This is a genomic window from Pseudalkalibacillus sp. NRS-1564, assembly GCF_050467905.1.
Taxonomy (GTDB): domain Bacteria; phylum Bacillota; class Bacilli; order Bacillales; family Guptibacillaceae; genus Guptibacillus; species Guptibacillus hwajinpoensis_B.
The window spans coordinates 57,672-115,342 of the sequence record NZ_JBITPM010000015.1 but is presented as its reverse complement, the minus strand read 5'-3'; the positions used below and the strand labels follow the sequence as shown (position 1 = coordinate 115,342).

Genomic DNA, 57,671 nt, shown 5'->3' with positions numbered 1-57,671 from the left:
GATTTAATTCAACTGACGTGTTGTCGATCAGCCATAAGATAGAAGGAAGGGTTGCCACCACTTTTGTTAGGGAGGCTATATCAAAAAGCGTTGTGGTATTCATGGTGTGAGATTGTTGTATCCTGTCTTGAAAACGACCGTAAGCTTGATGAAAAACAGTGCTCCCTTTATGTTGAACATGAAGAACAGCGCCAGGGAGCTCCTTTTCGTCAATTAATTTTTTTAAGTAAGTATCAAAGTCATACATGCTTCTTCACAACCTCAACTGCTTTTCGCGTTCGCTCAAGTGCAGCAACGCTCTCATCGTAGTTTCGACTGGTCATGCCAACATACAAAATATCAATAACGTTCAGTTGAGAAATACGTGAGCTCATCGCACCACTTCGAATGCTCTTTTCAAGAGAGCTTGTGAAAAGCTTAATATCAGCGAGGTCAGAAACTGGATTTGTACCGTATTTGGTTAAGGTAATCACAGTGGCACCATTGTCTTTTGCGATTTTCAGAGATTCAATAATGTCTCTTGTTTGGCCAGAATAAGAAATGCCGAAAACGACGTCAGCTTCTCCGAGGTTTGCGCTAATCGTCCCTTGTGTATCATAATCGACTGCAGCTTCACACCAGCGATTAATACGAGAAAGTTTTTGTTTGAAATCCTGGGCAATTAATCCTGATGCTCCAATACCATACAGCGCAATTTTCCTCGCACGACTTAAAACAGTGATTGCTTTCTCTACTTCCTCTTTTGATAGAACAGAAATTGTATCATTAATCGATTGAATATTATTGTTTGATACATTTTCAATAAACGAATCCACCGTCCCATCAATCGATATTTCTTGATAAGATTTGCTCGTCTGCTTCGTTGCAAGATCACCTGCGATTCGAAGCTTCAATTCTTGAAACCCTTTGTAGTTCAGCGTTCGAGCAAGGCGGATAATTGTCGCTTCACTCACTTCTGTTCGTTTCGAGAGTTTCTGAATGGAAAGGTTGATTACTTCTTCCGGATAATGAATGATGTATTCCGCTACTTTTCGTTCTGAAGGTTTTAATGAAGTGATTGATTCCTGAATACTGATCAGGCCTCCGTTCATTCCTAGCCCACCTTTACCTGAATAGATTTTCAATCATTTCATTTTAGCATATCTTATTTAGCGATTCTTACCTTAGCTTGTCACAAAAGCAGATTCAATCGCTTTTCGCAAATGCCCATCATACCTTTCTAATGTCGAATGAACGATTTCTCCTTTTAATCCTGTTAGTAACGAAAGAATCGCTCCTTTCGTTGATCCGTATTCTTCAAGAGCTTTCTCCGCCTCCTCAGCAGATACACCTGAAATTTCTGCAACAATGTTCTTACCACGCTGAACAAGTTTACTATTTGTTGGTACAACATCAACCATCAAATTGCTATAAACTTTTCCAATTTTAATCATCGAAGCAGTCGTTAGCATATTTAATACAAGCTTCTGGGCCGTCCCCGCTTTCATCCGCGTCGATCCTGTGACAACTTCTGGGCCGACATTCGCAACGATGCTGTGGTGAGCGACTTCTTCCATCTTTGTATTTTCACTACACGTAACCGCCCCAACCGTTGCACCAATTTCTTTGGCATAAGCCATTGCAGCTACCGTATAAGGTGTGCGTCCACTAGCTGCAATCCCTACGATCACGTCTTCCTTCGTAAGCGACAGCTCTTTCATGTCTAAGACAGCCTGCTCTTCATCATCCTCAGCACCTTCAAGCGCATATTGAAGAGCTTTATCGCCACCCGCGATCACACCAATCACCTGATCTGACGGCGTTCCGAACGTTGGAGGGCATTCAGAGGCATCAAGAACGCCAAGTCTCCCACTCGTCCCTGCCCCAACATAAATTAAGCGACCATTATGTTGAAAGCCATCTACAATTCGATCAACAAGACGTTCAATAACTGGTAGGGTTTCTTTAATAGCGTCTGGTATAACATGATCTTCCTCGTTTATGATGTTAAGAACTTCATATGTTGTCATTTGATCAATGTTCAGTGTGTTTTGATTTCTACGCTCGGTCTGGATGTTATTTAAATTCATTGTGTTAATTCCTTTCATGAGTAGCATCAATTTTCAAAAGTAATTCAAATGGTTGAGATGCTCCAATGTAATTTAATAGAGGCAAATCTTCTCTAATCACATTTCCAATAACATTCACACGATCGTCCTCCGGAAGATCGTGCTTTACAAGCTGAATTTCACCAGCATAGCGGCCATAGTTCATATTATCAATCGTGATGGCGCCGCGTTTTCTTTTTAATGAAGGTATTGGTTCAGGACGATGTTGTAACTGTCTCGACTCTACTGAACGGATCACATCCCGCGCTGGATCGGGACGGTTCTTATGTTTTCCCTTCACATGAAAACTTTCAAACTGATCATCCACTTTCGAAACCTCAAGCGGAATCACTCCTTTTGCAAGGAGTGAAAGCTTTTCTAATTGGTTATCACTGACTGAAATATCTCCTATCAGAACTTTATCAACTTGATAATGATAAAGTAGCTCAGCACAGGCCATATGAGGAGACATAGAACGATGTTTCTCAAGTGTTGGAAGGCCAGAGTAAATCGGTCCTCGAAGGTTTTGATCGCCTGGAATAAATGCCATTGTTTGAATGCCATATTCTCTAAATAAGCGATTTCGTTCTGAAAAAAAATCAACGTCTAATCCAGTTTCTGGTCTTGGGTAGTAGTTATGCCACGCCTCTAGGTTCGAAACGTTTGCACCCAATTCAAGCCACGTCTCAATTTCCTCTCTCGAAACAGTACTTGCATTTAAGCCCACTTTCATCAACTGAGATAAAGAAACAATTAGATCATCAGTATAACCATAGTCCGGACGAACGCCATTCACTCCCCAGTCCAATAACTCTTCATAATGTTGAATATTTAAATGGGTAATGGATTCTGGCGAAATATCTGCAACAAGCTCCATCTCAAATTTCCTTGCTAATTGACCAAGCTCTTTCAAACGAGTTTGATAGAGCGAATGATCATCCTCAGGAATATGGAGGGATGTAAAGATAGCATCGAATCCAATTGATTTAGCTCTTTCTAAGCGTTGCTCAACATCTCCTCCATCACTTCCAAGATAAACAGATATTCCAAGCATGAAATCTGACCCTCCATTTTCTTATGCAGCTGTGTTCGTTGAAGCCCCTTTATCAATCGCAACGGTCATTTCTTCTTTAAACCCGAAGAGATACGTGAAGACAAAACCAAAGAAATAAGCAACAACGAGAGAAATAATATAATATAAAATTTGATTCGAATTCACGAGGAAGATCAGCGGTAAGCCAGATACTCCGATCGCAATTGTCGCCACTTTAAAGAATGCGGCAAACGCGCCTCCAATAGCTGCGCCAAGACATGCTGTAATAAATGGACGACCAAGTGGTAGCGTCACACCGAAAATCAGTGGTTCTCCGATCCCTAAAATGCCGACTGGCAAGCCAGCTTTAATCACTTTTCTTAGTTTCTTATTTTTCGTTTTGAAATATATCGCGAAGGCTGCCCCTACTTGACCAGCGCCTCCCATGGCAAGGATCGGAAGCAATGGATCATCACCAATCGTGTTGATTAATTCCATGTGAACAGGCGTAAGCCCTTGATGAAGCCCTGTAACAACTAGAGGAAGGAACGTTCCTGCTAGAATCAATCCGGAGAAAATACCTCCTGCGTCAATCAATCCTAGTAGCCCTTTTGTGATAAGGTCTGATACAAATCCACCAATTGGCTGTAGGACAATTAATGTCGCAAATCCCGTAATCAAAACAGAGATCGTTGGCGTCACGATAATATCAAGAGACGATGGAACAAAACGACGCACGCGGCGCTCGGTCCATGCCATGAAAAACGCTGCAAGCATGACGCCTACTAAGCCGCCTCGACCAGGTACAAGCTGTTCACCAAAAAGCGTAATATCAGCAAGTGCTGGGTTAATGATTAAAATACCAGCGATACCGCCGAGTGCAGGGGTTCCACCAAATTCCTTGGCTGCGTTTATACCAACGAAAATGCCAAGGTAGCTAAACAAGCCCCAACCAATAAAGTTTAGAATAGAAACAAGTGACGTTTCCGGATCAACACCTGATCGAATCACAATATTCGTTATTCCAGCAATTAATCCTGACGCAACAATAGCTGGAATAAGTGGAATGAATATACTAGCTATTTTTCGTAAAAATAACTTAAATGGCGTTGCATTCTTTTGCTTAAGATCTGATTTTGTTTGATCTGCGAGTCCTTCAAAAATGTTCTCATCATCTTCCAAATCCTCCGCATCAACACCACTCAGCTTTGAAACTTCTTCTGCTACCTTTGTCACAATGCCAGGACCTAAAATAATTTGGATTGTTTCAGCTTCCACAACGCCAAGCACGCCGTCAATTTCTTTCAATCGATCAAGATCTACTTTTGTATCATCAATCGGTGTTACCCTGAGCCTTGTCATACAACTTGTTAATGAGTTAATGTTCGATGGTCCACCTAAATGCGGTAGAATCTCCCCTGCTAAGCGTTCTTCTTTTCTCACAAGCCTTCCCCATTTCTTCTTATGATTTCGTGATGTATTCCGTTTCCTCATATTGATGGAGCCTCTGGCTATGTAGTAACTGCCTACAAATGCGCCCTAATCAATCCTGTTTATTTCGTTCGTGATCGGCCCTCCTTTATATCTGTTAATTGAGTTGAATTTTCTAATAATTTCAGTTTAACAAGTTTTATTTAATAATGTAAGTGTTTTTGTGAAGTTTTATTACATAAAATAAAAAAGCACTCGACGCTATGCGAGTGCTTAACAATCTATCTAGTATAGTAAATAGTCTTCTCTTACTTCTTTAAAATCTTTTAAATCATCTTCCCACTGCTTCTCCATCTTTTTCACGCTGTCTCCATTTTCAATGCCTTCTCGAATCCATCCGTTTCCAACGAGAAGGTCAAAGAATGAGACGCCTGCGCTATTTTCTGCGCGAAACTCAAAGTCTTCAGGATAGAGATCGTGAATGGTTTTCACAAGGCTTAATCCTGTTTTGACTGGCTTGAACGCTTCTTTATCAGTCACATGAATTTGAACGCCATGTGTTAACTCTCCCGCATGCTTCGAAAACGAAGGAGTAAAGGAAGCTGCCCTAAAATCAACGCCTGGAAGTTTCAATTCGTTCAGTTCACTGGCAAGTTCTGTTGCGTTAATAAATGGTGCACCGATTAATTCAAATGGCTTTGTGGTGCCTCGACCTTCGGATACGTTTGTTCCTTCGATCAAGGCCGCTCCAGGATAAGCGAGTGCAGTATCGAGCGTTGGCATATTAGGCGAGGGCAATACCCATTCAAGTGGCGTATCATCGTAATACATATCCCTCTTCCACTTATCCATTTCGACGACTGTTAAATCAGCACCGATTTCAAATTCTTCATTGAAAAGTGAAGCAAGCTCACCTACTGTCATGCCATGACGAAGTGGAATTTCATATTTTCCGACGAACGAAGAGTATTCATCATCAAGAACGGGACCTTCCACCGTTTCCCCACCTAGAGGGTTAGGACGATCAAGCACGATAAATTCAATGTCATTCTCGCTGGCAGCTTCCATAGCGTAGGCCATCGTATAAATGTACGTATAGAAACGCGTGCCTACATCCTGAATATCGAAAAGAAGAACATCAATGCCTTCTAGCATTTCTGGCGTCGGCTTTTTAGTAGATCCATAGAGACTGTAAACGGGTAACCCTGTTTCCTCATCCATATAATACTCGACATATTCTCCTGCCTGTGCGCTTCCACGAACGCCATGTTCCGGTCCATAAAGTGCCTTTAAATCAACATCGGAATCATTGTGAAGCAAGTCAACAATGCTATTAAGCTCCTGATCTACCCCTGTAGGATTTGTAATCAGGCCAACGCTTTTTCCTTCGATAAGCTCTTTTTGATCTTCGAGTAGAACTTCCACACCAAGCTTAAACTTCTTACGCTTATCATGACCGTGTCCTTTCCCATTGTTATCAGCGAATGCCACAGATAATGATGATAAGACAAGCATCGTAGTTAACACCATCACAAGCCACTTTTTCATGTTTAAAACGCCTCCCCATTTTTTAAGAATCGGGAAGAACAAGTCTTCCCGATCACAATTTTAGTACGTTAACCCATGACCAAAGTTATAAAGCACGCCGCCCGTTTCCCCCGGGATCGTTATTGGTAGCTTACCTGACGGGGCATTTTCACCAAAAATGGTAGCTGCTGTTGCTTCAAAGCTAGCTGTTCTAAAACCATACTGAGCAATATAACTGTCAACGTTCGGATAAGCCATAATGTCATATGGATTTCTGATTCCAATCGCAATCACATCCGCATCCGTTTCACTCATAATCGTATCGACCATCATCATCTGTGGATGCTCAGGCGAACGCGTACTCACACTGTACGTATACGTGCCAATGATAATTTGATCAGCGGACGCAAGAGTTTCACGCTGTTCATCTGTTAGTGTGTAGCTTGCATTTACTTCAATAACCGTCGTATTGTCATGCGCTGCTTTTACTGAGTTACCGAGTGATTCAACAAAACTTCGTCCGATAACGACAACGTGATCATCACTGTTCCCGTCAAGAGGAAGGACATTGTCATTCTTTACAAGCGTAATGGATTTATCCGCCGCTTCTTTCTCAACGGCTTTATGCTCGTCTGACCCTACTGTCTCGAGCGCATCTTGAATTTGTTCATTTACGTCACTAGGGTTCTCCGACTTGATGATTCCGCGATTTACTTTTAATGTTAGGATTCGTTTCACTGATGCTTCGATCCGTTCTTCAGATATGTCACCTGATTCAACTGCTCCATATAATCCTTCTGCCACTTCTTGAAGTCCAACTGGCATCAAGACGATATCGGTACCCGCTTTCACTGCGCGAATCGCTGCGTCAACAGATCCGAAGTGATCCTGGATAGCACCCATGTTCATCGCATCCGTTGTAATGACGCCTTCATACCCCATCTCATCACGCATTAATTCTGTTAAAACTTTGTGCGAGAGTGTGGCCGGAAGAGAAATTTCTGTACCATCTTTTTTGGAAATCACTTTCGTATCATCGATTTTAGGGAACGTCACGTGCGCTGTCATAATCACGTCAATCCCAGCTTCCATTGCCTTCTGAAATGGATAGAGTTCGACTTCCATGAGACGTTCTTTATCATAAGGCACTTCTGGAAGTCCTAGATGTGAATCAACTGCTGTGTCTCCGTGTCCTGGAAAGTGCTTAGCCGTTGCTGCAACGCCAGTTTCCTGAAGACCTTTTGTATACGCAATACCAAGGTCCGCAACAAGCTCTGGATCTTCTCCAAATGAGCGAACACCAATAACAGGATTATCGGGATTGTTGTTCACGTCCATATCAGGTGCGAAGTTCATGTTAATACCGAGGGAGGCAAGCTCCTCCCCAATCGCATGTCCAACTTCCTTCGTCAGATCTTTAGAACGCGTAGCACCGAGCGCCATGTTCCCTGGCATATCTGTGCCCGACTGAAGACGCGTTACAATGCCTCCCTCCTGATCAATTGTCATAAGCAGACCGTACTTCTCGGATGCTTCCTGATAATCGGCAACAAGCTTTGTCGTTTGCTCGGTTGTAACCACGTTTTCTCTGAATAAAATCACGCCTCCAAGATGATATTCTTCAATTTGCGCTTCAATTTCCGGAAGCATCTCTGTTACATTTTCACCGTTCCAATTTCGATAGTCCGGCATCAGCATTTGACCGACTTTTTCTTCCATCGTCATACCGTCAATCGCATTTTCGATAATGTCGTATTGCTGCCCTTTCTGTTTAATCAAAGACGGAGCGGATGATTTTTTATTTGATTTATCCACTTTATAATCAAGGGCAATCCGATCTTTGTTCTTACCATCTGAAACCGTAATGAACGTCCGGCCACGCTTACCTGTCAGCGTTACGTTCCCTTCACGATCTACTTTCGCCACCTTTTTATTGGATGACTTCCACTTCAGATTTTGATCTGTTTTCATAAAGTGACCATCATCGTAAATGTGAAGCGCATGCAATGCAATGCTTTTCCCATCAAATTCTGAACTCACTTCAGGAACATTTTCCATTAAAATCAACTCGGGTGAACCAGCTTTTTTTGCGGAAGCTTTCCCCGGTAACATAACTGCCTGGGAAAAGATCATTAACAATGCAAGAAAAGTGACAATCATCCGTTTCTGTCTCGTTCGCATGCTATCCCTCCTGGTTTTTAATATGATCGCTTCATCCATTCATCACTCGTCAGCGTGACTGTTGAGCCATTCACCTTCAAATCATCAACATACCAACCACGTTTGTTTGTAGAGCCATCTGTCTTATATGTGAAGCGAACGTACTTTGTGTTTGCAGGAAGAGCGACTTCTCTCGCCTCCCATTTCTTACTGCTTCCTGTTAGCTGAAGCGCTTCGGTCCATTCATTCCCATTCTCTGAAACCTCTACTGTTCCCATGTCGTAGCCTTCCTCAATTTGGTACCACGTATCAAAAGTAATAATAGATTCTTTGTGCACGTTAACTTTAGCAGTCAGATACTTCGATTCGTTATCTCCATAGCCGGCAAACCAGGGATCAGCTTTCTTGTTCATCGCAACTGGAATCGCATCGGCTACCTTTCTTGCAAACTTCCGTCTCGTTGGAGAAGTAGATACGGTTTCACGCGTCGGATGAACCCGATTCGTTAATAAGATCGCAATTGTCTGATTCGTTGGACTGACAACGATTGACGTCCCTGTATAACCTGTATGACCGAGCGTTGTGCTTTCAGATAGAGCATCCATGAACCAACCTTGTTGAAGCTCCCAACCGAGGCCATGATCGTCACCTGGAAACTCTGGAATCCGATTTTCTGTTAAAAGTTTCACCGTCTCCGGTTGAAGAATGCGTGTCCCACCATAGCGTCCTTCCATCAGAAACATATGAGCAAATTTAGCGAGATCGGATGCTGTCGAGAAAACACCTGCATGACCAGCGACTCCGTCCAATGACCAGGCACTCTCATCATGAACTTCCCCCAGACAAGCCCTCTGTTCGTCCATGGCTGGTATTCCGTAGCCGCAATTCGTTCCTTTAATTCAGCAGGAGGATTGTACATCGTATCCTTCATATCAAGCGGATTGGTGATTTCTTTTTTCACATATTCATCTAGACGTATCCCAGACAATCGTTCAATGAGAGCACCGAGTGTAATCATGTTAAGATCGCTGTATGTATACTCACTCCCCGGCTCTGATTGAAGTGGATAGTTAAAAACATACTCCAGGCGATCTTCTCGATCGCCTTCGATCGTATAGAGTGGAATCCATGGTTTGAATCCCGATGTATGTGTCATCAGTTGTTCGATGGTAACGCTTTCCTTTCCGTTGGCTGCAAATTCCGGAATATACTTCGCTACCGGATCGTCCAACTTAAATTCCCCATCTTCATAGAGCGTCATTGCCGCCGTTGTTGTGAAAAGTTTGCTAATTGAGGCAAGATCAAAAATGGTTTCCTTACTCATCGGAATTGGGTTGTTCATTTCAGTAAACTCATCATCTGTGTATTGCGCAGCATAACCGTAAGCTTCTTCCTTTACGATATGTCCTCTTCTCGCTACAAACGCAACCGCGCCAGGCATAACCTGTTCATCGATGGCGCCTTCAATCAAATCATCAATCTCATTAAGTGGTTCTACTCGCATTCCGGCCCCTTTGACTGAACCAGGATGCAGCACAGGCGATGTCGGTCCAGGATTGTCCCACGAAAAAGTTGGATGACTTTTACTTTGACTCATGTTGATCTTACCCGCTTTCTCAATCGTTGGACCAGGTGCAGCCAAACCAGATCCTGGAGCTAAAAGTGACGTACCAAGCGCGGTGGTCAAAAGCAGTGACAGCGTTTTTCTTTTCATAGTGCCCTCCCCATTGTTATTGAATACAAGTAATAACGAGCTACCTCCTCAATGAAACAAAATAACATTCAGAATATTCTATTCAAATCGTAACCTCTTCCTTTATAGTCGTCTATACCACTTAAGTCATAGATAAGAGAAAAACACCCTGATTTATCTATCTTTATACCCAGGTCATTGGAATGATTTTGGAGTTTTATACCGTTTTATTTATTTCGTTTCCGTAGCTTTATTTCAGAATATGAGTGTATACGTTAAATAAACGTTTGTTTAGTACCGGTATATTAGGTGGTGCCTGTCCCTCGCGAATTCGCGAGTGACAGGCACCACCAATTCTGGACTTCTCACTTCAACGCATTAATCAACAATCCCCAAAACTTCTCTTGATTAATGCCATGCGCAAACTTCACATTCGGCTTTCTTCTCGTCACACGCAGACGATCAACGCACGTTGTACCGTATGTAAATTCTCCTTTTGTCTCAATATCCACTCGAACCGTCTCGAATTCAAAAATCGATTCATCAATTAAATACGCTATCGTGCAGGCATCGTGAATGGGAGCTCCTTCAAAACCAAAAACCTCTTTATACGTTTTCGTGAAGAATTCAAGAAGATCCCCCACAAAATTCGAAACGTTCGTGCCAATCGAAGAAATCTCCTGAAGAATCGCTGGCGTTGTAATCGCCTGATGCGTAATGTCTAGACCAAACATTGTCACAGGCACTCCGCTGTTAAAAACAACATCCGCCGCTTCGGCATCGACATAAATATTAAATTCCGCCGTAGGTGTCCAATTTCCAAACGTCCCTCCCCCCATCAGTACGATTTCACGAATCTTTCCAACGATCGCAGGTTCCTTTTCAATCGCTAAAGCGATATTCGTGAGCGGACCTGTCGGAACTAGCGTAATCTCTCCATCAGAATCTAACAATCTCTCAATGATAAAATCGACAGCATGCTGATCGATCATCATTTTCTTTGGAACTTCCGGAAGCTCTGGTCCATCAAGACCAGAATCTCCATGAATGTCTGGTGCGAATTCACGCGTTTTAACTAGTGGCTGCTCAGCTCCACGAGCAACTGGCACCTCGAGCCCTATGAAATCACATACTTTTAACGCATTAAGCGTTGTCTTCCCAACATCTACGTTCCCCGCTACCGTCGTAATGCCTTCAATCTGAATCTGATCACTAGAAGCTGCAAGAATAATCGAAATCGCATCATCATGGCCTGGATCACAATCTAAAATCACTTTTCTCTTTTCCCTCATTCAGCATCTCTCCTCGTTGTTAAAATAGAAGAACCCTGAGCACCTCCAAGAAAGGATGCAAATCAGGGTTGAGTTATTATTGAATAGACTCGTATACGATATTCGCGATATGTTTCGAAAGTCCTCCAGTGCTTGGATAGGATCCAGATGCGAGAGGGCCGTTATTTTGTTTATTAGTTAACACAATAATTTGGAGATCATTAGATGGGTCAAAGATCACTTGGGTCCCTGTAAAGCCTGTATGCCCAAAAGTCGCTTCTGAATGCTTGTCACCCATGTACCAGCTCTTGTCGAGTTCCCATCCATAGCCCTGTCCAAAACGCTGAGGGGTTGTAAAGTCTTCAATAACCTCATGATCATATAGCTTCACTTTACCGTAACTCCCACCATTCAACATTACCTGTCCAAGTACGGCAAGATCTTGTGCCGTGGAGAATAGGCCAGCGTGTCCAGCTATACCTTCGTTTGCATAAAAACTATTACCGTCATTAACTTCTCCGACAAGTGTTTCAGTTCTCCACCTTCCAAAATCCTCAGCTCGCTCAGGAACGTTGTAGCCGAAATCGGGATCATCCACCATTTTATATTCAAAAGGATTCCCCCATGAGGTGGCTGCGATTTTATCATCAAGGTGATCTGAAGGAGTAAACATCGTATCTTTCATTTTCAATGGCTCATAAATATTTTTCTGAAGATAATCATCAAGCTTCTCTCCGCTTATTTCCTCAATGATGAACCCTAGCGTCATAAAACTAAAATCACTATAGCGACGATCTGTGCCGGTTTCGTATTCGAGTGGAAGTGCATTAATATAGTTTAGAACTTCTTCCGAATTCTTAGCATGAAAATAAGTCGGCTGCCAAGGAGTTAAGCCAGAGGTATGTGTTAAAAGGTCTGCGATTGTAATATCTTCCTTACCATTAGAAGCAAAATTAGGAATATATTTTGCTACTCGATCATTTACTGATAATTCCCCATCACTGACAAGCTTCATAATTCCTTGCGTTGTTCCCATTACTTTAGTTAAAGAGGCAAGGTCAAACATTGTTTTCTTTTTCATTTTCCTTGGTTTTTCTAATAGATTTCCCATATCATATTTTTGTGCATCTCCATAGGCAGACTCTTTTACGACTTTACCACTTTTAACCACAAGTACCACTGCTCCAGGAGTTATATCATTACTTATAGCTTCTTGCACTACGTCATCAATTTCCTCAAGTGTAGTAGCATTCATTCCAGCACTCTTCGGACTACCATGACTCAGCTTCTCTCCGTTGGCAGTAGCTGAAGCTGTGGAAAAGACAGAGATATTCAACAGCAGAACCACGATCGGTATTATAAAAATTCGTTTCTTCATATATACTCCTCCTTAGTTTTTGAGGATTTGATTAAGAAAGCTAGTACCTGCTTCAGTGGATTCAATACGAAAATAATCACTCAAGGTTGCCCCTATATCTGCCATAGTATTTCTTATCCCAATCGATACTGCCTTCACTTTAGGACCAGTAACCATAAGAGGAGTATACTCTCTTGTATGTTTTGAGTGCCCGATCGTAGGGTCATTCCCATGATCTGCCGTTACTATTAAAATATCATCTTCTTTAAGTAGAGGAATAAATTTCTCCAGCCAATTATCTACTTCTTCAAGAAGTGATGCGTACCAATTCGTATCCTCTGCATGACCAGCAAGGTCCGTTTCTTGTACATTTACTAGAAAAGCCCCATGCTTTTCTTTACTAAATGTTTCTTTTAGTTGTTGAAGCACCTCCGCTGTATTCACAATAGAATAAGCCCAATGCTTTCCTTCGAGTACATCTGCCGTTTTCCCAATTCGATAAACTGGAATTTTAGATTCAGCTAGGGTCTGGAATTGTCTTTGTACGTTAACACCATATCCCAGGTGACGAACTTGATAGTCTGGCCCATACAAGCCTGCTTTAGGGCTATCAATTCCCCACTGCCCCGCTTCCCCTTTTTTACTACTGATAGAAGTCGCTCGACCGAAGTGTGAGGACCGCCTAATGTAATAACTCGACTTGTATCAACAACTCTCCTTACAACGCTTCCTACTTTAAGCGCATACTCAAACGAAACCTTTGTCAGGTCTGCCGTAACATTAATAATATTTCCAGGGGTTGATTCAATGTTATCTGCAATAATGATTGCATCGTCAATTAACAATATTGGCAAATCTTCAAAAGGATAGGTTACTTTGAAATTTTCCCTTAGTAGACTCGTAGCTATATTCTCATGAACGTCTTTCATCAATCGTTTGGCGGGACGTTTCGGAAGACTTCCTACAATCTCTTGGTGTCCCATATAAGTATCAGCTCCGTAGTGTGCGAGTCGTGCTTTTCCGTAAGCTCCTTTTGGTGTTCCGGTTTCATCTACAAGTTGATTAAGTCCAAGCGAATACATGGTGGGAATGGCCATCGGTACTTTTTTTCGAATATGCTCGTACGTATTTGCTATGCAGTCCCCTGGTTCAAAATCTGCACAGTCATCCATTGCTCCAATCCCAAAACTATCGAGAACGAGCACTACGATACGTCCCATCGTTAACCTCTCCTTTCAAAATGTACAATTTCTGGAACACCATCATGTAACCCACGAACAAGGGCAACATTTGCCCTTGTTACAAACACTTGCGTCCGAAAAGCATATATTGCCGTATCACCGATAGATACTCTTGATTCACGTTCAAGTCTTCCATAGTAATCAATGTACTCAGAATTTAGAGGCTTGCCTTTTAAAAATGTATCAAAAATACGTTCAGGGGAGCTTCCGACGTAAGCGCCTGTCATATTTCCCCTTTCGTAAAACCCTCCTCCAATCACATAAAAATTCTCCTCATCTTCATGAGAGACTTCAGATACATAGATAATAGCAGGATCCTCAGGAAGAGTTCGCACCGCATGAAGTGGGGTAGTCCCTGTTAGAGCATGTCCAGGTTCCCCATGTGTAACCCCGGCTTTTTTAGCATTGGAATCGTTTCTGTACTTGTTGCACTTGGACCATTTACCTGACGAATATGAAATCCCGATGCTTCAAGGATTGCTTTTGCCGAAAGAATTGTTTTCAGGTTCTCCGTAAACAATAGCTCCTTACGTTCTTTGTCCATTAGCAATAACGGAAATGAAGTAACGCCCATTACTTCGATTCCTTTCAGCTGCTTTAGCTCTGGAATAAAACCTTGAAGCTCCTCTACCTGAAATCCTCCCCACTGTCCAGGATAAATCGTGTCTGATGAATTGATTACTCGCAGAATGACCTCCTGTTTTTTTCCCAGTTTCATAGCTGCATCTGATACTTGTCTTGCTCGCTCAATCGAAAAAACCGTCACAACTTCTGGATCGAAACTAAGAACCTCATCCCACTGATGTTTCCCAGGTTGGACAAGATGACCCACGTTACCAATACTGACACCGGAATGATATAGTCGGTAAGCTTCTTCAAATTCAACGGCAACAGCTTTTTCAATTCCATGTTCCGCAATCCAATTCCCGAGATCGCCTATACGACCAAGCTGCTTACTCATAAAATACAATGTGAAATCATTCTCTTTAGCAGCTTGCGCCATTCTTCTGACATTGTGGGCTATTGTGTCAAGGTCGAGAACATACGTATTGGGAGGAATAAGCCCAGATTGGTGAAGTTTTACTCCCGCTTTAATGAGTTCTGGATTTCTCTTCTTTGTAAGTGAAAGAAACAATGTAGTAGCCTCCTAAACAACAGCGTATAGATTATGTCTTGATGTATACTTACTCTCCTCGCAATGATTCTCGAAGAATACGAATAACAGTCTCTGCTCCAGCCTTCATAGGGTTAATCCGTAAACCATATTCAAGTAATGCGGGTGTACTTTCGAGGAAACTACCAGAAACTCGATAAATCATTGGAACAAGTTCAAAACGTGATTCTGCTCCAATTGGATATGTTGCTGCTCCAAAGGCCTTACTTCGCTCGATTACTTCACGGGCAACTGGCTCTTTCAGTTCAACAATGACATTCTTTGATTGAGAGTTTGTAATATATGCCTCTTTTACTCCATACACTTCACCTTTATTTAACAAGTCACATAGAACTTCAACTTGCTGACTCTGAATAGCTAATGAGACAGGTGCAAAAGGTAGGGATCGAAGTAACTCCATCGCTTCTGGTCCCTGAACTTGACTGCCTCCAGAATAATTTCGCTGTTGAATTGTTTTAATGGCGCTCTTCCCTATCACTACTCCAATTCCTTCAGGTCCAAGTAGCTTAAATCCGGAAAAAGTGGAATAATCAGCGCCAGCCTCTACACCAATTCCATGCATTTTCAATGCACAATAATTATCATCAACAACTACAATCATTTCAGGGTTGATCGTCTTAACTAACTTAATCACTTCTTTAAGTCGATAAGTGTCGATTGGTTGCTGCCTTGCATGTTGGATATAGAAAACCTTTGCTTCTGAATGAGGAAGACTTTGTTTAATAGCATCTAAATCATTGAAATTCACTTCTTCCGTTCGTAACCCAAGCATTCGGATCGTTTCTTTAGTCGTCATATAAATAGGTGCAGTGTGAATAATCATAGATCCTCCCGGTTCAAGGAGGGCACTTAAGAGAGATCGAATTGCACCGGTACCCGATCCTCGCACAAGTACTGCCTGATCACCTCCAAAAATACTAGCAAGAACGTTCTCAACTTTCGCAGTTGTTCTAGGTCGTTTATAGATCGGATGCACACCGCGATCGCCATCATGGAACATTTCATTGTCTTTAAATTCCTTTGTGATATAATCCACAATTTCAAATTGTTTATTTGTTGCTTCTGCAAGTGACATCTGAGGTATAACAGATTCCTGGTATTTCAATGTTATGCAATCCCCTTTCGACTGAAAGCATGAGCTGGATTATCGATTAGCATCATTCTGATATTCTCATCAGACAAGCCTGCTTCTTTTAAACGAGGAACAAATTCATTGAGAACATAGTCATATCCAATACCTCCGTGCTTATGCCAATGTGACTTTCTAGTTAAATCAGCTGATAATAAAATCTGCGCACCATATCCTCTTTCAAATAGACGACAAATTGTATGAATTCGCTCTTCATCAGGTCGATAATTAATTTTTCCAATCGTATCAAATCCTACAAATGCCCCTGCTTCCACAACAGAAAGTACTCGTTCATCATCTTGATTAAGGTCTTGATGCCCCACAATCAATTGGTTCATTGGCAATCCAAGGGCAGAATAAAGTTCAACTTGCTCGACTCCCATCGTTCCGAGCGTTGTATGTGTGGTGAGCGGAAGCCCCGTTTCCATTGCTGCGATTCCCGCACCAGTTAAGAGCTCTTCTTCAATAGGCTTGATTTCATAGTGACTGCTCCCTATTTCTCCAATAACGCCAGGATAAACGTCTGTTCCTTCAATTCCGTTCTTTATTTCATCAATCATGTATTGTGCAAACTGATCGCGATTCCACTCAGTCGCTTGGTTTGGAAGGAATGGGTCTTTGTAAAAACCGGTACTTGCGATCAAATGCACTCCTGTCGTTTCGCTTAACTTTCTAAGGAGACTTGCATTACGACCCATTCCGTCATTCGTAACTTCTATCATCGCCTGCCCACCTGAAGCTTTAAAATAGCGAAGTTCTTCTTCCATTCCGCCTATATCGTCAAGAATAGTGTCAGGATCATTTTTAATTCGTGATAAATCAATACAAAGATGTTCATGAGCGGAACAAATCCCGAGCTCAGTAGGATCAATTGGTCCTCTAACCGTTTGAATCATCTTATCTCCTCCTTCTACTGTGGTATTTGCATGAGGCCAAGTACGACAAGAACATTCGCCAAGATACCAACTGCTATTGCGCCAATCGGTCCTACTGCCATTCGCACAATTGGACGGCCCGCAATCTCATTTAACAAATAGAACCCTGCAATGATAAAAAATCCAAGCCCTGGAGCAATAGCATTAGCTGCGTTTGCACCACCAATTAAAAGAGCCACTTCTAAAATTCGACTCATCGCTGTACGAATATTTTCTCCTGATTGTCGTACTCCGGGATATTTGTCAAGGAAACGTGCAATCTGACTCAATAACATAACCTCAAGAAAAACAGTAATAATACCAAGGATAGCCGCAACCCATACATTAGGAACAAGCAACCCTACAACGAAAATGATTGTAAACCCAACTGGACTATACACCCCTGTTGCAATCGCCGTACTAGCAACAAGTGGGATGAATCCCAGCGCTCGGGCTCCTGCAGCGATAGCAGCATCTGTTATTTTTCCGTCTGCTATTAAATTTAAAGATATTGGATCTCCAGCCATAATCAGAAGGTTCGTAGCCGCAGCAATAAGCCCACCCATAATCATGAAATAAACCACATGCTTTTTAATACGATCGACTCTCTCACTGAAAACCGAAGCAAGATCAATCCCGCTTCCGTCCCCTTCAGGTTTTTGACGCACAGCATATGTAATTAAGAAAATCATTCCAGTAATGAGAGCCATTCCTTCTTGATTTAACGTAACCGTCGTATCACCAAAAGTCATGGCACCGCTTTCATTTAACCATACAGCTAATTGCCGAATAATGGCTGATGTAATAAACGTCAAAACACCTTTTTTAACACTGAATTGCAACGCCACTGCTAGAGCTGGAAATGCCATGAAGGTTACCACGACCGGTGATCCCACTTGCCCCATCGCATCTAGAAAATTCAATGGTAGTTTTTCAAATAAGGTGACAAATCCTTCTAGTCCAACTAACAAACCTGCACCATATGCGCCACCAACAATTGCTGCAACAGGCGTACCCCATTTATTTCGCGGGGTAATTAATCCAATAATATCTGTTCCTAGCAAAATACTATGGATAAGAATAATACTCGCTGTAATGGTAAACGGAATCCCAAAACCAACTACAAGTCCAAAACTCATAGCAAAAGCCGTTAAACCAAGCTCTTTACGTCCCATTCGCCCTTCAGTATTTTCAGGTACAATTGGTCGTAAGCCGTCATTAAACACAGCTAAATTTAAATTTGCAAGAACAGCTGCCATAGCCCCGATCAAAATGACGAGAACCATTTCCATGTGCCGAACCCCCTTCTAAATTAAAGTGCTTTAATTGCTCTCATAATCATTGGAACGGCCGTTTCCATATGATCAGCAGTAAAACCAAATGCTTTCTTTCCGTCCTTAACAGCCTGTTGAATTTTCTCTTCACTCGGTTTTCTTCCTGGCATTGAAACAGTTTCACAGCTTGGTTTTCCAATAATAGCAATCGCCATTGCTAACGCACCTCCACCACCAGTGTGACACGCTCCAACATAGTATTCTGCCTGACCTGTTTTTACTGCCATTGCCGCTTCTACATCTGATTTAATAGAAGTTTCCACTCCATTTGGTCCATGTTCCTTCACTAGGGCTTCGACTTCCTTTTTATCTACCTGTCCACCAATAACAATTTTCATAAAAAATCTCCTCCTATTTCATTTCTTTAAAAATAGATACATAGTGCATTTTTAAAAAAAGCGATCTCAGATTTTGGAATTTCATCACCCCAATTGGATTTAAGCCAATTAATCTCTCTATTTGCTAGATCAATTTGCTCAGATTTCTCTATTTCTGAAAAAAGCTCTTCCGGTGGGCCATCGACTGATTCACCGCGAGACATACGCGTTAAGGCTGATGCAAGATGAGTAACAAGCATTTCTACTTTATTTTGAGGAAGCGCCCTTTGCGTATGGGCACTTAATCTTTGCACCGCTTCCTCAGCGATAGTTGATGCTTCCTCACTAATCACATCGCCAGCTTTCAGAATATCTAGTCGTTTCTTAATCGTTGTCATAAAAACCACCCTCCAATATACAGGATTTAGTATATTAAAATCATAGGGATTCAAAATGGAATCCCGCCTAATATCGAGGATAAATTTCCCCCTTTTCTACTCGAACTTGTAGCTCCTTGACGTTAAATACTGACAGGTCGAGTAGTGCATCTCTAAGTTCTATCCTCTCCCTATTTAAGAGCATAGTTGCCTCATTCACCTTCCGACTTAGTTCCTGAGCTTTTATCGAACGAAACGATCCTTTGCCCATTCCTTCAGAATGAATAATTTCATCCTTATTCCAAACTGCTGCATCAATTTCATTGTTCTTAAGCATCTCCATCATCTGCATGTAGTTCACTTCAATTAGCTGAACATCAATACCTTCTATTTCATACTCCGTTAGAAGATGCTGATCAGCTGAAGAATAATCAATACCTACCCGCATGCCGTTTTGAATACGCTCTGTTTTAGAGTCTGAAAAAAAGATTTCATGTCCGGAAACATATGAGTTATTTCCAAATGTTTTTGCCATTTCGATTCGAGCGTCATTCCGAACAGCAAGCTCAGCCGCAAACCTTGAAACAATCACAAAATCATATCTTCCAGCTTTCAATGCCTCTATTCTATTCGATGAGCCTCTCATGAAAGCCAAATTAAAAGGTATTTTCATCATTTCAAGCACTTGAACTAAACCAGTAGCAAGGCCTTCATATTTTCGCGAATATGGTAAAGGCATTGCCCCCATAACAGAACCAAGTCCTGCAATATCCCAAAGCAATTCTCGATCCGTTCTTACAAGAAACGTACCAAGGTGTCCTCTTGCTTCAAGAACAATAGCTCCTATTTCTTCGAGTAGACGTAACGCTCCCTGAATTGTCCCCCTTCCAAGTGATGTTTCTGTAACAAAATCACTTACGCGAGGAATACGGCTTCCTGGCTCGATCGCTATTAGATTAGCTGCAATTCTCCTAGCTGCCAGTCCATTCTTGCTGTATAATTTCTCCCATTTGCCTTCCATATCCTCACCTCAATATACAATTTTTCGTATTTTCACTTTAAAGAATAAAACAAAAATCTGAAAATTTCAACTGATTTCCTAAAAAAGAATGCGCGGTGTAATTAGTAACCTCGCATTCTTACTGTCTTTTTAACTATTCTATGCTAATAAAACTTATTGATTTCTATAGGTTTGACACCTTCAAATAAAATATAGATTCACTCTACTTTTAGCTTAATATAATGGTCATAAATGAAATTATAAAGTGAAATCTAACAAAGCAAAACCGTTCCATATTAAATTCTTGAATTAAAACAAATTAGAATTAATCACCTTTGGTAAGTAAAAAGCAACATCTGGTACAAACGCAACTACTAGCAGTACTACGAGTACTATAGCTATATATGGCATAACGGCACCTAGTGAACGTTCAACTGGTAATTTTCCAATTTTCGCAGCTAAGAGTAAACATAAACCATATGGGGGCGTCACTAGACCCACAGCTAATGTCATGATTGTAACGATACCTAATAGAATGGGATCAATCTCAAAGCCGATTGCAACTGGCAAGATCACTGGGATAAATAAAATCATTGCTGGTATAGCATCCATGAATGTTCCTACAAAGAGGAAGAATGCAATGATAATTAATAGAAAAACCCATTTACTATCGATGTTATTTGCGAAAAATTGTTCCGCCCATGATGATAATTGGTAGTAACTCATCAATTCTCCTAAAGCATTTGCTGCGGCTAAGGCGAATAAGGATAATGAACTAAGTGTTAACGTATCCACTAAAATTTTAGGGAAATCTTTTATTTTTAATGTCTTGTAATAAAAAAGGCCAATGATGACTGTATAAAGTGAAGCAAATGCCGCTGCTTCAGTCGCTGTGAAAATTCCGGTGATAATCCCACCAATCAGAATCACGGGTGTCATTAGTGCAGGAATTGTGCCAACAAACTGTTTCATGAAATTTTTCATTGAAGCTTTTTGATATGTGGGATATCCTCTCTTCCTAGCAAGAATATAAACAAGGATCATCATACCGAGTCCTACGAGGATACCAGGGATAATTCCTACTAAGAACAAAGCGCCAACTGATACATTTGTTAGCCCCGCAAAAATGATCATCGGGATACTTGGGGGAATGATAACACCGATTGTAGAAGAGGCCGCTGTAATACCAACAGCTGTTTCAGTGTCATATCCTTGTTTTTTCATATTAGGAATTAGGATTTTACCAACCCCGGCCGTGTCAGCTTGAGCTGCGCCTGAAACCCCTGCAAAGAGCATAGATACGAGAATATTGGCGTGTGCTAATCCACCACGGATGTGCCCGACAATTGCTAGTGCTAAGTCTATTAACTTTTGGGAGATTTGGCCGCTATTCATCAAGTTAGCTGCTAGTATGAAAAGAGGAACGGCTAATAAAACAAACGAATCGAGACCGTTCAGCATTTTAACTGGTACTGTTACTTCAGGAATATAAGGTACGTTCATAATTCCTAGTAGGGCTACAATTCCGATTACGAACGCAATAGGAATACCAAGAAACATCAGGATAATAAAGAGACCAACTAACAGAATACCAATCATTCGGTTACCTCCTTCTTAGAGAAGCTTCTTACGTTACGTAAAATGTGAGCAAACGTATATATCATCATCGTTCCACCCATAATCGGAATTGAAATCCATACATACCCCATTTTTAATTCCGGGATAGAAACCCAGGTATAGTTCCAGAAGTTTTGCACAGCTTCTATTCCTAAATAAAATAAACCTGTACTAAATACTAGAAGAATAAGATCATTAATGAGATATAGGCTGTTCTTACTTTTGCCAGTTAACTTATTCAATAGAAGATCAAATTTAAAATGCTCTCTTCGATTGAGCATGACGGATGCCCCCATAAACACGGCCCAAATAAAGGAATAAGTCGCAACTTCTTCGGTCCAAATAGCTGAAACCCCCATATACCGCGTAATAACCTGGATAATGATCGTGATAAAAAAGACAACTAGAAACAAGACACCAATAGTTAATTGAATTTTCTCAAGCAGCTTAACGAGCACGGCTAACTTCCCCTTTCTACAAGCGTAAGGCTAATGATTAGAATAAGAGCGAAGGTACCGACTATACCCTCGCTTCACTCTTTACTTATTTCAAATCACGAATTTTTTTCAAAAGATCCGTCGCACCAATATCTTCTGCTGTTTTGTCTTGAATAGGCTTTGCTAACTCAATGAACGGTTTACGATCAATGTCATTTACTTCTGCCCCTTCATCAATAGCTTTTTGTTTGTACTCTTCTTCTTGCTTGTGAAGGACCTCAATCTCTTTCTTTACTGAAGCTTCAGCTGCTTTTAATACGGCATCTTTTTGCTCATCTGTATAAGAATCAAATTTCTTTCCATTAATGAGTAATAAGCGAGTCGTGTAGTCATGCGCTGTTTCTGTGATGTACTTTCCATTTTCAGTTTTATGGTGATTTTGTTGAACGAAGTATGGATAAGCGTTCTCAGAGGCATCAACGACACCTTGTTGTAAAGCTTGATATAACTCTCCCCATGCTACCGATGTTGGTACGGCTCCAGTTTCTTCCCAATACTCTGCAATAGCACCAGAAGTTTGCGTCCGGAATTTCATCCCCTCAATATCCTTTAAGGAATTCAATGGCTTTTTCCCATAGTAATGACGAACTCCAGCTGTCCAATAGCCCAAAACTTTGAATGTATTATCAGACTTCTCATTAATCGTTTCAGCAATTTGATCGCCAACTTCTCCCTCAACTGCTTTCTCCCAATGGTCATAACTATTAAATACGTAAGGCATAGCGAATAGATCGATTTCTTTAATACCCGTTTTCGACATAAAACCAGGAGACACGAGAACAACATCAGCACCGCCAAGCTTAAGCTTTTCCACAAGTTCTGATTCACTTGTGCCCAGAGTTCCTGCATGGACTTCTACTTCAATATTACCGTCTCCATTTTCTTCAGCTACTTTTTTAAATTCCTTCATCCCATATTGGTAAGGATTTTCAGGCGAAGTTTGGTTATGTGCCGCAATGATTTTAATCTTGCCATTTTCGTTTGCTCCAGCATTTTCACTGTTACCGCACCCCGTCAAAAAACCTAGAGATAAAATCATAACTAACAATAATGTAGATACATATTTCATAAAATCTCCCCCTTTATTTTCTGAATCCGCTTTCAAATAATGAAGTATGATTTGCTCCTCTTAGCTTTTCAACATATTGACTTGCCAATTCTTTTAAACTATTGAAATCGTCTTCTGACGTTAGATGATCACATTGAACAAGTTGGCCTCCAATCCCAACAACCTTAGCTCCCGCTTGGAAATAATCAAGCATATTTTCCTTATCAATTCCACCAGTTGCCATTATTTCAATTTGAGGTAGAGGACCGAGAATATTTTTTATATAACGAGCGCCCATTGTGTCCGCCGGAAAAACTTTCACCATATCAGCGCCTGATTCATAAGCTGTCACCATTTCCGTTGGGGTCAAAGCACCTATAATGCATGGGACTCCATATCTTTTCGCCACTTTAACTGTATTTAGATTCACCGTAGGAGAAACAATAAAATCGGCACCCGCCATAATAACTGCTCTGGCTGTTTCACCATCGAGCACAGTTCCTGCACCTATTAATAACCCATCAAAACTATCTCTAACTTTCCTAATCAACGTTTCAACCTCTGGTGTTTCTGCTGTAATCTCGATTGCTTTAATACCACCCTCATATAAAGCTTGAGCAATTGGTAAGATATTGTTTTGATTTGCTTTACGGATGACAGGAATAATTTTTGCCTCCTGTACTTTTAGCAGGTTAGCCATTTAGTACACCTCTATTCCATATTTGCGTGTTTGGAAGTCATTCTTTCATTATCCGTTTGCTTTGATTGATTAATCGTATAGATGATAATAGCGTCTAAGAGCAAATGCAGCGATTGATCAAATTGGTTTCCAAGCGGCTGAATCGTACTAGGCTCTTCTGGTAATCTCTTTTTAGTTGCTGCAGGAACGACTAACACATGATCACTTATCCCAGCAAGCCTAGAGCTGTCATTCGTTGTAACCGCTGAAATACACGCTCCTATTTCTTTTGCTTTTTCTGCATAAAAACAGATAGACTGAGTTGAACCTGATCCAGAGATAGCGATTAACAAATCACCAGTTTCAATATTCGGAGTAACTGTTTCCCCTGTAACATATACCTCATATCCACCATGCATTAATCGCATAGCAAATGCTTTTCCCACTAGACCAGAACGTCCCTCACCAGTCACAAAAATCCTTTTAGCTTCTTCTATATGAGTTGAAAGCTGCTTCGCTTGATCTTCGTTCACTTCTGATAACACCTGATTAATTTCATTAACTACAGTGTGAATGACTTTTTTCATATTCCTTGATCGCCTCCTTAATTTGTGCAGCGGCTTGTTTACGGTTATCCTGCTTCGTAATGCCTCCCCCAACGATTAAAGTATCGGGAGCGTAAGAAAGAATTGATGACAGAGAATCAAGGTTGATTCCACCTGCTACAGCAATTTCTATACCTGAGCAGTCGCTTACAAGTTCAAAGAGATCACCGGTGATATTTCCTTTTTTCTGCATATCTTTACCAAAATGTAGACTAATGAGATCGACTCCAAGGTTTTGGAGCTGATTGATGCGCAATTTATTAGTAACGCCCAGTAAATCAACCATTACTCTGCCTTTATGCTCTAAGGCTACGTCTAACATATCGGAAATCGTTTGATCTGCTGCGAAAGCCATGACTGTCGTAATATCAGCCCCAGCTTCAAAAGCCTGAGCTGCTTCATGTTTGCCCGCATCACATGTTTTCATATCTGTTACTATGATTGATTCAGGAAAGGACTCTCTGATTTCCGTTACAATTGACATTCCGTATTCTTTGATGACACCAGTTCCAATCTCTATCCAGTCGATGGAATCATATGTCTCACCCAAAATGTCTAAACACGCTTCACGGGATAGCCTGTCCAATGCTAATTGAAGCTTCATCTAACTCACCTCTCAATAAATTCTCTTTCTCCAAGCTGTGTAAGAACTTCACTTAATTCTGGCAATCCTTCATTATCTCCATAAACGCTCACTACCATAGAACCAATTGCATTTGAGAACTTAAGAGTTCTTTCAAGAGTCCAGCCATTTAGTAACCCATAAACAAACCCTGCATCAAACCCGTCTCCTGCTCCTACCGTATCGACCACTTTTTTGGGAGGTATTGCTGGCGCATGAACAAGTTGACCATTCTTATAAGCACTAGCTCCATCCTCACCTTTTTTTATTGCTATTGTTGGGATACCGTATCTTTGACAAACCTGCGCAATTTGTTCAGGGTCATGAACTCCAAAAAGTAATTCAGCTTCATCTTCACCAGTAAGCAGTACGTCTACATATGGAAGGAGTTCTGTTAAGCCGTGCTTAGCTTCTTCGGGAGACCACAATTTCAATCGTATATTAGGGTCGAAAGTGATCATCGCTCCATTATCTTTTGCTATCGTGGCAGCTTTTTGGAGAAGTGAAATATTCTTATCCGGATTAATTGCAGCAAAAACGCCAGTTATATGTAACACCTTGCAACGTCTCAGCATAGCTTCATCAAGGGTAGCCTCTGTCAGTGCCTCCGTAGGTGATTGATGACGATAATAGAACGTTCGACCATTTCCGTCTTCTCTAATCTCCTTGAAATTCAACGAGGTTGAATATCGATCGAGCAACTGCACTTCTGAAACATCGATTCCCTCACCTCTAGCAAAATTACGAATATATTTTCCAAACTCGTCATTCCCTAACCTACTAATCCATCCTGTTTGTAACCCGAGCCTTGCACATCCAACAGCGAAATTAAATTCAGCTCCACCTGCTTTTCTTTCAAAATTGGAAGCATACCGCATTGGACCATGATGTGAAGGATCAAATGTGATCATCGCATCTCCAATCGTAACAACATCTTTTTTCATGCCCGATCTCCCTTCTATTTAGTTAACTGATTCTCTTATCATCAATTTTGGTTCAAAACGATACTCTGGCTGATCATTTATTCTTGTCGTTTTATTAATTTTATCCAACAAAATCTCGGCTGCCATTTTACCCATTTTAAAAGTAGGCTGCGCAACTGCCGTGATGGGAGGAGTAAAGAAACTCGCATACGGTACATCATCAATTCCGATAACAGATAAGTCCTCAGGAATGCGCAAAGATTGCTGCTTGGCAAAACGAAGCACTTCTTTTAGTACAAAATCATTTCCTGCAATAATACAATCTGGAGGTGAAGGAAGTGCTAACATCTTTTCAAGTGATGAAGCAATCAAGTCTGGATCAACACATTGGATATAATCTTCTTTTAATTCAATGTTTCGTTCAATCAGAGCTTTCTTATAACCTTCTACTCGCTCATACCGTGAAGAGATGTTATCTATAAAAGATGTAGTCATAATGGCAATACGCTTATGCCCTTTACGAACAAAATGTTCAACAGCTAATTCGGAAGCTTTTTCATTGTTGAGCATTATAGAGGATGCTGGAATATCTGGAACTAGACGATCTAGAAAAACGAGCGGATATTCTTCATCCAACATTTGTTTGTAGAGCTCACGGTTGTTACCCGTTGGAAAGATAATCAATCCGTCCACCTGTTTGGCACGAAGCATTTCAATGTAACGCTTTTCTTTAACTGGATCATCATCAGCATTACAAATGATTGTATGAAAACCTTTTTCATGACACACATCTTCTACTGCTCTACTCACTTCTGTTGAAAAAGTATGGAGAATATTAGCTACAATGACTCCAATCGTTTTAGTAGATTTTTGTTTCAAGCTCCTGGCTACAATGTTTGGTTGATAACCAAGCTCTTTAATCGCTTCTTCAATTCTTACTTTCGTTTTTTCACTCATATAGTCATATCGTTTGTTTAAATATTGCGAAACGGTGCTCTTCGATACTTGTGCTTTTTTTGCAACGTCAGCCATAGTTACAGTTCTCATAAATCATTCTCCACATCTAAAGTGATTTTACTAAACCGATTTAGTAAATCGATTTAGTTGTATTATAAAGGGGATGTAAGCGTTTTACAACCCTTGATTTTAAAATTGCCAGATTATTTAGTTAATACTGCGGTTAAGGTACAAAAGAGAAGGAAAAAATAAAAGAGTGGGGAAGACATTTGTCTTCCCCACTCCTCTACGCCTTCACATCCCAACAAACTCCTTCTTCCTCTCTCGAAACACCGTCCAATTCTTAAATCCAATCTCCTTCAGCTTTGTTCGAACTTCTTCAAATTCTTCTCCAACGCGTGAAGGCCAATGAGCGTCAGATCCGAAAGTAACTCCCACACCATAATGGCAAGCCATTTCGAGCATGTCATTCGCTGGATACCAGCCGCCGCAGTCTTTATGCTTACCAGATGTGTTGATTTCAATCGTTGACTCAAGCTCTCCGAGTCGCTTCAATGCTTTTTCGACTTCAGGTGTTTGAACGTTTGCGAAGTCTGGATAAAATCCCTTCATGGCATCAATATGGGCTAGAATATCGAAGACGCGGCTTTCAGCTGATTCTACGATTAGCTTGTAATAATGCTCTTTTTCTTTGCGTATGTCTTCTTCAATTAAATTTTCCCATCGACTTTTATCAAAGATGTTAGTTCCATTACTAAAATGAACAGAGCCAATTATATAGTCAAACGGGTACTGATCATAAATGCTTTTATATAACGGGTAATGGTCTCGAAAAAAGTCAGATTCAACACCAAGCAAAACGTCAATCTTGCCACGGTACTTTTCCTTAAGCGAGAGCACTTCTTCTACATAAGAAGCGAACTCACTCTTGGCCATAGCAATGCGAGGCAACGCTCGATCCTTCTCACTTGCAAAAAACGGTGAATGATCAGAAATTCCGATCATCTGCAAATCATTTTGGATTGCTGCTTTTATGTAATCTTCAATTCCTGCTTCTGCATGACCACAGCGTTCATGGTGCGTATGGTAATCAAATTTCATCGTACCGCTCCTTCCCAATACTTGTAAGTCGTAATATCGTTATCCTACCATATTTGTCTTATAAGAGTTTACTTTCACGCAATGTATTTACAGAAAATTCATACTCATGATCTATATTTTTGAAAATTCTCACATAATTAAATTGACATCGTTTTCATAATTCAGTAAAGTGAAATCATAATGAAGAACACTGTTCCTTATTAAGGAACAAGAAGGAGGCAGTTTATGCAATCACAATTGGATGTCGTCACACTCGGTGAAACCATGGTGCTTTTTGATGCCGCTTCTACCGGCCCTCTTCGATATACGAATCAGTTTAACAAGCGAATCGGCGGGGCTGAATCAAACGTAGCGATCGGTCTTTCAAAGCTTGGTCACTCTGTAGGCTGGATCAGTAAGCTGGGCGATGAAGAATTAGGTCATTTTACATTAAATGCCATTCGTGGCGAAGGGGTCGATACAACGAATGTCCTTATGGACCCTGAAGAACAAACGGGCTTATATGTTAAAGAAAAGCGAACAGATCGCAATCAAGTTTACTATTACCGCAGTGGTTCCGCTGCAAGCACTATGACTACAGCAGACATCAACTGGGACTACATAAAAAGGGCGAGAATCGTTCACTTAACTGGCATTACTCCTCTGTTGAGTGAATCTTGTTATGAGCTAGTGAATGAGGTTTTCCACTTTGCTAAAAAACATGAAATTAAGGTTTCATTTGATCCTAATATTCGAATAAAACTGCTGAAGAATATTCCAAATGGACAAGAAAAATTGCTAGACCTCGCAAGACAAGCGGATATTCTTCTTCCAGGACTAGACGAAGCTGAACAATTGATAGGTACAAGTGATCCTGATGAAATCATTTCATTTTTTCTAGCCTCTGGCGTTCAGAAAATCGCGATAAAAAACGGAGCAATTGGGACCACCTTGCCACAGCAAATGGTGAGAATGGATTTGTGAAAAGCTATCCTGTCTCTAAAGTGAATGATCCCATAGGAGCAGGAGATGGTTTTGCTGCAGGAGTTCTCTCTGGCCTTCTGAAGGGGAAAACATTTCAAGAATCTGTTGATCTTGGCTCATTAATTGGTTCCATCGTTGTTTCTGTATTTGGCGATATTGAAGGGCTTCCAACGATTCAAGAAATTGAATCTTTAAATGCAACGAAACAGGATGTATTAAGATAAAAGGAGTGGGAGAATGAAACAGGCGATCTTAACAAAAATGATTGACGGTGGTGTTGTAGCCGTCGTTCGAAAAATTGACCGAGATAAAGTGATGCAAGTGATTGAAGCGATCGTAGATGGTGGTATTAGTGGAATTGAAATCACACTTGATTCTGATGGGGCACTTGATGTGATTCGCGAAGCAAATCTTGCATTTAAAGGTCAGGCAGTTGTTGGGGCAGGTACCGTTCTTGATGCGCAATCAGCAAACATGGCGATTCACGCTGGTGCCGAATTCATTTTCTCTCCAACAATGAATACAGAAACCATTTTGACCGCTAATCGATATGGTAAAATTGTGATACCAGGTGTATTCACGCCGACAGAAATACTGCAAGCCCAACAAGCTGGGGCAGATCTTGTGAAAATTTTCCCTGCAAGCGTACTTGGACCAACCTTCATTAAAGATGTGAAAGGCCCTCTCGCTCACGTGAACATGATGCCAACCGGCGGAGTAAGTCTTTCAAATACAGCGGAATATATACGAGCTGGGGCAGCTGCCGTAGGTGTTGGTGGCTCCCTATTACAAAAAGATTTAATCGCAGAAAAGCGATACAGCGAACTACAATCCCTCGCAAAGCAATATTGTGATGAAGTACAAAAAGGCCGACATGCCCTTGTCAATTCGAATTAAATCGTTCTGATTGTCGTGATCGGTCTAGGAAAGGAAGATGTTATGATTCAGTCTGTCGATCGATCACTTCAAATTTTAGAACTATTGAAAGAAAAACCAGAAGGAATGGGCATTACAGAGCTCGCTAACAAGCTTGATGTGGCAAAAAGCACGATTCATCGACTTGTTTCTACCCTTGAGTCACACCAATATATCCAGCGCTCGGCTGATCAAACATCTTATCGACTTGGGTTGAAATTCATTGAGATGTACCATGTGGTTGTCGATGAGTTAAATATTTTAGAAGTCGCGCGGAATGTTCTTGAAGAATTAAGTGAACGAACTTCAAAAATCGCTCACCTTGTTATGATCGAAGAAGATCATCAAGTCATTTATCTTGATAAAGTGGAAACACAGTCCACGATTCGGATATACTCTCGTACTGGGCGAAAAGCTCCGCTTCATTGCACAGGTGTAGGGAAAGCGATCTTAGCATATTCGAGTGATAAGCAACTAAACGATTTCCTTTCAACTAAAGAGTTATTTAAGCTAACAGATCGGACCATCACGGACGCTACAGAATTTCAAAACGAATTAGAAAAAGTTCGTCAAAATGGCTTCGCTATTGACGACGAAGAACACGAAGAAGGCATTCGCTGCATCGCTGTTCCGATCTTTGACCATCTCGGAAGTGCAACGTACGCGATCAGCATTACAGGCACCGTTCCTCAAATGTCAGAAGAGCGTTTAGCTGAATATTTACCCATTCTGAAACAAGCCGGGAAAGAAATATCGAGAAGACTCGGGTATAAAGGAAGCCGATAGGAGTGATCCTATCGGCTTATGATGGTGCCTGTCACTCGCGGTTTATGTCGAATCTCTCTCCCCCTTACTATCCAACCTTTCTCCCATGTCTATCGGTCTGTTTTTAGTAAATTCTGATATTTTACATTCAATCCGTTTACTATCCTCCGTTCCTTATGTATACTAAAATCGAAACGTTTCACTAATTTTGAAAGGAAGTGGATTCATGAGAAAATTTCTTTTGTTTTTTCTTGTAGCAGCCATTGTTTTAACCGGATCCTTGCCAGTCACTAATGCTGAAAGTTCTACCAAAGGAAAGAATCATGCCTTTTCCAAACAATTGAGAGCGATTTCAAAGACGACGTATCGGTACTTTGAAGATTTCACGGATGAAAAGACTGGATTAACGTATGATGCCGTTCGAATGAAGAATGGTGAAAAGACAGTACAAGACTTTACATCACCAACAAACATCGGCATGTATTTCATGAGTACAATATCTGCTCAAGAAATTGGGATAATTTCAAGAGATGAAGCAGTCCACAGGATTCAAACTACACTTCAAACATTAGAAGAACTCGAGACGTGGAATGGTTTATATTATAACTGGTACTTCACTAAGGATGGTTCACTTATGACCGACTGGGGTGAGTTCATCTCAACCGTTGATAACGGCTGGCTATCCGCAGGTTTAATCGTAGCCGGACAAGCTTATCCTGAGTTAAATGATCAAACAAGTGAATTAGTGGAAGCGATGGACTATTCTAAGCTCTACGATTCAGAGGTTGGCCAAATGCGCGGAGGGTACGATGTAGCAACTGAAAGTGTTACAGAGCATCACTACGGAGCGTTTTATACAGAACCACGCCTTGCGAGCTATATCTCGATTGGTAAAGGAGACGTTCCTGTAGAACATTGGTGGAAAATGTACCGGACAATGCCTGCAAGCTGGGATTGGCAATCTCAAGTACCAGAAGGCTATACCAAAACATATGATGGGATTGATGTATTTGAAGGTCACTATACATACAATGACCAAAAGTATGTACCAAGCTGGGGAGGTAGTATGTTTGAAGCCTTGATGCCGGGTCTTGTCTTGAAAGAAAAGGAACTTGGCCGAAATGCCCTCGGCTTAAATAATCAAAAGCATGTGGATATCCAAATCGAGTATGCAAAAGAAGAGCTTGGCTATCCTGCATGGGGATTATCTCCTGCCGCAACTCCTGAAGACTATTCCGAATTTGGCGCAACTCCTCTTGGTATGGACGGTTATAGTGCAGAAGGAGCAATTGTAACACCACACGCGTCTTTCCTTGCATTAGAGTACGCACCTAAAGAAGTGTACAAGAACTTAAAAACACTTAAAGACTTTGGTACTTACGGGAAATACGGCTTTTATGATTCGGTAAATGTCCTAACTGGAGAAGTAACAGAAGCGTACCTCGCGCTTGATCAAGGAATGTCTATGGTTGCGATCGCAAACTACCTGGAAGATGGCATTATTAAGGAATACTTCCATGAAGATGGCATTGGCGAAAAACCAGAAGATTTATTAATAAAAGAGAATTTCTCAATTAAATAAGGTAAAAATAAACCGGGATATCGAAACGTATCGATATCCCGGTTTCATTATTTTATTCCACAATTACCTCAAATGTTACATCATAACCAAATTTCAATAGTGTTCATGCCGCTATTCAAATACTTTTCAGCAACTGCCTTTCGAACAACCATTCCGCCCTCACGATAACGATTAGAGCTAAGAGCTGTTTCAACTCGCTGACCGTTAATATGAACTTTTCTTTCTTCATTTGTTAGATGATACTGAAAAGTAACGTCCAGCCCCCAGAACTGATAGTGCAATTGAAGGCCATCTAGTCTATTAGGAAGGATAGGGTCAAGCACCATGTTTCCTTCTTCCTGGCGGATGCCAAGTGCATTTGTTACAAGCTGATTCATATAAATTCCTGGTCCACTTGAATAAATCCGCCAACCGCCTTTCACCGGAACTGATCCGCTTTTAAGATCATCAAACCGATTCTGCGCCTCGTAACGCGTATTGAATTTCCCATCTGAACTACTGAAGTAGGCATTACTTTGTCGTTTCTCTGCGTTTGACACCACATCCGTAATACCAACCGGATTAATAACTTGTAGCCCCTTCCAAACTTCTTCCCTTTGGCCAAGTTTCGCCATTGCCTCAATAAAACGAATATGTGCATGAACATATTGAAGTCCAATTTCTCTTCCAAAGTTCGCTGCTTGCTCCGCTCTTTTGAAATGAGTACTCACTCCACCTTTATAATTCGCAGGCTTATCCATTAATCGAACACCATCCGGGCATGCGAGCTTTTCTTTAATAATTTGGTAATGATCTCCTGCTTCCTCTGCAGATAAAAGCTCACTGATCATCCCTCGAATCATCGGTAATAAACGATAATGGATACCTGTCTTCTTATCCTCTGGATGAAGCATCTTTTCAGGACGCTCCTGATCTTCCATATATAAAAACCCTGGAAGAACTCCTGTATCGAGGAGAAATTTCTGATAGTCGCGTTCAATTCCAAGTGCAAGCTCCTGAAGATCCTTTTTCCATTCAGGCTCTACTAGTGCATCCGCAAACTTACGCACAGCCTGGTAAGTCAGCGCAACCGTCCAGCTACTCACCATGTATTTTTTTAATTGAGCGTTCGCAGGCTGAAGGGTATCATCCCAATCCCCATCACCATAAGAAGAAAGGAAGGTATCGTTGAGAAAATGTCGTTTCACATACTCAATCTGTTTTTTAATATGTTCCTTCAATGAATGTTTCTTTTCGCTAAATGTAAAATCTTCTCGCAGGGTATATGGTAATTCCATAGCTAAAATTTTATGATCACCTGTTACAGCAAGGTAGTCAGCGACGACTTTTAGCGGCCAAATCACAACATCCCCATGACTTTCCTCCTGCTGAACACCCCCATACTCATCAAACATAAACCACTGTGGCCAGTTACCTTCATCTTCATATTGATGAGCATATACTGTTTGAATAATTTCTTTCACAGAGTCATAATTCTGCGTCGCCATGAAATATTCAGTTGGCCCCTGGCAAACATCTCGTGTTCCCCAAGCTGCCCCAATCGATTGCTCAAGACCTCTTGGAACAGAATAATGCACAAGCATATTGTGCGTGTACCACCAAGCAAGTGCGTTCATTCTGTCTAACTCGGCATTCTTTTCTTTATGACTGAGATGAAACTGATTCATAACCTTTCCTATATAGTCCCGGTAGCGTTTAATTTCAGCACTTGCATCTCGTTCAGAAGGAGCATACTCTCCATCACGTGTCCCCTGTATATGTAATGAGAACTGTTGTGTAGATTGAATTTGAAGCACAACAAGCGAAGCATCCCCTTCTTCAATAGGATGAACGAGTAGACGCTCATCTCCCACTTCCATATCAGTACCGGAGACGGACAACTGATATGTGAGGTTAGGATTGACCTTTGTACTTTCGGAACTATGTGGTCGGAACGTTAAAACACGACCTTTCTGCTCCACATCATAGACTTCTTCATATTCATGGTTAGCCATTGAGATTTGATTCGTAACCAAATAGCGATATTCTTTACCACTTTTCGAACTCACATCTAACTGCACTTGCTGAGAATCAACGGTTGTAAAATTTGTGATGATAATAGTGTCGTTCTCAAATTTGTAATACCAGCGCGCGTAATTAAATCCCATTTCAAATAATGAAGGCATTGTTAAAAGTCGATAGGTTCCTTCGTATTCCACATACAACCTCTGACCCGACGTTTTAAGAACATTAAGGGGATTACGCTGATTGCTCATCATCTTATGAAACGATGTATTTCCTAAAGAAATTTGGGAATTGAAAACACCATACATATAGGACGTTGTCGAAATAACATTCCGATTCAATCGATCATTTTCCCCAGACATCAAAATATGCCCATGTGGCCGCTCGACTAGAAGCTCTTTTTGCTTTAATACGACATGCTCATACGTATCGGTGAAAAAAGATAGTAGCGCCCCATTCTCACGCTCTTCTTGTTGACGATTAGGGAATAATTCGATGATGTCTTCCTCTGTCATATTAAGTGATTGCATAGGAGCTCCGACGTGATGCTGCACTCGTTCTTGTGCTTTTTCTAGGTGTGGGTCCAATTTAATCGAATCCCAAGAAGCGATAATGTTATCTCGACTAACAGGCTTTGAAGTCGAATGAGGATGATCATTTTGAAATAGTCCATAAAAAGTGAATTCTTTTTCTCCATTTAACATCACGCGATCTGTTTGAAGAGCTGTATAGGCGAATTCATATTGATAGATTTCATTTACTAGCGACTCTTCCTTCAACCTTTCTGGTTCATTTGTTTCCTTATAAGATAACCCGAAGAACTGAAAACCATCTGTAGAATAGCCTTTTGTATTCCCGAGTGAACCTTGTTGAAGGTAAGGAAATCCCCCCTGTTGTGGTTGATTTTGACGTGTACAAACGATGTAACCATCCTCTTCAAAAACGGTATGATCCATATACTGAGACGTGTATGCTTCATTTGTTCGAACACCGCCTTTTTCAGCAAGTCCAAGATCCTGTCCGTATACAACGTCTACTTCAACATCATTTCCTTCAAGCGTGACGTTCCAGAACCAAAGATTCTGTTCCGTAAGATGAAAAGCAACGGTATAGTGCACATCCGCAACTTTCCCTCTCCAAATTGCCTCAGACGTTCCAAATTGAAAAGTACTATTGGATTTAGTTCCGATTAAAGGGTATGTGCTAATCTCTTCATTCGTAAACACTCGTAAATATAAATTATTTAATGCACCATCAATAGCATTCGATAGCACTTGATTGATCATAATATTTCCCGTCGTTAATTCATAAAGATCTCCACTTTTTAGAAAAATGGCTTCCATGTCTCCAGCTCGTAAACATGCTTTTCCTCGATCGATCATTATCACTCGAGCCCCACTCCTTTACTTCACTAATTTAAATGGCAATTCTTGAACGTCATGACTGTTAGAACCAACAAAAGCAATATAGTTTCCTGGATCGCTTTCAAAAGATAAATCACTATGATGATAACGAAGTTGCGTCTCTGTTATTGTAAAGACAACTTCCTTTGTCTCACCGGGTTGTAACGTAATTTTCTTAAAATCTTTCAGCTCTTTCATTGGTCGTACAACCTCTCCAGCGATATCTCTTACATATAGCTGAACGACTTCCTCACCTTCATATGACCCAATATTTTCAACAGTCACGTGAACGACTAAATCTTCTTCACTCATAATAGAATCGGATAGTGTCGCATTACGGTAAGTAAAGTCTGTATAGCTTAATCCAAAACCAAACGGAAATACCGGTTCATTCGGAATATCAAGATATTGCGACACATAGCGAACTTGCGCATCCGGCGCATCTTTCGGACGTCCCGTGTTAAAGTGATTGTAGTAAACAGGTACCCGTCCAACTGAATGTGGAAACGACATCGCTAACCGTCCAGAAGGATTCGCATCTCCGTAAAGAAGATCAGCAACTGCCGCCCCTCCTTCCGTTCCTGGATACCACGCCTCAAGTAACGCATCAGCTTCCTCAACCACACCGTGAAGATCAAGCGGCCGTCCATTAAAGAGCACAGCAACGATAGGTTTATTCAGCTTCTTCATTTCAGCAATGAGCTCAAGCTGAACCTTCGGAAGACGAATGTCGCTTCGACAACCTGCTTCACCACTCATATCTGAATCCTCTCCAAGAGCGAGCACAATCACATCTGCATCCTTTGCAACCTCAACCGCTTCTTTTAACGCTTCTTTTGAGCCATTTTCGATATCGCACCCTTTAGCAACTTGCAAAAGAGAAGAGTCTATTTTTGATAACAATCCTTCCTTTAAAAGAACGGCTTCATCTCCTGACCCTAACCAAGACCACGGGCCAAGAATGTCATTACTCTCTCCAAATGGTCCGATAAGCGCTACTTTCTGCTCTTTCTTTAGAGGAAGCACAGAATCATTTTTTAACAGCACGCTTGATTTCTGAGCAAGCTTTCTTGCCACTTGCCGATGTTCTTCGCATAAAACAACTTCCCTTTCCCGTTCAACATCAGCCCCTCTGAATGGATTTTCAAACAATCCGAGCTTCTCCTTCAGATCTAGAATTCGAAGTACAGCTTCATCAATGACCTCTTCATCTATAGCGCCTTCTTCGACAAGCTGTGGTAGGTGGTGAACATAAGTCGAGGTCATCATCTCAATATCCACTCCTGCAGCAATCGATTTTAATGCAGCTTCTCGCTCATCTTCCGCAACACCATGAGGAATGAGCTCCTTCACGGCCCCCAGTCAGAGATCACGACACCATCAAAACCCCATTCTTTACGTAGTAAATCGCGCATTAACCGCTTATTCCCACTTGCCGGGATGCCATCGACCGTATTAAATGCCGTCATCACCATTTCACAACCCTCATCAAGGGCAGCTTTGTACGCAGGTAAATAGGTTTCGCGAAGCTCTCGTTCTGATAAATCAACATAGTTATAATCACGACCGCCTTCAACGGCACCATATGCAGCGAAATGCTTCACACAAGCGGCAACTCGTTCAGCATCGTTTCTCAAATCTTCTCCCTGAAAACCTCTCACAAATGCCCGTGCATATTCACTATTTAAATGTGGATCTTCTCCAGTCGATTCCATCACTCGTCCCCACCTAGGGTCTCGAACAAGATCAACCATCGGAGCAAAGGTTACGTGAATGCCCGAAACGCCCGCTTCCCGAGCTGCCACTTTTGCGCTTTCTTCTGCAAGGTTCAGATCCCATGAGCATCCAATGGCAAGTGGAACCGGAAAAATCGTTTTATAGCCATGAACGATATCAGACATAAAAAGAAGAGGAATCCCTAATCTACTTTCTTCAAGATAAGTCTTCTGGATATTGCGGATATTTTCCGCTCCGGATGCTCCGAGAACAGAACCACTATGACGAACCTGTTCTTCATCAAGGTTTAGCTGTTCTAATGGACCCGTTATCTCCCCAGCTTCTTTCGCCCCTTTAAAGAAAGGCGTTGCGAGCTGCATCAACTGAGCTGTTTTTTCATGTATCGTCATTTGACTAAGTAAGTTCTTCAATTCATTAGGTTTCATTTCTTTCCTCCTCACCTTTTATCGAAACGTTTCAATTTTATCTTAGTTGAATTATAAGCATGTATAAAATAATTAGTAAAGAGTGGTTTCACTAAAATTCTTCATAAAACCATATTAGTAAAGCTTCTAATCACCGTTTTCAAATAATTTTAACAAAAGTGTTGAAAGCGGATACACATTTGATTATAATCGAAATATCGAAACGTTTCAATAAAGTTTGTTCGTCAGTCGCAAGTTAGTAGACATGGAAAATAGAGTGAAAAAGGAGATGGATTGCATGAAGAAGAAAACCGCAGCACTATTGGCTACGTTCTTACTTACAATTTCAATGGTTCTTGGAGCTTGTTCAAACGATGACAGTAGTTCAAGTGATGGCAAAAAGGAAATTACGGTATGGGCAATGGGTGAAGAAGGAAAAAAACTTAGTGAGCTCAGTGATAAATTCGAGGAAGAAAATCCTGACATAAAAGTAAAGGTTCAGGCCATCCCCTGGGAAAACGCCCATGATAAGCTGCTAACGGCTGTCGCTTCCCAAAAAGGACCAGACATTGTTCAATTAGGAACAACCTGGGTACCTGAATTCGCAGATGCCGGTGCTTTACTTGATCTTTCTCCTTACCTTGAAGACTACCCTGAATTTAAGCCAGAGAATTATTTCGAGGGTGCTACTGATTCCATGACATTCGATGATCAAGTCATTGGCGTTCCTTGGTACGTTGAAACACGCGTCCTCTATTATCGTACAGATTTATTGAAGGAAGCTGGTTTTGAAGAACCTCCTGCAACGTGGGATGAACTGAAAGACGCAGCAACAAAGCTTTCCGATCGTGGAGACGATTACTATGGACTTGATATTGATATGAACGATCAAATCACCCCATTTATTTTTGCATGGCAAAATGGATACGAGATGGACGTTGAGAACAAAGATCTAAACTTCGACAGTCCAGAATTCCGCGAAGCAATGAAGTACTATAACAGCTACTTTAAAGAAGGACTCAGTCAAACAGCTGAAGGCGTTGATATTGTCCAGGCTTTCAAAGACGACAAGAAACCAATGTTTTTCAGCGGTCCATGGATGATTAACATTTTGAACGACCAGGCTCCAGATCTTGAAGGCAAGTGGGATGTAGCCGTTATGCCTGAGAAGGAAACAAATACATCAAGTATCGGAGGATCGAACTTCTCTATCTTCCATAACTCTGAAAATGTGGACGAAGCGCTAAAGTATCTTTCCTATATGAACGATGTGGATACACAATTGGAATGGCTTGATGTATCGAACACTCTTCCATCTCGAGTGGAAGCTTGGGAAGACCCTGCTTTAAGCGATAATGAAATGTACGCCACGCTAGGTGAGCAGCTTGAGAATACAGAAGGTGCTCCACAAATGAAGGAATTTGAAGCAATGGCTCAGGAACTACTAGCCTCAATTGAACGAATTAATGTTGGCGGCGCAGATGTAGATAAAGAGCTTGATGAATTTAGCAAAAAAGCAAATGAAATGTTAGAAGACTAATCAATGACGGAGTTACAGGCGAGTATCGTCTGAACTCCGTTTTATCGAAAGAAAAGCGCTCTTCAGATAGGTGGGATAACATGCGCAGTATACTAAGAAATGCCTTTCAAGCAAGACATGGACTAATGTTCATCGCCCCTGCAGTTCTCATATTAATTGTCTTCAGCATTGTTCCGATTCTCATCGCATTTTTTATCAGCTTCACGGATCTGAACCTTAAAGGACTTGCTGACTGGTCAAATATTAGCTTTATTGGATTCGAAAACTATGTAGATCTTTTCTCAGACGATCTGTTTCATAAATCTGTTTTTAACACGATTTTCTATGTGTTAATTGGGGTACCACTCGTCATTTTCTTCTCTCTCGGTATCGCCCTTCTATTAAACTACGGAACATCAAAACTGTTTACGTTCTTTCGGGCAGTCTATTACATGCCATCCATTACTAATATTATTGCGATCGCAGTCGTATGGGGCTACCTCTACAATACCGAGTACGGGCTCTTTAACTATATCCTTTCGTTGCTCTCTGTCGATTCGATCCCATGGCTAACAGAACCTACAATTGCAAAACTATCACTGATTATTCTTGCCGTCTGGAAAGGAATCGGGATTAACATGATCATCTTTCTTGCCGCTCTTCAAGGCATACCAAAATCTTATTATGAAGCGGCACAAATTGACGGCGCCAATCGGATTCAGGTGTTATTCAATGTCACCATTCCTTTACTGCGATACGCCACATTCTTTGTGACCGTAACAACACTAATAGGTTGGATGCAATTTTTCGAAGAGCCGTTCGTCATGACTGATGGTGGTCCGCTAGATGGAACCATATCAATGGCGCTCTTTATTTACAAAAACGGCTTCCAGTTCAGCGAATTTGGCTATGCAGCTGCAGGCTCATTTGTTCTTTTTATTTTCATTATCATTGTCACGCTTGTTCAATTTAAGGTGCGAAAATCGGATACAGAATATTAATAGACAGGATCGGAGTGAAAAGAATGGAATCAAGATCCTTTTTACAAAAAATCGAAAAGCCTTTTGTGACGTTACTGCTCATCGTAGGTGGCGTGGTTGTCTCCATCCCTTTTCTTTGGATGCTTTCAAGCTCGTTCAAGCAAGAAAGTGACGTCTTAAACATACCGCCACAACTCATTCCAAGTAATCCAACGTTAGACAACTATATAAACCTTTTTCAAAGCTTAAACTTTGGGCTTTATTTGAAAAATACGCTGATTATCGTACTCTTCTCTTTCCTTGGTCTTCTATTAAACGCAATGGCAGGATATGGATTTGCGAAATTTAATTTTAAAGGAAAAGAAAAGATCTTTTACATCGTTCTTGCTACAATGATGATCCCAGCCCAAGTAACGATGATCCCTGTTTACCTTCTATTAAATGAAATGGGGCTAACGAACACAATGACTGGAATTATTCTCCCTGGCCTCGCCGTCGCCTTTAGTATTTTTCTCTTCAGGCAATTCATGACGACGATTCCGACGGATTTAATTGAAGCAGCCCGCCTTGATGGCGCTGGTGAGTTCTATATTTTCTTTAAACTTATCATTCCTATCGCAAAACCAATCTTTGCTGTGCAGGGAATCTTAACATTCATTGGCGCTTGGAACAGCTTCTTATGGCCGTTGATTATCGCTAATGATGAAAGACTATATACGCTTTCTGTTGGGCTGTCACTACTGAAGGGACAATATGCAAATAACTACGCCCTCCAAATGGCAGGAGCTGCTATTATGGTCGTTCCGATCGTCATCATCTTCTCTTTCTTTCAGAAATACATTGTGGAAGGATTTACAATGTCAGGTCTTAAATAAAAGTGAGCTGGAAGAAGTCGGGCAAATGATTCACCTGACAATTGCTAACAATTAGTTGTACACTTAAAGTAAACATATTATAAAGTTGTCTAGATAGAGGATGTGAAAAGATGGCAACGATAAAGGACGTAGCAAAACGCGCAGGTGTAGCCGTCTCAACGGCCTCCTACGCATTAAATAACATAAAAAAAGTTAGTCCTGCAACGGTGAAGAAAGTGCAAGACGCCGCCAGAGAACTAAATTATCAAAAAAACGGCTTTGCTTCTGACCTAAAGCGAACAAAAACAAATACGATTGCATTGATTCTAAAGGATCTTTCAGGACCCTATTACTCAGAACTGATCAAAGGAGTTCAAGAAGTAACCATGACAAATGGTTTTGACTTGATCGCCTGTAGCTCGATAGGTGGTGCTCAATCCACTGCGGTAAAATTTCTAACGGAAAAGCGCGTTGATGGGGCAATTATTTTAGCTCACAACATAACTGATGAAATCATCAGTGAAGCAGCTCGTGAAGGCTTTCCTCTGGTCGTACTTGACCGAACATTAAACAATGATCATGTTATTCAAGTAGAGGTCGATAACATTCAAGGTGGTTATCTCGCAACGGAACAGTTAATTCAGAATGGTCACAAGGATATCGCTTATATTAGCGGCCCATATAATTCTCATGACAATCAAATGCGCTTCAAAGGATATGAACAAGCATTAAAGGAACACGAGCTTCGTTTTCAAACGAGATGGAAAATCTCAGGTGACTTCACTAGAGAAGGTGGCTATCGTGCAACAAAAATGCTAATTGCTCAAGGCAACCTCCCCACAGCTGTTTTCTACGGAAATGATGAAATGGCGATCGGAGGCATTCAGGCATTTAACGAAAAGAAAATCTCTGTCCCAGATGATATTTCCATCATTGGCTTTGATGACATCCAGCTATCCGAATATGTCTCACCACCGCTAACAACGATTAAACAACCCAAATATGAGGCCGGCGCTCTTGCCGTTCACCTTATCTTCCAGCAGCTTTCACTCGAGAAAGTGGATCGCTATTATAAACTTCCTACAGAACTAGTTGAAAGAAAGTCTGTTGCTAGGAAGGATTAAAATCAAACCACCGCGGGGCGTGCCTGCGGTGGTTTTAATGGTGCCTGTCACCCGCGGTTTATGTCGAATTTATTAATATTCTCATGCTAAAAGTCCTGATACCACGAGTCCTGTTTCACCCTCACTTTTGTACCACGTTACGGGTTTGCTAGCCTCTTTCAAGAGACCTTCCCCTCATTTTTCCCTCTCCATCCCTCCTCACCACCACTTCAACTCTTCTAACAAAACAATTGAATTCGCCCTTTTCTATTTAATTCTCCGCTTTATGTAAATCACCGTTTACATTCATTGAATATACTATCAGTTGAATCGATTTTGAAAGGATGATAGTAATGAAGATGAAGCGGAGAATTAAAATTGCAGCATTATCAATGAGCATTTTCTTATTTGCAAGTATGCTCCCGACTGGAGCTGCCTCAGCAGTTGAAAAGGACAAGTCTCCAGGCATGAACTCTAACAAACTATTAAACGTAGCTCACAGAGGTGCTTCTGGACATGCTCCTGAACACACGCTTGCATCCTATAAACTTGGGGATGAAATGAAAGGCGACTACATTGAAATCGACCTTCAGATGACGAAGGATGGGAAACTCATTGCCATGCATGATGAATCAGTTGATCGGACCACAAACGGGACAGGCCTTGTAAAAGACTATACACTTGAGCAGCTAAAAGAGTTAGATGCAGGTAGCTGGTTTAATGAAAAATATCCTGAGAAAGCTAATCCTGCTTACGAAGGGCTTCAAGTGCCTACTCTTGAACAAGTACTACAAACATTCGGGAAGGATGCTCGCTATTATATTGAGACGAAATCTCCCGAGGTATATCCTGGAATGGAAGAAGAGCTCCTTCGCATTCTTAACAAGTACAATTTAACAGGTGTTAATGAGCGATCTAGTAAAGTGCTTATTCAATCTTTTAGTCAGGAAAGTCTATTGAAAATGCATAACCTCGATCCTAACTTACCGCTTATTCAGCTCATTTCATATAAAGAGCCCGCAACAATTTCTGAGGGAGAACTTCAAGAACTAACTGAGTATGCAGTCGGCGTCGGAATGTCTGCTTCAAAAATTGACGAAACGTATGTACAAAAAGTAAGAAGCGCTGGTTTACTCATTCATCCTTATACTGTGAATGAGAAAGAACAAATGATGCGCTTATTAGACTGGGGCGTAACGGGGATGTTTACGAACTACCCTGATCTTTTGAGTGATGTACTTCATGGTGAATAATCGCAAAAAAGGTCCTCGTTGGTAACTACCAACGAAGACCTTTTTGACGTTTACCAGCCATATTGCTGAAGGAGCTCTGCAATCGCAGTATGATCGCTCTCTTCCGCTAACGCAAATGCCTCTTCACTTTCCTCAATAGAAGAAGGAAGGGCTCCCGCTACGAGGAAAGCTTCAACAAGTGAAGGATTGTCTTGTTTGATTGCTTCAAATAGCAATGGATCTCCTTCATAACGAGCATTCGCATCCCCACCTCTACCTAGTAGCAAAGAAACAAGTTCGGTAGACTTTTCTTTGGTGACTGCCGTAACTAGTGCACTTTCATCGTTTTTTTCTACCGTAAAGTTTGGATTTGCTCCAGAATCAAGGAGTAATGCACTTGTTTCTTCATTTCCTTGTGCGATGGAATAAGTTAATAAAGTATCATGCTCGCCTTCCACTTCTATTTCTAGGTTCGGATTATAACCATTGTGTAATAAAATTTTGATGAGCTCGATGTTTTCTTCCTTTACAGCTTTGACTAACATTTTCTCATTTCCGATTTCAAAATGAGCACCCATTTTTAATAGCAAGTCAACAATTTCGTTATTTCCTTGTTCGACTGCTACTTCTAGAAGGTTCTCATTTTTCTCATGATTTACTTCAGCATCCCCATCGTGTTCCGATTCTTCATGATCATGTACCTCTACCCCATTCAGAAGTAGGAACTCAACAAGCTTGCTATCTCCTTCCATGACCGCATAAGTGATTGGTGATACGCCATCATTGTTTACTGTATCTGGCGAAACGCCCTCATGAAAAAGATCCTCCATCTTCTTTAATGTCGTTTCATCTGAACGATTCTGATAGAGGAGTTCCCACAATTGGTCTTCTTCTGTAAGAAGGTCGGTGTCTGTTCCTTGATTTTCTGCACTAGCTTCTTTATGTGATTCAGACGTCGTTTTATCTTGATTTAATTCAGAACATGCCGCTACCACGATCAACATAGGCATGATCATCCAAAGTAACTTTCGCTTCATTGTTTCCCTCCAACTTTATAAAAAGTCAATTCCTAAACCATTATATCGTGAAACTCTCTGAGGAAAGATTAAAATTTAGTGAAATATGTCTTCGAATGGGACAACTTCCGCCTGTCATACACTTTAATAGTCAAGCTTCAGGGAGGACGAGACGTTGTCATATTTTAAAACGAGGAGGAAGCGCGGAGGTTCAGGAAAGGTTATTTTTAGCTTAATCGTCTTGCTGCTTCTCGGTGGCAGCATCGCTATTTGGATCTGGCAACAGCCTAAATCACAAGCTGTAGCAACTGTAAAGGAATTCTATTTATATGAGCAAAGTGGTGATTTCAAAAAAGCCTGGAACCTTTTTCATCCAGAAATGCAGAATCGGTTTTCAGATGAACAGTACAGTCAATTACGCTCCCAGTTGATTACACAAGATATTGGCGCTACCTCGTTTACGTTCGATATTGGCAAAGTAAAAATAAAGAAAAATTGGCGTTCTGGAGTAAATGGAGTGATTATGAAAAAAGTTTACACAATGAAAGTCACGCTTCAGTTTCACGATCAGTTTGGAAATTTTGATCTCGTTCAGGAAGTGTTTGTAATAAAAGAAGAGGGAGAATACAAGGTATTGTGGGATTACAAGTAGAAATAGAAGATTAAACAAACGTTTGATTAAGGGGAGGTGCCGGATAAAGTCGGCATCTTTTTTATTTTGAAATTAGCTTAAACCTTCCTTCTGTGATAAAAGGGATTGCACAATAACATCTCTTCGTGCCATCACGAACTTACAGTACTGCTTTTTCTTTTGATGGATAGTCCCAGGATAGCCTTCAATTAACGGAAGTAAATAAAGGTAGGGTTTATTAGGTTTATTACGTAAACGGTAGTAGTGATAGCTCGACCATGGATAATCTTCTGGATCTGAGACAAGGTTTGCTTTTACGGGATTCAAATGAATATAACGGCTAACTTCAAGCATGTTTGATGAGCTATTTAACGGTTCATCAAAATAGCGTTTTTCAAAAACGTGGCCAGTTAACTCATATCTTCCATTGAAATAAGTCGCGTATCGTTTGTTAATGAGTGACATGATCTTTGAAATGGAATGTTCTTTGGAGCGAAGTTGAAGATGATAGTGGTTGTTCATTAAACAATAAGAAGCTAACTCAAACGGGTGTGTTTCGAAGACTTGATCGAGGATAGACAAAAACGTTCGATAATCTCTGTTATCGTAGAACAAAAGTTCTTTACGATTTCCTCGACTCACGATGTGATAGAAATGATTCGGAAGCCAAACTCTTGGTTTTCTCACCATACCATTAGTGTTGTTGCATGTGGATTTAATAGATTCCTGTAACAAAGTAGCTTCGTCATTTTTCTTCCTCCCTTGTCAGTAATCTTCTCTTTCTCCAAGAATAATCTTCCCCCTCTTACTCGTCAATCAAATTTTATCGACAGGATTCGGGGAGTGACAGGCACTCGCAACCAAACCTGTGTTAACCTATCATAATATAATCTCAAAAGAAAATTTGAAAGAGAGACACTATGGCGATGATGGTAATCTATCAAGCACCATTGTTTTACTTGAAGACTTTAAGCAACAAATGAATGTTTTGCATGAAAATGGTTTTTTTACGTTAACGCTTGAGGAATTCGAAAAATATATAACTAGCGAAATACCTGTCCCTGAAAAAAGTGTTTTACTTACGTTTGACGATGGTCATAAGAATAATTACATAGAAGCTTATCCGGTATTGAAGAAATATGATTTTCACGCTGTTGAATTTTTGATTACGAATCGAAATAAAGACAAAACCGTTCCATATAATACTGATACAAATCAATATCTCAGTCATCAAGAAATTGAAGCAGCAAGCGACGTCTTCGAATATGCAAGCCACACTAACAGTTTTCACAATTTGGATAACGGCACACCTTATCTAATCTCAAAATCTCTTCCTGAAATTCAAGAAGATGTAGAAACAAGCATTGAATTAATTGGTGATACAAACGCACTTCCTTATCCTTATGGGGCTTACGATGAACAGACGATGGAAGCAATGGATGTTGCTGGAATCGACTTTGCTTTTACTGTACAAGCTGGCTACGTTCAGCCCGGAGATGACATGCTACAGATTCGCCGAAATTCCGTGAGACCTTATAATACAATTGAAGACTTTAAGAATGTGATGGAAATCAACTAACTTTATGCCATATAAAAGAACAGGCCATTGTGCCTGTTCTTTTATATAGCATTCGGCACCAATCCGGTGGTATCGGGTGGTGACAGGCACCATTGCCTCTACACCTTATTTGGCGCCTCTTCTCCTTCAAGTACTTTCAATAAGTTCATAGCAGCGACTTCTGCCATTCTCAACCTCGTTTTTACACTTGCACTCCCTATATGAGGAAGGGTAACGACGTTTGAAAGACGAAGCAAGGGATGATCAAGCGGTACTGGCTCTTCTTTAAAAACATCTAAACCCGCAGCCCATATAACACCATTCGTTAGGGCTTCATAAAGAGCATCTTCATTTACAATTCCTCCTCTTGCTGTGTTGATTAAAACAGCGCTCCTCTTCATCGTTTCAAGCTGCTCTACCCCAATTAAGTTCTCAGTTTCAGGCGTTAATGGTGTCAAAACACATACAAAATCAGACTCCTTTAAAAGCTCTTCAAACTCTTTAAACTGAAGATCTAATCTACTTTCTGCTTCCTGATTCCGACGACGGTTGTGATAAACCACATTCATATCAAATCCTCTAGCTCTTTTCGCCACAGCTTCCCCAATTCTCCCCATGCCTATAATCCCTAATGTCGCCCCATAGATATCCTGCCCTGTTAGCTGCATAGGTGACCAGGCTTCCCAGTTTCCTTCACGCAAATAATTGGATGCTTCAGGAATTCGGCGTGCGGTAGCCATTAGTAAAGCAAAGGTTAAGTCGGCTGTTGTTTCCGTCAGAACCCCCGGAGTATTCGTCACAACAATCCCGCATTCTTTAGCTGCTTCAATATCAATGTTGTTATAACCTACAGCCATATTGGCTACTACTTTCAGGTTGTTGGCTTTTTTTAGAAGTGAGTGATCTACTTGTTCAGTTAACATACAAAAAAGCCCGTCCACCCGCTTAATTTCTTCTTCTAAGACAGCATGCGGCACTGGTTCTTTTTCCTGGTCCCACATCCTTACTTCACATGTTTCACGAATAGGCTTCACAATTTCATCTGGCAACTTCCGCGTAATATACACTTTGGGTTTCATCCACATTCCACTCCTTAACTCAAATTGTCTCTATCCTACATGTTTCACGAATAAAAACGAAATTCCTCTTCCACATAGAGACATTACCCGGGAAATTTCGAAGCGATACGCAAAATAATAACGGAATATTGTGATAAAATAAAGAAAATCGAAAGTTGAGGTAAACCATGTTACATAACTATCACTTTTCTTTTCCCATCCGCGTTCGTTACTCCGAAATCGACGGTCAAAAAATTGTATTCAATGCCCACTATTCTACTTATATCGACATTGCTACAACTGAGTATTTCCGACACGTCTTAGGTGATCGATTACAGAAACTAGCTGAAGATCAGTTGTTTGATCCGGTGTTAAGGAAAATAACGATTGAATTCATCAAACCAGCAAAATTGGATGATCTCCTTGATGTGTACTGCCGAATTACTAAAATAGGGCAGAGTAGTTTTCAACTTGAGCACACTATAACAAGAAATGAGGAAACTCTTGTAAAAGCAGAGGTCATCCAGGTGAATATTGACTCAACGACCGGTCATGCAAAAGCAATCCCTCAAGAAATTAAGCAAGCGATTATCATTTTTGAAAAGCTAAGTGATCATTAATTTTCTCAGTTTTTATAGATTTACAGAAAAAGTCGGCATGCCAATGAAAGCATACCGACTTTTCTATTTACTACGGTGACCAAAAAATTGAAAATGTGAAACTCCTTCATGAAACAACTTCATTATCTGCGAATTTTACTCCTTCTGCGCAATCCTCACTGCTGTTTGATAAAGCAATTGCACTCCTTTCTCAATATCATCCATTTCCGCAAACTCAAGCGGGTTATGGCTAATCCCCTTTTCACATCGAACAAAAATCATCCCATAATCACTGATATACGACATAAACAGAGCATCATGGAATGGTCCGCTCATTAAAACAGGGGATTCGAAACCGAGCGCTTTATCCTCTTCACTCATGATTTCTTTAATCCAGTCAGCACAATAGCGCGGCTCACTTCTTGTATCTTCGGTGATCGTATAGGTAAGTTTGTAAGTCGTGGCGGCTTCTTCAATGATCGTGTAAAGCTTTTTCTCAAGCATCGTACGGTGCTCCAGGTCGATGTCACGCAAATCCATTGTAAATTCAACTTTTTCAGGAATGATGTTACGTGAATTCGGAAATACCTGCACACTTCCCACAGTCCCAACCGTTGTTTCTTTCCCCTCTTCTTTTATTAACTGATCAAATTTCGTAATGATCTCACTGGCTCCAACCATCGCATCTTTTCGTAACGGCATCGGAACAGAGCCTGCATGTCCAGCGAATCCTTCAAGTGTAACGGTTAACCAGATAGGACCTGATATTCCCGAAACAATTCCTACAGGTTTGTCTTTAGATTCCAGAACCGGTCCCTGTTCAATATGAAGCTCGAGAAACGCTTCAATATCGCCTTTCTTGTATACCGGGCTTTGTGAAAGATCAGGCTCGACACCGAATTCTTTCAGTGCTTCTTTTCGTGTCATCCCTTTCTTATCTTTTCGCTCGAGTTCACCATCTTCTAAAAGGCCAGCAAGAGCCCGAACTCCGAAAACACCTTTATTAAAACGTGAACCCTCTTCATCAGAGAAACAAACCACTTCGATCGTTCGCTTTGGTAATACGCCGTTGTCCTTCATCGTATGTACAACTTCAATCGCTCCAAGAGCTCCAGCCGTGCCGTCAAAGCGACCTCCATAAGGTTGAGAATCGATGTGAGAGCCAAGCATGAGGATTGCCTTATCTTTTTCTGAGCCTTCTATTCTGCCAATTAAATTCCCAAAACCATCAATTCGAGCAGTTAGTCCAGCCTCTTCCATCCATCCCTTTACAACTTCCACAGCTTCCCGATCTTCTTTCGAGTGAGCAAGACGACAGACTCCTGTTTCCCCAATCTTTCCAATCTTAGCGAGTTCTTCAAGATGACTCTGTAAACGACTTCGGTTAATCCCCATTCACACTCATCCTTTTCGGCTTTTTATTCACTATAGCAAAGCGAATGCCATCGCACATTATACAAAACGTAAGGTATTAGCTGGTTATTATATATACTTCGTCTATTCAGGCAAGATATTGCCCCAAATGACATGGTATGCATTCGACATTATCCACCATAAAACGGGTGGTGACAGGCACCATCATACCATCACCCTCTTGCCACAGCACCCTTCATTGCATATAATAGAGCTAGATAACATAAAGTATAAAAAAAGAACGCCGGTGCTTTCGCACCAGCGTCCATACAGCTGCTCCGCATGACGAGCGGCGGCTCAAAAGGCAAAAAGTAACTCACCTTAATCCTTGGCCGGGGCAGGGTGGGTTACTTCTTTTTATTACTGGAAACAGTAATAATCGTGACCACGAGAGAAGCAAAACTGATCATCAATACAAGCGCCTCGTATGTGCTCATCATTATAGGCAGCACCCCCTTTCATAAACGGGGTACCGCCGCCCACCCTGCTTTGCAGCTGATACTATTCATTTTATCATAGACATCTACCCTATTTGGATAGACCATTTACCTATGTTAGTGTCAAAACAAAATATGCCAAGATTCTAAATAAGTCTTAACGATGCGGGGCCACCCCACCTCGTTAAGCCTTTTCTCTTACAATGGACGATCATCAAAATCATAGTCTGCTGGATTCGGCGCAACTCGCGCCTTCTCAAGTGCAGGAGTATCTGGTCGTGCAATCTGATAGACGGCTGCTCCTACAATTTCCGCAACATTTTGGAGTTTCTCTTTACTTATTTTATCAATCGTATCATCTGGAGAATGGTACCACGGCTCAAGCGGCGCATGAATAAAGAGAGCAGCCGGTATCCCTTTTAGAAAGAAAGGCACGTGATCGCTTCTTCCGAGTTCTCCATAATCAACTGCGCCTGAAATCCTCGCTCCAGCTGAAGCACCAAGATCGGTTACAAGATTCTTGTTCCCATCAGGCGTGAACATAATAAGTTCCCCAGCATCACGACTTCCTACCATATCCATTTGGAAATGAGCAACCGTGCTTTCTATTTCATCATCAGTCAAAGAGTCTGCATAGTGGTAAGAACCGACTAATCCTTTTTCTTCAGCACCAAATGTAACAAATCGAAGCTCTGTATCTGTAGGGGTTTTCGCCATGATTCTGGCTAATTCTAGCGTTGTCGCTACTCCAGAAGCATCATCGTTAGCTCCAGGACCATTAGGGACGGAATCGTGATGCGCACCAATGCTGACAATTTGTCCATTATCCTTATTCGGGTGCGGTTCTTTTTTCGCAATGACGTTATAAGAAGTTTTATCAATTGTCCCAGCATTTTCTACGCTTACAGTAGCTTTCACGTCTTCATTATTCAGCTGCTCCACAAGTTGAAGGCCAGCTTCTCTTGTTATCGCTACCGCCGGGATATCCTGTCCTTCATAAGCGTAGCCAAATGAATTGCCAGAGCGTCCTTCTCCGTTAAACATAATGACGCCAATTGCTCCCTTATCATAGACGTTCTGAATCTTTTCATAAAAACTATAAGTCCCACGCTCAATTAATGCGATCTTCCCAGCAACTTCAACACCTACTTCATCCTGAGAACCAAGTCCTACATAAACAAGAGATCCTGTGGCGTGATCGTTAATGGATCCTTCAAACGTATAAACATCGCCAGAAAAGACTTGCTCATTAATAGAAAGCGATGAAGCTCCACCATCCCACTCCTGAATGGTAAAAGGCTGTAATTCCGTCTCATAGCCATAGCGTTCAAACTCACTTTTTATGTACTGTACCGCTTTGTATTCCCCTTCTGTACCTGATGCACGAGGTTGCTTTGATAATAAGGCAATGTTGTTATACATGTTTTCGCTGCTAATTTTCTTTATCACTTTGTTGTCAAATGCGTGGTCAGATTGTTCATTTGGAGCAGGCTTAGCTGCATCAACCGAGAAAGACATTGGACTTAGAACCAGACCTGTTGCCAAAGTAATTGTTAGCGATCTCTTATTCAAATGGTATTCCTCCTTAGGATGAAGTAATCAGCATAATTATTCCATTAATTGAATGTTTAGTAAATTACTCATTTAATCCTAATAAGAGCTTAACAATCCAAAATATGGACTTTTCACCTACAAAAAATTGAGCAATCTCAACCTTTTTCAGTCGAAATTTGTATATAAGTGTAGAGAAAATGAGCATTCTCGGTCATTTTTTAATTGTTTTTATTTTTTTCGTAAAACACTTTTAATTACTGTCCCATTGCAGTTATTTGTCCGCTTACTATAGAATGCTATCCAAATATAAATAAAGAGCCCTCCAATGAAGAAGAGCTCCTAATTAATATTTCCTTATTTATCATTCGACAAATTCTCTCAAAAAGCGGGTAGTGACAGGCACCATTTCACACCTTCCATAACCTCAATACTACTTCTTCCTGAACCACAGCATGTTTCTTCTCCGTCATCAAACTCGCGCTCACATAACTTAGAAACGAAAGCAGTACCGGCAACACAACCGTATGCATCCCAAATGCATTTGGCATAAATGTATTAAATCCAATATAGCTTCCAACTCCAACAAGAATGGAAGCCATCGCACCGCTCGCATTTCCCTTCTTCCAATAAAGTCCCATCACAACCGGCCAAATGAAAGCAGCTTCAAGGCCTCCAAAGGAGAATAAGTTTAACCAAATGAGAAGGTCAGGAGGGTTAACAGCCATTGCAAACACCAATATTCCCAATACCATCGTCACACCTACGCTAATTTGCTTGATCGTTTGATCGCTCGCTTCAGGCTTCACGTAATTCAGGTAGACGTCCTTCACGATGGCAGAACTAACAAGTAACAACAGCGAATCCACTGTCGACATGATAGCAGCCATAGGAGCAGCTAAAACAATGCCCGCGAGCCAGGAGGGTAGCACTTCTAGAGCAATTCTCGGCATAACTGTATCTCCTACCTCAATTCCAGGAAGCACCGCGCGTGCAAACACCCCAGTGAGATGCATTCCGAGCATAATGACGCCAACTACGATTGTTCCAATTATTAAAGCACGATGCATGCCTTTTGAGCTTTTATAAGACATCGCTCGAACGGCAACCTGTGGCAAACCAACGACCCCAACGCCCACGAGAATCCAGAAAGACGATACATAAAGTGGTGTTAAAGATCGATCAGCACCAAAAGGAGAAATTAAGTCAGGATTCTCAGACGCAAGCGTGGTAACAATGCTCTCAACGCCACCACCCGCTATAACCGTTCCAATTAGGATAACAAGCGTGCCACCTAACATCACGATGCCCTGAACCGTATCAGTGATCGCAACCGCGCGAAATCCTCCGATAATAACATACACAAGAACAGACACCGCAAAAATAAACAGTGCTCCCGTATAAGGCAACCCTGTCAGCGATTCAATGAGTCTTGCACCCCCGACCCACTGGGCAGCCATCGCAGAAAATAAGAAAATAATGATACTAAGCGCAGATAAAATGACAACCGCTTTGCTTTGGTAACGTTCCTTTAAAAAATCGATCAACGTTACCGCCCGAATTTTCCGAGACATAATCGCAAATTTTTTCCCCAGAACAGATAATACAAAGTAACCAGTTGCAAGCTGTGACATCGATAAAAGCACCCAACCAAGCCCCATCATGTAAGCTACACCAGGGCCTCCGATAAAACTACTGGCACTTCCATATGTAGCAATCATAGTCATCGCGAGTATAAGTCCACCAAGTTGCCGACTACCTAGAAAATACTCTTGCAAAAAGTTCGAAGTCGATTTCAAATGTGTTGAAGCATAAAAGCCAATAAGAAAAATAATAACAAGAAAAATAAGGAGAGGAATCACAACTTGCCAATTCATTCGTCCTCCTCCTCATCAAACGGAACTTCTTTAAACAAAAAGACAACCGCTAAAATTACGAGGACAATCACAATCCCAGTTCCAAGCAGACAGCTGTAGAAAAACCACGCTGGTAATCCCCATATATAGCTATACTCCTCTACTGGTTTTGAACCAAAACCGTAGGCAAATCCATACCAGAGTATAAAATTTATTAAAACAAGCCCAACGCCAATAAGCGCTTCACGATTGGCCACGAGGTATCGCGGATCATCTTTAGGCGTTTCTTCGTGTTGCTTCATGCTTTTCCTCCTTCAAAACAAACCTCGTTCTATTATAACCAGAAGGTCTTCTTCAACCATAATGAAATGTTTATCACAGCGGACTCCTTAATGAGTATAGCAGTGAAACATTATAAGGATAAAAGAAATAATAACATGCTGCCATGTTTTTCTTTATATATCTCAGTAAACTAGCTTAAATAAGTACAGGCAAGCATATTCCGTTTATCATAAAAATCAAGGCCTACGTTAAAAGAGTGAAGCGCCCTATTCATAGGACGCTTCACTCTTTTATTTTGATATTAAACAAACGTTTATTTAACAACCATTACGCCTTCCGATAAGCCCTTCTCTCCGCATAGGACACACATTTAAAACAAACCGGCTTCCGATTCCCCTCATCATCTAAATAATATTGAGGACGTGTAGGTTTCCTATGACAAATCATACATTTCTCTAATCCAATTAACCTTCGAAAAAACCCCTTCATATTTGTCACACTCCTAATCTTTAGTAAACTAATATACAGTACGAACCCAAATCACAACTGTTCCTTCAATCAAACTTTATCAGAAGGAAGATGAGAGTACACAATATGACAAATATCGGGGAGTGCCTGTCACCACCCACACAACCCAAATGAACAAAGGATGAGCATGCATGAAAGTAATCCTCGCTACCCCTTTCTTTCACCAGCTTCGTGGCAATACGATCACCGTTCGGCGTATCGCTGATGGATTGATTCATGCTGGTGTCGAAACGGAAGTGATCTCTATAACAGAGCAAGACGATCATCACCATTCCCTTAAAGATGCTGATTTGATTCACGGTTTTAATGCTTATCGTTTTTATCAATTTATAAAATCAATAAGTCCTCCAATCACAAATTATACCGTTACACTAACGGGAACGGATTTGAACCATGACCTAATGAACCCAACTAGAAAAAACGATGTTATTGCCTGTTTAACGAATGCGTTAGCAGTCCATGTTTTTGATGAAAAGGCTAAGAGCATTGTTCTCAATATTTTACCAAAACTAGAAAATAAGCTTTATGTGATTGCACAGGGAACGAGCACCTCTAGAAAAAGAAACGTACTAGAGAAAACCAAACCGGACACGTTCCATTTTCTTCTTCCCGCAGGCATACGAAAAGTAAAAAACATTCCGTTCGCAATTAATAGTCTACTGGAATTACGCAAAACTCACTCAAACATTAACTTAACGATTGTCGGCCCAATAATAGAGCCTGATGAGGGAGAGGTCGTTCAGCAGTTAGTTTTAGAAAACAGTGACTGGGTGACTTATAAAGGAGTAATTCCTCATAAAGAAATGGAAGCATTATACAGCAATGCAGATGGTGTGATTAATACATCTCATAGCGAAGGACAATCCTCTGCTATCCTCGAGGCGATGAGTTTCGGTTTACCTGTACTCGTCTCAAAAAACAAAGGAAACATGAGCCTCGTCTCGAACGAAGAGACTGGTTTCGTTTATGACGGCATCAATCAATTCTTAACATATGCTAATCGTTTAATTGAAAAAGCGTCTCTCCGAGAATTACTAGGTGAAAATGCAGCTACGTATGTTGAAGAGCACCATTCTGCGACACAAGAAATCTCAGCAATGGTTAACATGTACGAAAAAAGTCTGGCAGAGCTAAAGAAAGGAGGAAACGATGATGATTAAAAGTCCATGAGTCGTTGACAGCTCCAGGGTCGTGTACGACTCTATTGATCAAAACGTCATTACATCAGGAGAAAAAGGAGCAAATAAGACAGTCATCTTAACCTTTGATGATGGTCCAGGACGTGTCCTTCCTAAACTTCTCGATATTTTAAAAAAGGAAGAGGTACAAGGCATGTTTTTCTGGCAGTCACGCCTCCTCTATAAAGAAAGACCTTGGAAAAGAGTACTAGATGAAGGTCACCTAATTGGCACCCACTCTCGCAAACATCCTAATTTAACAAAACTTAGTTATGCCGAGCAGTTTGAGGAGCTTGAATACAGCAAGCTAAAAATCCACGAAATCACCGGCTCATCTGTAACTTATTTTAGGCCGCCGTTTGGTCAATTTAACCTTGATACAATTAAAGCAGCTCGGGATCTTGGCTTAACAACGGTGATGTGGCGAATTAGCTCAATGGATTGGTAACTTGCACGCCATCCGGAAGAAATCTTACAAAATGTGATTCAGAACCTTGAAAATGGTGCCATTATTCTCCTTCATGAACTACAACAAACTATCCAGGTGCTCCCAGATCTAATCAAAAAAATCCGCGCCGAGGGCTATGAATTTTCCTTACTACCACCGTTGAAAAAATAAAAAAGAGGAGGTGGCTCATAAATGGCTACCTCCTTCCCTTTTTAGATCACGCAACGACTCATTTACCCTTCAACCTCTACTTCATTTACGCCTTCCACTTTTCGAAGAAGCTGATAAATATCCGTCGTATGATTTTTTTCAAACGTCATAAGTTTCAACTCGACTTGCGGGTTTCTATCTTTTGTATCTCGCACACGAACGTGTCGAATCTCAAAATCATTTGCCACAATGGCTTTCATAAAATGAGTCACATCTACACTTTTATTTAACGTGATTTTGGCACGCATTTCCCGCTGTCTAAGTGCCTTTGGTCCAATCCGTTTGATGATCCATGGAAGAATATTCACACTGAACAGAATCAATCCAGCACCAACAAAAGCTTCATAATAAAAACCGGCACCCGCTGCTATTCCTAATCCAGATGCTCCCCAAATAATCGCTGCAGTTGTTAAGCCAGAAATCGCATCATTATTACGCCGCAAGATTACACCAGCACCGATAAAACCAATCCCAGAAACAATTTGAGCGGCCAATCGCATTGGATCCGTTCGAATATTCGGGGAAAGCTCCGCGAACGTTTCCGCTGATTCAATCGACACGATCGTTAACAAACAGCTGCTTACTGCAATGACAATACAAGTCTTTAAACCGAGTGGCTTATGCTTTAACTCGCGTTCAATTCCAATCAGTAATCCAAGCAAAGCTGAAATACTTAGTTTAATAAGCACAACTACCATCGTTCGTCATCTCCAACGTCGTAAAATAGAAGTAGCGCACCTCTGTATTACTCTATTCAGGAGAAGAAAATATTAGAATACGACCACTAGTCACTTTGAAATACTTAGTTGATAGTTCGACAAAATGTGAGCTTAATCGGGCGGTGACAGGCACCTTCGCGCCCCGCTACGCGCTACCCCTCAACCTCCACAAACGTTGCGCCGTCAATGTCTCTTAGCTGCTGATAAATACTAGTCGTATGATTCGCTTCAAAGGTAAGCAGACGCAAATCTATTTGATGGTTCTTTTCCTTCGTATCGCGAACGCGGACGTGCTTGATTTCAAAATCGGCCGCCTGGATGGTTTTCATAAATGCGGTAATGTTCGTTCCCTTTCGAAGCGTAATTTTTGCTCTCATCTCACGCTGTCTTAGCTGGCTAGGACCAATTTTTTTGATAATCCAGGGAAGGATATTTACGCTAAACAGGATCAAGCTTGCCCCTACAAACGCTTCAAAATAAAATCCCGCTCCTGCGGCGATACCTAGTCCAGAAGCTCCCCATATAATCGCCGCAGTTGTTAATCCTGAGATGGCATCATTATTTCGTCTTAAAATAACGCCCGCACCGATAAAACCAATCCCAGAAACAACTTGAGCAGCAAGTCGCATTGG

54 protein-coding genes and 2 pseudogenes (2 of these 56 cut by a window edge) are annotated in these 57,671 nt (G+C 41.1%); 15 read left to right on the top strand and 41 right to left on the bottom strand.

Features of this window, described 5'->3' with window-relative positions:
• The 29 genes and pseudogenes from ACIFPW_RS08040 to ACIFPW_RS07900 all read right to left on the bottom strand — a co-directional run.
• Positions 1-247, bottom strand: the 5' end (the start) of a protein-coding gene (locus tag ACIFPW_RS08040; protein WP_430243350.1) for a serine hydrolase domain-containing protein. Its footprint begins 773 nt before the window's first position; the window shows 247 of its 1,020 coding nt (coding positions 1-247); the start codon lies at positions 245-247; its stop codon lies off the left edge, out of view.
• Positions 240-1,091 carry a MurR/RpiR family transcriptional regulator gene (locus tag ACIFPW_RS08035; RefSeq protein WP_283153521.1) on the bottom strand — a complete coding sequence of 284 codons (852 nt, stop codon included), beginning with the start codon at positions 1,089-1,091 and terminating at the stop codon, positions 240-242. Before ACIFPW_RS08035 ends, ACIFPW_RS08040 begins: the two co-directional genes overlap by 8 nt.
• 72 nt (positions 1,092-1,163) lie before the next feature.
• Entirely contained in the window at positions 1,164-2,069 is a 906-nt protein-coding gene (gene murQ / locus ACIFPW_RS08030) for an N-acetylmuramic acid 6-phosphate etherase (RefSeq protein WP_430243347.1), read from the bottom strand.
• Between the two features lie 4 nt (positions 2,070-2,073).
• Complete coding sequence (locus ACIFPW_RS08025) at positions 2,074-3,141, bottom strand: DUF871 domain-containing protein (RefSeq protein ID WP_430243345.1); 1,068 nt, start codon at positions 3,139-3,141, stop codon at positions 2,074-2,076.
• A 21-nt stretch (positions 3,142-3,162) separates the two neighbouring features.
• Entirely contained in the window at positions 3,163-4,563 is a 1,401-nt protein-coding gene (locus tag ACIFPW_RS08020) for a PTS transporter subunit EIIC (protein ID WP_430243343.1), read from the bottom strand.
• A 273-nt stretch (positions 4,564-4,836) separates the two neighbouring features.
• Positions 4,837-6,099 (bottom strand): exo-beta-N-acetylmuramidase NamZ family protein, encoded by a 1,263-nt coding sequence (locus tag ACIFPW_RS08015; RefSeq protein ID WP_430243342.1) that lies wholly within the window; start codon positions 6,097-6,099, stop codon positions 4,837-4,839.
• Positions 6,100-6,159: 60 nt separating this feature from the next.
• Positions 6,160-8,259 carry a glycoside hydrolase family 3 N-terminal domain-containing protein gene (locus ACIFPW_RS08010; RefSeq protein ID WP_430243340.1) on the bottom strand — a complete coding sequence of 700 codons (2,100 nt, stop codon included), beginning with the start codon at positions 8,257-8,259 and terminating at the stop codon, positions 6,160-6,162.
• A gap of 17 nt (positions 8,260-8,276) precedes the next feature.
• Positions 8,277-9,952, bottom strand: a pseudogene (locus ACIFPW_RS08005) (serine hydrolase).
• 344 nt (positions 9,953-10,296) lie between these two features.
• Positions 10,297-11,223, bottom strand: a complete 927-nt coding sequence (locus tag ACIFPW_RS08000; protein WP_430243339.1) for a nucleoside hydrolase — start codon at positions 11,221-11,223, stop codon at positions 10,297-10,299.
• Positions 11,224-11,299: 76 nt separating this feature from the next.
• The gene (locus ACIFPW_RS07995) at positions 11,300-12,580 is read right to left on the bottom strand and encodes a serine hydrolase (protein WP_430243337.1); all 1,281 of its coding nucleotides are present in this window, start codon (positions 12,578-12,580) and stop codon (positions 11,300-11,302) included.
• A gap of 12 nt (positions 12,581-12,592) precedes the next feature.
• Positions 12,593-13,153: an alkaline phosphatase family protein gene (locus tag ACIFPW_RS07990; RefSeq protein WP_430243336.1), complete on the bottom strand. Its 561-nt coding sequence runs from the start codon at positions 13,151-13,153 to the stop codon at positions 12,593-12,595.
• Positions 13,081-13,779, bottom strand: a complete 699-nt coding sequence (locus ACIFPW_RS07985; RefSeq protein ID WP_430243334.1) for a hypothetical protein — start codon at positions 13,777-13,779, stop codon at positions 13,081-13,083. Before ACIFPW_RS07985 ends, ACIFPW_RS07990 begins: the two co-directional genes overlap by 73 nt.
• A gap of 2 nt (positions 13,780-13,781) precedes the next feature.
• On the bottom strand, positions 13,782-14,060 hold the full coding sequence (locus tag ACIFPW_RS07980) for a hypothetical protein (protein ID WP_430243333.1): 279 nt from the start codon (positions 14,058-14,060) through the stop codon (positions 13,782-13,784).
• Positions 14,061-14,158: 98 nt separating this feature from the next.
• On the bottom strand, positions 14,159-14,935 hold the full coding sequence (locus tag ACIFPW_RS07975) for an alanine racemase (protein WP_430243331.1): 777 nt from the start codon (positions 14,933-14,935) through the stop codon (positions 14,159-14,161).
• Between the two features lie 49 nt (positions 14,936-14,984).
• On the bottom strand, positions 14,985-16,079 hold the full coding sequence (locus tag ACIFPW_RS07970) for an aminotransferase class V-fold PLP-dependent enzyme (RefSeq protein WP_430243330.1): 1,095 nt from the start codon (positions 16,077-16,079) through the stop codon (positions 14,985-14,987).
• Between the two features lie 2 nt (positions 16,080-16,081).
• Positions 16,082-16,999: a phosphotriesterase family protein gene (locus ACIFPW_RS07965; RefSeq protein ID WP_430243329.1), complete on the bottom strand. Its 918-nt coding sequence runs from the start codon at positions 16,997-16,999 to the stop codon at positions 16,082-16,084.
• 14 nt (positions 17,000-17,013) lie between these two features.
• Complete coding sequence (locus ACIFPW_RS07960) at positions 17,014-18,309, bottom strand: YhfT family protein (RefSeq protein ID WP_430243327.1); 1,296 nt, start codon at positions 18,307-18,309, stop codon at positions 17,014-17,016.
• 20 nt (positions 18,310-18,329) lie between these two features.
• A complete protein-coding gene (locus ACIFPW_RS07955; RefSeq protein WP_430243325.1) occupies positions 18,330-18,689 on the bottom strand; it encodes a DUF2620 domain-containing protein in 360 nt (119 codons plus the stop codon).
• 26 nt (positions 18,690-18,715) lie between these two features.
• Entirely contained in the window at positions 18,716-19,066 is a 351-nt protein-coding gene (locus tag ACIFPW_RS07950; RefSeq protein WP_430243323.1) for a PRD domain-containing protein, read from the bottom strand.
• Positions 19,067-19,133: 67 nt separating this feature from the next.
• Complete coding sequence (gene yhfZ / locus ACIFPW_RS07945) at positions 19,134-20,066, bottom strand: GntR family transcriptional regulator YhfZ (RefSeq protein WP_430243322.1); 933 nt, start codon at positions 20,064-20,066, stop codon at positions 19,134-19,136.
• A 288-nt stretch (positions 20,067-20,354) separates the two neighbouring features.
• The gene (locus tag ACIFPW_RS07940) at positions 20,355-21,644 is read right to left on the bottom strand and encodes a TRAP transporter large permease (RefSeq protein ID WP_430243320.1); all 1,290 of its coding nucleotides are present in this window, start codon (positions 21,642-21,644) and stop codon (positions 20,355-20,357) included.
• Positions 21,641-22,120, bottom strand: a complete 480-nt coding sequence (locus ACIFPW_RS07935; RefSeq protein ID WP_430243318.1) for a TRAP transporter small permease — start codon at positions 22,118-22,120, stop codon at positions 21,641-21,643. Before ACIFPW_RS07935 ends, ACIFPW_RS07940 begins: the two co-directional genes overlap by 4 nt.
• A gap of 85 nt (positions 22,121-22,205) precedes the next feature.
• Positions 22,206-23,228, bottom strand: coding sequence for a TRAP transporter substrate-binding protein (locus ACIFPW_RS07930; RefSeq protein ID WP_430243316.1), 1,023 nt, complete (start codon positions 23,226-23,228; stop codon positions 22,206-22,208).
• A 13-nt stretch (positions 23,229-23,241) separates the two neighbouring features.
• Positions 23,242-23,907 carry a bifunctional 4-hydroxy-2-oxoglutarate aldolase/2-dehydro-3-deoxy-phosphogluconate aldolase gene (locus ACIFPW_RS07925; protein WP_430243314.1) on the bottom strand — a complete coding sequence of 222 codons (666 nt, stop codon included), beginning with the start codon at positions 23,905-23,907 and terminating at the stop codon, positions 23,242-23,244.
• An 11-nt stretch (positions 23,908-23,918) separates the two neighbouring features.
• Positions 23,919-24,473: a 6-phospho-3-hexuloisomerase gene (gene hxlB / locus ACIFPW_RS07920; protein ID WP_430243313.1), complete on the bottom strand. Its 555-nt coding sequence runs from the start codon at positions 24,471-24,473 to the stop codon at positions 23,919-23,921.
• A complete protein-coding gene (hxlA, locus tag ACIFPW_RS07915; RefSeq protein WP_430243311.1) occupies positions 24,445-25,095 on the bottom strand; it encodes a 3-hexulose-6-phosphate synthase in 651 nt (216 codons plus the stop codon). The genes hxlB and hxlA overlap by 29 nt, the downstream gene beginning before the upstream one ends.
• A gap of 5 nt (positions 25,096-25,100) precedes the next feature.
• The gene (locus tag ACIFPW_RS07910) at positions 25,101-26,057 is read right to left on the bottom strand and encodes a sugar kinase (RefSeq protein WP_430243309.1); all 957 of its coding nucleotides are present in this window, start codon (positions 26,055-26,057) and stop codon (positions 25,101-25,103) included.
• 18 nt (positions 26,058-26,075) lie between these two features.
• The gene (locus ACIFPW_RS07905; RefSeq protein WP_404683438.1) at positions 26,076-27,083 is read right to left on the bottom strand and encodes a LacI family DNA-binding transcriptional regulator; all 1,008 of its coding nucleotides are present in this window, start codon (positions 27,081-27,083) and stop codon (positions 26,076-26,078) included.
• Between the two features lie 204 nt (positions 27,084-27,287).
• The gene (locus tag ACIFPW_RS07900) at positions 27,288-28,094 is read right to left on the bottom strand and encodes a histidinol-phosphatase (protein ID WP_430243307.1); all 807 of its coding nucleotides are present in this window, start codon (positions 28,092-28,094) and stop codon (positions 27,288-27,290) included.
• A 225-nt stretch (positions 28,095-28,319) separates the two neighbouring features.
• On the opposite strand from ACIFPW_RS07900, the gene ACIFPW_RS07895 reads away from it, so the two are divergent.
• The 5 genes from ACIFPW_RS07895 to ACIFPW_RS07875 all read left to right on the top strand — a co-directional run bounded on the left by ACIFPW_RS07895 (position 28,320) and on the right by ACIFPW_RS07875 (position 32,319).
• Positions 28,320-29,057: a sugar kinase gene (locus ACIFPW_RS07895; RefSeq protein ID WP_430243306.1), complete on the top strand. Its 738-nt coding sequence runs from the start codon at positions 28,320-28,322 to the stop codon at positions 29,055-29,057.
• Complete coding sequence (locus tag ACIFPW_RS07890; RefSeq protein WP_430243304.1) at positions 29,054-29,281, top strand: carbohydrate kinase family protein; 228 nt, start codon at positions 29,054-29,056, stop codon at positions 29,279-29,281. The genes ACIFPW_RS07895 and ACIFPW_RS07890 overlap by 4 nt, the downstream gene beginning before the upstream one ends.
• A gap of 13 nt (positions 29,282-29,294) precedes the next feature.
• Entirely contained in the window at positions 29,295-29,954 is a 660-nt protein-coding gene (locus tag ACIFPW_RS07885; RefSeq protein WP_283153496.1) for a bifunctional 4-hydroxy-2-oxoglutarate aldolase/2-dehydro-3-deoxy-phosphogluconate aldolase, read from the top strand.
• Positions 29,955-29,996: 42 nt separating this feature from the next.
• A complete protein-coding gene (locus ACIFPW_RS07880) occupies positions 29,997-30,758 on the top strand; it encodes an IclR family transcriptional regulator (RefSeq protein ID WP_194218603.1) in 762 nt (253 codons plus the stop codon).
• Positions 30,759-30,963: 205 nt separating this feature from the next.
• Complete coding sequence (locus ACIFPW_RS07875) at positions 30,964-32,319, top strand: glucoamylase family protein (protein ID WP_430243302.1); 1,356 nt, start codon at positions 30,964-30,966, stop codon at positions 32,317-32,319.
• 80 nt (positions 32,320-32,399) lie between these two features.
• Here ACIFPW_RS07875 and ACIFPW_RS07870 read toward each other — a convergent pair whose 3' ends face one another.
• Together ACIFPW_RS07870 and bglX are read right to left on the bottom strand one after the other, a co-directional pair.
• Complete coding sequence (locus ACIFPW_RS07870) at positions 32,400-35,705, bottom strand: GH36-type glycosyl hydrolase domain-containing protein (protein WP_430243456.1); 3,306 nt, start codon at positions 35,703-35,705, stop codon at positions 32,400-32,402.
• A 21-nt stretch (positions 35,706-35,726) separates the two neighbouring features.
• Positions 35,727-37,888 (bottom strand): annotated as a pseudogene (bglX, locus tag ACIFPW_RS07865) (beta-glucosidase BglX).
• Positions 37,889-38,165: 277 nt separating this feature from the next.
• Between bglX and ACIFPW_RS07860 the strand changes: the two are divergent.
• The 5 genes from ACIFPW_RS07860 (at position 38,166) to ACIFPW_RS07840 (ending at position 43,576) form a co-directional block, all read left to right on the top strand.
• Positions 38,166-39,407: a sugar ABC transporter substrate-binding protein gene (locus ACIFPW_RS07860; RefSeq protein ID WP_430243300.1), complete on the top strand. Its 1,242-nt coding sequence runs from the start codon at positions 38,166-38,168 to the stop codon at positions 39,405-39,407.
• Positions 39,408-39,487: 80 nt separating this feature from the next.
• Complete coding sequence (locus tag ACIFPW_RS07855) at positions 39,488-40,387, top strand: carbohydrate ABC transporter permease (protein WP_242057221.1); 900 nt, start codon at positions 39,488-39,490, stop codon at positions 40,385-40,387.
• Positions 40,388-40,410: 23 nt separating this feature from the next.
• On the top strand, positions 40,411-41,241 hold the full coding sequence (locus ACIFPW_RS07850; RefSeq protein WP_303534977.1) for a carbohydrate ABC transporter permease: 831 nt from the start codon (positions 40,411-40,413) through the stop codon (positions 41,239-41,241).
• A 110-nt stretch (positions 41,242-41,351) separates the two neighbouring features.
• The gene (locus ACIFPW_RS07845) at positions 41,352-42,344 is read left to right on the top strand and encodes a LacI family DNA-binding transcriptional regulator (RefSeq protein ID WP_303534978.1); all 993 of its coding nucleotides are present in this window, start codon (positions 41,352-41,354) and stop codon (positions 42,342-42,344) included.
• 332 nt (positions 42,345-42,676) lie between these two features.
• Positions 42,677-43,576 (top strand): glycerophosphodiester phosphodiesterase, encoded by a 900-nt coding sequence (locus ACIFPW_RS07840; RefSeq protein WP_430243297.1) that lies wholly within the window; start codon positions 42,677-42,679, stop codon positions 43,574-43,576.
• A 50-nt stretch (positions 43,577-43,626) separates the two neighbouring features.
• Here the strand turns inward: ACIFPW_RS07840 and ACIFPW_RS07835 are convergent, their stop codons facing one another.
• Positions 43,627-44,592, bottom strand: a complete 966-nt coding sequence (locus ACIFPW_RS07835; protein WP_430243295.1) for an ankyrin repeat domain-containing protein — start codon at positions 44,590-44,592, stop codon at positions 43,627-43,629.
• A 154-nt stretch (positions 44,593-44,746) separates the two neighbouring features.
• On the opposite strand from ACIFPW_RS07835, the gene ACIFPW_RS07830 reads away from it, so the two are divergent.
• On the top strand, positions 44,747-45,223 hold the full coding sequence (locus tag ACIFPW_RS07830; RefSeq protein WP_430243293.1) for a hypothetical protein: 477 nt from the start codon (positions 44,747-44,749) through the stop codon (positions 45,221-45,223).
• A 72-nt stretch (positions 45,224-45,295) separates the two neighbouring features.
• On the opposite strand, the gene ACIFPW_RS07825 is transcribed toward ACIFPW_RS07830, so the two are convergent.
• Entirely contained in the window at positions 45,296-45,937 is a 642-nt protein-coding gene (locus ACIFPW_RS07825) for an REP-associated tyrosine transposase (RefSeq protein WP_404683449.1), read from the bottom strand.
• 169 nt (positions 45,938-46,106) lie between these two features.
• Between ACIFPW_RS07825 and ACIFPW_RS07820 the strand changes: the two genes are divergently transcribed.
• Entirely contained in the window at positions 46,107-46,781 is a 675-nt protein-coding gene (locus ACIFPW_RS07820) for a polysaccharide deacetylase family protein (protein ID WP_430243291.1), read from the top strand.
• 98 nt (positions 46,782-46,879) lie between these two features.
• Here ACIFPW_RS07820 and ACIFPW_RS07815 read toward each other — a convergent pair whose 3' ends face one another.
• Positions 46,880-47,839: a 2-hydroxyacid dehydrogenase gene (locus ACIFPW_RS07815; RefSeq protein WP_430243289.1), complete on the bottom strand. Its 960-nt coding sequence runs from the start codon at positions 47,837-47,839 to the stop codon at positions 46,880-46,882.
• 167 nt (positions 47,840-48,006) lie between these two features.
• On the opposite strand from ACIFPW_RS07815, the gene ACIFPW_RS07810 reads away from it, so the two are divergent.
• Positions 48,007-48,438: an acyl-CoA thioesterase gene (locus ACIFPW_RS07810; RefSeq protein WP_430243288.1), complete on the top strand. Its 432-nt coding sequence runs from the start codon at positions 48,007-48,009 to the stop codon at positions 48,436-48,438.
• A 135-nt stretch (positions 48,439-48,573) separates the two neighbouring features.
• Here ACIFPW_RS07810 and ACIFPW_RS07805 read toward each other — a convergent pair whose 3' ends face one another.
• The 5 genes from ACIFPW_RS07805 to ACIFPW_RS07785 all read right to left on the bottom strand — a co-directional run bounded on the left by ACIFPW_RS07805 (position 48,574) and on the right by ACIFPW_RS07785 (position 53,976).
• Positions 48,574-49,812, bottom strand: coding sequence for a Zn-dependent hydrolase (locus ACIFPW_RS07805; RefSeq protein WP_430243286.1), 1,239 nt, complete (start codon positions 49,810-49,812; stop codon positions 48,574-48,576).
• A 365-nt stretch (positions 49,813-50,177) separates the two neighbouring features.
• Positions 50,178-50,267, bottom strand: coding sequence for a putative holin-like toxin (locus tag ACIFPW_RS07800; RefSeq protein ID WP_226615686.1), 90 nt, complete (start codon positions 50,265-50,267; stop codon positions 50,178-50,180).
• Positions 50,268-50,465: 198 nt separating this feature from the next.
• Positions 50,466-51,839, bottom strand: coding sequence for a M28 family peptidase (locus ACIFPW_RS07795; protein ID WP_430243284.1), 1,374 nt, complete (start codon positions 51,837-51,839; stop codon positions 50,466-50,468).
• Positions 51,840-52,228: 389 nt separating this feature from the next.
• Positions 52,229-53,695, bottom strand: a complete 1,467-nt coding sequence (panF, locus tag ACIFPW_RS07790) for a sodium/pantothenate symporter (protein ID WP_430243282.1) — start codon at positions 53,693-53,695, stop codon at positions 52,229-52,231.
• Positions 53,692-53,976 (bottom strand): YhdT family protein, encoded by a 285-nt coding sequence (locus ACIFPW_RS07785; RefSeq protein ID WP_427391179.1) that lies wholly within the window; start codon positions 53,974-53,976, stop codon positions 53,692-53,694. Before ACIFPW_RS07785 ends, panF begins: the two co-directional genes overlap by 4 nt.
• Positions 53,977-54,615: 639 nt before the next feature.
• On the opposite strand from ACIFPW_RS07785, the gene ACIFPW_RS07780 reads away from it, so the two are divergent.
• Together ACIFPW_RS07780 and ACIFPW_RS07775 are read left to right on the top strand one after the other, a co-directional pair.
• A complete protein-coding gene (locus tag ACIFPW_RS07780; protein ID WP_430243280.1) occupies positions 54,616-55,644 on the top strand; it encodes a glycosyltransferase in 1,029 nt (342 codons plus the stop codon).
• Between the two features lie 31 nt (positions 55,645-55,675).
• Complete coding sequence (locus tag ACIFPW_RS07775) at positions 55,676-56,110, top strand: polysaccharide deacetylase family protein (RefSeq protein ID WP_430243278.1); 435 nt, start codon at positions 55,676-55,678, stop codon at positions 56,108-56,110.
• 233 nt (positions 56,111-56,343) lie between these two features.
• Here ACIFPW_RS07775 and ACIFPW_RS07770 read toward each other — a convergent pair whose 3' ends face one another.
• Both ACIFPW_RS07770 and ACIFPW_RS07765 read right to left on the bottom strand, forming a co-directional pair.
• Positions 56,344-57,018 (bottom strand): MgtC/SapB family protein, encoded by a 675-nt coding sequence (locus tag ACIFPW_RS07770; protein ID WP_430243276.1) that lies wholly within the window; start codon positions 57,016-57,018, stop codon positions 56,344-56,346.
• Between the two features lie 173 nt (positions 57,019-57,191).
• Positions 57,192-57,671 carry the 3' portion of an MgtC/SapB family protein gene (locus ACIFPW_RS07765; protein ID WP_194218586.1) on the bottom strand. It continues 195 nt past the right edge of the window, so only the last 480 of its 675 coding nucleotides appear in the window; its start codon lies off the right edge, out of view — the gene reads right to left on this strand; it ends in the stop codon at positions 57,192-57,194.

Excerpts from the sequence above, each read along its gene's own strand:
- ACIFPW_RS07780 (WP_430243280.1), top strand. The coding sequence starts at position 54,616 with ATGAAAGTAATCCTCGCTACCCCTTTCTTTCACCAGCTTCGTGGCAAT.
- ACIFPW_RS07885 (WP_283153496.1), top strand. The coding sequence starts at position 29,295 with ATGAAACAGGCGATCTTAACAAAAATGATTGACGGTGGTGTTGTAGCC.
- ACIFPW_RS07965 (WP_430243329.1), bottom strand. The coding sequence starts at position 16,999 with ATGATTCAAACGGTTAGAGGACCAATTGATCCTACTGAGCTCGGGATT.
- ACIFPW_RS07950 (WP_430243323.1), bottom strand. The coding sequence starts at position 19,066 with ATGACAACGATTAAGAAACGACTAGATATTCTGAAAGCTGGCGATGTG.
- ACIFPW_RS08000 (WP_430243339.1), bottom strand. The coding sequence starts at position 11,223 with ATGAGGGAAAAGAGAAAAGTGATTTTAGATTGTGATCCAGGCCATGAT.
- ACIFPW_RS07880 (WP_194218603.1), top strand. The coding sequence starts at position 29,997 with ATGATTCAGTCTGTCGATCGATCACTTCAAATTTTAGAACTATTGAAA.
- ACIFPW_RS07960 (WP_430243327.1), bottom strand. The coding sequence starts at position 18,309 with ATGGAAATGGTTCTCGTCATTTTGATCGGGGCTATGGCAGCTGTTCTT.
- ACIFPW_RS07835 (WP_430243295.1), bottom strand. The coding sequence starts at position 44,592 with ATGAAGCGAAAGTTACTTTGGATGATCATGCCTATGTTGATCGTGGTA.
- ACIFPW_RS07985 (WP_430243334.1), bottom strand. The coding sequence starts at position 13,779 with ATGGGACGTATCGTAGTGCTCGTTCTCGATAGTTTTGGGATTGGAGCA.
- ACIFPW_RS07925 (WP_430243314.1), bottom strand. The coding sequence starts at position 23,907 with ATGGCTAACCTGCTAAAAGTACAGGAGGCAAAAATTATTCCTGTCATC.
- ACIFPW_RS07770 (WP_430243276.1), bottom strand. The coding sequence starts at position 57,018 with ATGGTAGTTGTGCTTATTAAACTAAGTATTTCAGCTTTGCTTGGATTA.
- ACIFPW_RS07995 (WP_430243337.1), bottom strand. The coding sequence starts at position 12,580 with ATGAAGAAACGAATTTTTATAATACCGATCGTGGTTCTGCTGTTGAAT.
- ACIFPW_RS07785 (WP_427391179.1), bottom strand. The coding sequence starts at position 53,976 with ATGAAGCAACACGAAGAAACGCCTAAAGATGATCCGCGATACCTCGTG.
- ACIFPW_RS07910 (WP_430243309.1), bottom strand. The coding sequence starts at position 26,057 with ATGAAAAAAGATGTTGTTACGATTGGAGATGCGATGATCACATTTGAT.
- hxlB (WP_430243313.1), bottom strand. The coding sequence starts at position 24,473 with ATGAAAAAAGTCATTCACACTGTAGTTAATGAAATTAATCAGGTGTTA.
- ACIFPW_RS07955 (WP_430243325.1), bottom strand. The coding sequence starts at position 18,689 with ATGAAAATTGTTATTGGTGGACAGGTAGATAAAAAGGAAGTCGAAGCC.
- ACIFPW_RS07800 (WP_226615686.1), bottom strand. The coding sequence starts at position 50,267 with ATGAGCACATACGAGGCGCTTGTATTGATGATCAGTTTTGCTTCTCTC.
- ACIFPW_RS07855 (WP_242057221.1), top strand. The coding sequence starts at position 39,488 with ATGCGCAGTATACTAAGAAATGCCTTTCAAGCAAGACATGGACTAATG.
- ACIFPW_RS08010 (WP_430243340.1), bottom strand. The coding sequence starts at position 8,259 with ATGCGAACGAGACAGAAACGGATGATTGTCACTTTTCTTGCATTGTTA.
- ACIFPW_RS08015 (WP_430243342.1), bottom strand. The coding sequence starts at position 6,099 with ATGAAAAAGTGGCTTGTGATGGTGTTAACTACGATGCTTGTCTTATCA.
- hxlA (WP_430243311.1), bottom strand. The coding sequence starts at position 25,095 with ATGAAGCTTCAATTAGCATTGGACAGGCTATCCCGTGAAGCGTGTTTA.
- ACIFPW_RS08025 (WP_430243345.1), bottom strand. The coding sequence starts at position 3,141 with ATGCTTGGAATATCTGTTTATCTTGGAAGTGATGGAGGAGATGTTGAG.
- ACIFPW_RS07815 (WP_430243289.1), bottom strand. The coding sequence starts at position 47,839 with ATGAAACCCAAAGTGTATATTACGCGGAAGTTGCCAGATGAAATTGTG.
- ACIFPW_RS07875 (WP_430243302.1), top strand. The coding sequence starts at position 30,964 with ATGAGAAAATTTCTTTTGTTTTTTCTTGTAGCAGCCATTGTTTTAACC.
- murQ (WP_430243347.1), bottom strand. The coding sequence starts at position 2,069 with ATGAATTTAAATAACATCCAGACCGAGCGTAGAAATCAAAACACACTG.
- ACIFPW_RS07930 (WP_430243316.1), bottom strand. The coding sequence starts at position 23,228 with ATGAAATATGTATCTACATTATTGTTAGTTATGATTTTATCTCTAGGT.
- ACIFPW_RS07940 (WP_430243320.1), bottom strand. The coding sequence starts at position 21,644 with ATGATTGGTATTCTGTTAGTTGGTCTCTTTATTATCCTGATGTTTCTT.
- ACIFPW_RS07900 (WP_430243307.1), bottom strand. The coding sequence starts at position 28,094 with ATGAAATTTGATTACCATACGCACCATGAACGCTGTGGTCATGCAGAA.
- ACIFPW_RS07895 (WP_430243306.1), top strand. The coding sequence starts at position 28,320 with ATGCAATCACAATTGGATGTCGTCACACTCGGTGAAACCATGGTGCTT.
- ACIFPW_RS07845 (WP_303534978.1), top strand. The coding sequence starts at position 41,352 with ATGGCAACGATAAAGGACGTAGCAAAACGCGCAGGTGTAGCCGTCTCA.
- ACIFPW_RS08035 (WP_283153521.1), bottom strand. The coding sequence starts at position 1,091 with ATGAACGGAGGCCTGATCAGTATTCAGGAATCAATCACTTCATTAAAA.
- ACIFPW_RS07870 (WP_430243456.1), bottom strand. The coding sequence starts at position 35,705 with ATGATCGATCGAGGAAAAGCATGTTTACGAGCTGGAGACATGGAAGCC.
- ACIFPW_RS07840 (WP_430243297.1), top strand. The coding sequence starts at position 42,677 with ATGAAGATGAAGCGGAGAATTAAAATTGCAGCATTATCAATGAGCATT.
- panF (WP_430243282.1), bottom strand. The coding sequence starts at position 53,695 with ATGAATTGGCAAGTTGTGATTCCTCTCCTTATTTTTCTTGTTATTATT.
- ACIFPW_RS07810 (WP_430243288.1), top strand. The coding sequence starts at position 48,007 with ATGTTACATAACTATCACTTTTCTTTTCCCATCCGCGTTCGTTACTCC.
- yhfZ (WP_430243322.1), bottom strand. The coding sequence starts at position 20,066 with ATGGAAGGCAAATGGGAGAAATTATACAGCAAGAATGGACTGGCAGCT.
- ACIFPW_RS07860 (WP_430243300.1), top strand. The coding sequence starts at position 38,166 with ATGAAGAAGAAAACCGCAGCACTATTGGCTACGTTCTTACTTACAATT.
- ACIFPW_RS07905 (WP_404683438.1), bottom strand. The coding sequence starts at position 27,083 with ATGAGAACTGTAACTATGGCTGACGTTGCAAAAAAAGCACAAGTATCG.
- ACIFPW_RS07850 (WP_303534977.1), top strand. The coding sequence starts at position 40,411 with ATGGAATCAAGATCCTTTTTACAAAAAATCGAAAAGCCTTTTGTGACG.
- ACIFPW_RS07805 (WP_430243286.1), bottom strand. The coding sequence starts at position 49,812 with ATGGGGATTAACCGAAGTCGTTTACAGAGTCATCTTGAAGAACTCGCT.